Raw genomic sequence first — 57,671 nt, 5'->3', positions numbered from 1 at the left:
ATATGCTGCTCCCGTGGCGGACCATTCTGGACAACATTATTCTAGGGATGGAAATCCGCGGAGTGCCGCGCAAAGAGGCGGTGGCCCGGGCCCAGCCCCTAATGGACCGTTATGGGCTGAAGGGCTTCGGCAAACATTATCCCGCTGAGCTGTCCGGCGGCATGCGGCAGCGGGCCGCTCTGCTGCGCACCCTGCTGTATGACCGGGATATTATTTTGCTGGACGAGCCCTTCGGTGCTCTGGACGCGCAGACCCGGCTGACGATGCAGAACTGGCTGCTGGAGATTTGGGAGGACTTCCGCAAGACGGTATTGTTCGTCACCCATGATATTGATGAGGCGATCTATCTCTCGGATGACATTTATGTATTCTCCGGGCGGCCGGGGCGGATCATTTCCAAAATCACCGTCGATATGCCGCGTCCCAGACATCAGGAAGATACTGTGTCGGCATCTTTCATGGAACTGAAGGCCCATCTGCTGAATCTGCTGTCGGGCGGCGGCGGGCAGGCTGCGCATATCTCTTGAGCTTTAGGCGGAGCGGGTATGTGCAGGGCTTCAATTTATCTGGGCAATAGTTTATGCCATGCTTCCACTGCGGGTTTTGGGCCGGATTTTGCAGGCCGCGCAGGCACATACAAGAAGGAGGACAAGAGGATGGAGAATGTTCAGAAGAAAGGTTATGTCATTCACAAGCTGGAGACAGGCGGGAATACGGCGTTGAAGCCGGAAAAAAGGCAAGGTGAGCCGTTCATCCAGGACGAAGAGGGAACCGCGCGCCGGACCCGGAGGATCATAGGCACCGGCCGTCTGACAGTAGCGCTGCTGGTTGTGCTCTGCTGGGAGCTGTTCACCCGGACCGGCTGGCTGGATTCCTACTATTGGAGCAGCCCGGTCCGCATTCTGAGTACGACCTGGACGCAGATCACAGAGGGCACACTGCTCCAGGATATTGCGTATACGTCGGGTTCGACAATTTTTGGCTTTATCGGCGGCACCGTGCTGGGCTCGCTGCTCGGTCTTTCCTTCTGGTGGTCGCGCAAATTTGCGGGGATCAGCGAGCCCTTTCTGATTCTGCTGAATGCAATGCCGAAGCTGGCGCTGGCGCCCATCCTGGTGATTCTGCTGGGCATCGGCTTTTTCTCGAAGGTTGCGCTCGCTTTTGCCATGACAGTGGTGGTTGCGGCCTTGTCGGCGCACAGCGGGGTGCAGAGTGTGGACAAGGAGATGGAGAAGCTTATGTATTCCCTCGGGGCGAAACGCCATCAGGTGTTCACCAAAGTTGTCATTCCCTGGGCCATGCCCTGGATGATCAGCAGTCTGCGGATTAACATCGCCCTGTCGCTGGCCGGCGCCATCGTGGGAGAGTTTATCGCCTCCAGCCACGGGATCGGCCGCATGGTCATTTATGCCGGGACGATTCTGGATATTAATCTGGTCTGGGTGGGTGTGGCCGTTCTGTCGGCGCTGTCGATGGTAATGTACATGGGAGTTGTGCTGCTGGAGAAGTGGCTGTCCAGGGGGTACGGAATGAAGAAGGCATAAGGCCGGTGGGCGCCAGACTAATTCAAGGGGGAGAAACAAATGATGAATGTGAACAAAAACAAGCTGTCCGCCGTTCTGCTGGGGATTTCCATTATGCTTCTGCTGCCGGGCTGCGCCGGCAAAGGAAACGAATCTGCCGGTGCCGCCGCCGGCGGTCAAGCAGGCAAAGAGCTGAAAAAGCTGGTGATTGCCGAGCCGCTGCATTATACCGGCTATCTGCCGCTGTATGTGGCCCAGCGCGAGGGTTATTTTGCAGAGGAAGGGCTTGAGGTGGAGATGCTGCAGGCGGCGGGAGGCGCACATGTGACTTCGGTGGTCAGCGGGGATGCCTGGGGTGTCATCGGCGGGCCGGAATCCAATGCCCTGGCGAATATCGGCAACTCCGATCCGATCATTTCCGTGAGCAATGTTGTCAACCGTGCGAATGTGTATTTGATGGCCAAGAAGGGGACTGCCCCTGCGGGCAGCTCTGACGAAGAATTAAAAGCCTTTATTCAGGGCAAAAAGGTAAATGCCGGGCGGCATGGCGGCACGCCGAATCTGCTGACCCAATATCTGCTGCTGGAGCTGGGTCTGGACCCGCAAAAGGATGTCCGGCTGCTGGAGCCGGCGGATGGTTCGACCGTGGTAGCCATGGTCCAGCAGGGGGCGGCTGAGATTGCGAACGGCGCGGAACCGCAGATCAGCGACGGGATGGATAAAGGCGTGTGGGACGAGCCTTTTTACAAATTCCATGATATGGGCGATTATGCATACTCTGTGCTCAGTGTGAAAAAGTCTACGCTGGAGAAGGACCCGGAGACGGTGCAAAAAGCGGTTAATGCGGTAGTCAAAGCGCTGAAGTCCATACAGAACGATAAGGACATGGCGATGAAGGTGCTGAAGGAGGAATTTCCGACCCTTTCGGATACGGCGGCGCAGGCCGCGCTTGACCGGGCATATGAAGACCGGCTCTGGAGCCCGGACGGGGTGATCTCGGAGGAAGCGCTGGACAAGGATATGACGGTGATGGTCAAGACGGGGATTTATAAAGGCGAATACACATACGACGGACTTGTAGACATGCAGTTTGTGGACAAGACAGCGGCTGAGTAAGTGCCGCACGGCCTTCAAAAAATAAAGAGGTGACGACGATGGAATTAACTGCCGATCTGATTATGCCGGATAGAACCGCACTGATTATAGTAGATGTACAGAATGACTACTGCCACCCGGAAGGCGCGCTGGCTGCGGGCGGAAGCGATGTGTCCGGCGTGAGCGAGATGATGCCGCGCCTGCATGGACTGATCGCGGCGGCCAGGGCGCAGGAGGTCCCGGTGATTTACATCCAGACGTTTCATGAGAAAGCCACGGACTCGCCGGCATGGGCCTCAAGGTCCGGCCGCGGCTCAATGGGCGTCTGCCGCAGGGGGAGCTGGGGGGCTGAATTCTATGAGGTCGCCCCACTCCCCGAAGAAATTGTCGTCAACAAACACCGGTATAGCGCGTTTATCCATACCCGCCTCGACTCCGTGCTGCGTTCACTCCAGATCGAAACGCTGATCATGACCGGAGTCAGCACCAACGTGTGCGTAGAATCGACTGCGCGGGACGGCTTCATGCTGGATTATCACATCGTGCTGGTCGGAGATGCCTGCGCATCCTACTCCCAAGCGGCGCATGAGATGACGCTGGAGAATATGAAGGGGTACTTCGGGGTTGTTGCTTCAGCGGTGGAAGTCGAAGCTAACTGGAACATCTGGAACCAGACCCCGCTGCAAAAGATGCTATGACCTTCCCGGCAGCAGTGTCCAAGCAGACGGTGAACCGTTCGGGTGTGAAGGTGGTGATCTGCCTCGGCGCGTTCCTGTCCAATCTCTCCGCCGGGATGTTCAATATTGCCCTGGTTGATATTTCGCAGGAGCTGCGGATTCCGGTAGCCTCCGCCCAATGGGTGGTCAGCATCTACCTGCTCGTGGTCTCTGTGCTGCTGCCCGTCATGGGACGCCTCGGGGATAAGATCGGCCGCCGCAAGGTGCATAACTTCGGCTTGTTCGCCTTTGCCGCCGGGGCCTTGGGCTGTGCCCTCGCCCCGAATGCCGCCTGGCTGCTCGGATTCCGGGTCCTCCAGGGCATCGGCGCTTCGATGTATCAGGCGACCAATATGGCGCTGATCGTTTCGGTGTTTCCTGAAGAGCAGCGCGGCCGTGCGCTTGGACTGATGAGCACCTTTGTGGCGGCAGGCTCCATGGCCGGCCCGGGTCTGGGCGGCTTCCTGATCCAGTGGTTTTCCTGGGAGAGCAACTTCTGGCTGCTGGCGGCAGTGGCGGCAGTTGTGGGCGTGTTTGCCCAGAAGCTGATTCCGCAGGATGCGGAATTGGCCGGGGGCAAGCTGGATATAGGCAAGGCGGTATGGTTCGCGGCTTGCCTGTCCTCGCTGATGCTCGCCGTCGATCTCGGCGGCAGATCCTCATTCCTGACGCTGCCCGTGCTGCTGCTGTTCACAGCGGCAGCCGGTGCGGCAGCGGGTTATGCCGCACAGGCGAGAGCCTCGCATGGGGCGGGGGGCGGCGCGGCTGAAGGAGCTGACGCGGCGGCGGATGCGCCGTTGCCCGGCCAGGTCCGGAGCGGGGGCCTCGCCCATAGCCGCGCTGTGCCGGACCCCCGGAGTGCTCCGCCCGCTGATGAAGGGCAGAGCTTGCCGGCCGGCCGGAGCTTTGCCGCAGGCATTGCCATTACGGTGATCACGTATATGGCGGCGTTCGCCGCGCAGCTGGCGCTGCCTTCGGTGCTCCGGCTCTCCGGGGCCGAGCCGGCCCTGGTCGGCCTGATTATGATCGGCTACCCGCTGGCGCTGGTAGTGACGGCTCCGCTCAGCGGCAGCCTCTCGGACCGCAAGGGGCCGCTGGGCATCCTGACCGCAGGCCTGCTGCTCATGAGCGGAACGCTGCTGGCGCTGGGGCTGGCAGCGCCTGCGCTTGGAGCCGGCGCGCTGGTGCTTCCGGTCGTGCTGCTCGGCTGCGCGATGGGGATGATCACTTCGCCGAACACCAGCATCGTAATGGGGCTTGCGCCCAGAAGCAGACTCGGCAGGGTCAGCAGTATTCTGGCGCTGTCGCGCAACATCGGGATGATGTTCGGTACAGCGGCCGGCGGCCTGGTGATCGGCGGCGGGGCTTCCGGTTCGAACGGCAGCTATATGGCGGTGTTCCTGACCTGCTCCGCCGCAGTGGGCCTATCCGGTGCGTGGCTGCTGCATATCTTCCGCCGCAGCGGCAAGCGCAAGGGCGTGAGGGCATAAGGGGGCGAGGCCGGGGGGCAATAAAGCCTGTGGCTGCCCGGCTCTTGCAACGGAAATGTTTAATAGCCTGATTTGCTGCTCTGCCGCTGTTGGCTGGGCTTCACTGTGAACGACGTACAAGGAACCTCCACCCGTCCGGGCGGAGGTTCCTGCTTAAATATATTTATATATTTTATGCCATGAATTATTCTTCGGTTTCCTGCTGCAGCCTGCCCTCCATCATCAATCTGGCCATCCTTGCAGCGGCGCCTGGCATTATGTAGGTGCCAAGACGGCGGCGCCTGGAGGCGGGTCAAGTGACCTGCTATCTGACGATTGATCATTTCAACCGTCAGAGCTTTACGGATATTGCGCTGCAGTCTCCGAAGCTGTGTGCCAAAGGCATGGGCCCTGTGCATACTGCCGATAACACCCGCTCCTATGCCATATATCAGAGCCTTCTTCGACCAATATCTGAAAAACAAGCCGCAGACACTGCTGGACGGTCCGTCGGCTGATTTTCCCGAAGTGACGTTTGACCAGGAATACACAGTCCAGGGAATGCAGCAGTAAGACTCATTGGAGGCTGAACAGCTGAGCCTGCCAAGTGGAAAAAGTAATACTATTTCGCGAAAATCCGCTCTGCACCTTCTCTTAGTGGGAATTTGTACACCTATTTCGAACCATTCTCTCCTTTTAGGGCGATACGGACCGATCTAAGGTTACTTTTTCCCACTAATGACTGCTAAAAGCGTCTGGCGGCCTGAATTAAGTATACTTTTTCCACTATAGACCTTGCTGCAACTTCAGCAGGGTGCGATCAGACACGCACCGCTTCAATTGCTGTGAAGCGCGTATCTAAACAGGCAGGGAGGAGGATGTCCTTATCCATTCCGGAAATGCATGGTATAATTTTCCTTGGCAATACTTTTTACAGGAACAGGTAAATAGCTGACATTAATTTTATAGAGGTGAACGCGGATGCTGCTTAGACAAATGGCCGTAGCCTTGTTATTTAATGAGCACCATGAGGTGCTGTTTCTGCAAAAGAAAGTAAACAGCCGTTTTCTTCCCGGACAGCTTGTTCCCATCGGAGGACATATTGTGGGCGGCGAGACCGGCGATCCGAAGCGTGCCTGCCTAAGGGAGATTGAAGAGGAGACAGGCCTGGAGGAACACGCGCTTACCGGCTTGGCGCTCCGGTACATCGTGCATAGAATGAAGGATGATCAGGAAATCCGCATACAATACATTTTTACAGGCAAGGTAGCGGCGGACAGCGAACTCGTTGAGAGTGAAGAGGGAAGGCTGTCGTGGGTGGACTGCAGAACGGCATCCCACCAACCGGTCACAGCCTCCACCGAAGAAGTGATGCGGCATTATTTGGAGACAGGAATACATAATAATACAACCTATATAGGCACCATGCACGCCTCGCAGGGACAAGCTGCAATGAGCTGGTCGGTGCTGGAGGATTGGGAAGGCAGGGTGAGCTTATGAACGGAACGGTGACTATTATGGGTGCGCCTTTCTCCAAGCCGGCACTTAAGGAGATGACCCTTCATTTGGCTGAACACATCGGGAAACGGAGGGGCAGGCTGTTTCCTCTAATCACGCCAATCCGGAAATCTCGCCGGCGCAGACCATCCGATGAGCTGCCGCAGCACATTATCCGGTCAGCGGATATGATTGTTCCGGATGAAACCGGCATCATGCTGGCGGCCAAAAGAAAAGGTGATCCCATCCCCGGGCCGGTTACGGGATATGAGCTGCCGCTGTCACTTTTGGAGCAGGGAAATGATCGGGGATGGAGCTCTAAGATGGCTGCCATTTATTATTGTTTCAAGTTCAGCTTATCAAGTCCAGCTTATATAGATGAATAAGTATATCTTTGTGTCATTTGGGAAGAATATCCCTTCAAAAAAGGAGGGAGACCTATCAAAAAATCTCTGTTACTCATCTGTGCTCTGCTGCTTGCTGCGATGTTGCCCGCGACCGCACAGGCTGCGCCTCAGGCAAGCCCATACCCATGCAGCCTTATACTGGACGCCAAAGAAAACATGCCTGTCAACGCCAAAGGTGTTGCCCTTGCCTATCGTGTAGTCAGGGATGCCGGGGGTGAGAGAACCAGTCTGAGCATTCACGCTCAATATCTGCCGGACCCGGCTTCTCTGGGGAATTACGACAGGTATGAGGGATTTGCCCAAGTGCCGGGTGAGATCAGCTGGCGCTTCCCTCTGTATCCGGCTCCTGCCGCAACGGGGAATCCAACCTGGGCAGGCAGGATCGATGATATTTCGGGTCCGCTGGAGCGTGCTGCCGTACAGGTCCGCCTTTCCAATTCCAGAACCAATACTCTGGGTCCCATAGTGGTAGAGAATGTCATGAGCAAGTGTAAGTGAAGTTTATATAGCCTGATAAAAGAAAGAGGGTGCCCGGGCGGGCACCCTCTTTGTCATTAGGTCTATAAAGCGGCTTCCTGCCAGCCAGCACGCTCAAAGCTGCCGGAATTTCCAGTGCATTCCGCTGAAGCTGAAGCACGGACCGAAGCTTCGCTTCCGCCGCCCAGGACAAGGGAGTCATCCTCACCAGCTGCTGAAGGAGAGGGGGCTTAAGTCTGACCTTGTACTGGAAACGCCGGGTTTTGGTGATTTCAAAAGACTCGCTGAAGCGTTCCCGGAGCTCACTGCTGTTCGAGTGCGCCGGTTTGCTTGAGCGGCCATACAGCAGCCCGCGCAGCTCTTGAAGATAACCCGGACCGGGAATGATCTTGGCGACGCTTCCGCCAGGAGCAGGCAGACGCTGGAATCCGGCGTAATTGGAAGGGGCAAGAATGCTGCACAGCGGGCAGCATAACAGCTCCGGATTCGCCGCCATAAGCTCAGCTGAAATGATTTTTTTAGTTTCCTGGCGGCAGGCTTCAAAACGGCAGAAACTGTATCAGATGACGTATGGCGCAGCTTCCATGGCTTCCGCTTTGGCTACGGCAGCCTCAAGGGTCATGCCGGTAAAGCCCTGCGCATGCAGGAACCGCCCGCTTTTCCTGTCATCCACAAAGGCCCCAACCGCAATCCCGGGGATTACGCTCTCTACCGGACTGGGGGCGTTCGGGCCGCCCAAGTCAGTTCTGCACCAGCCCGGGTCGGTTAAGCTGATGATGACATCGGTTCCCTCCAGCCGGGAGGACAGATCCTTGGTGAATTTGTCGAGCGCCGCTTTGCTGGCTGCATAGCCTGCCTGCTCCGGCTCGTTTTTAATGCCGCTGGTGGTATTGATCACCCGTCCGAAGCCGCGTCCGATCATCTTGGGAATGAAACGGTTACAAATAGTGGCGGCGGAAATGAAATTAATCCGGAAGCTCTGCTCAAAATCATCGACCGGCGTGTTCCAGTAATCGGTTCTGTAGGCAATCTGGACGGCGGCATTGTTGAAAATTATATCGACAACGGTGCCCATGGCCTCGATTTCATCCAGCATGGCAACCACTTCTTCGTGATTTCCCAACTCGGCGTGTACGCAATAGGCTTCAACCCCCAGTGCCCTAACCTCTTGCTCCACTTTTGCCGTGTGTGCGAGATCCCTGCTGTGGAGAATAAGATTGCAGCCCTGACCCGCCATAAATATGGCCGTCTGATAACCCACGCCTCTGCTTGCTCCCGTAATCAGTGCCCATTTTCCTTGTACATTGACCATGAATCTCTCCCCTTTTGCTGCAAAATGGCTATTGTCTTGCAAACGTATGGGCTGCGTGGATGTCCCGCAGTTCCAACCGCAAGTTTAGCATAAGTCACACCCATTTTCATCTGGCGCCGGTCTTGACTGCCTTTCATAAGCAGGAGAATTTCCCGTTCCGGGCGAATCTTATCTACAATGTTCTCCAAGTTCGAGGAAAAGAGGTTTTGTCATGTCCCGAAGCTTTCAGGTTGTGCTGAAAAAGGTAGTTGATAGCTCCTATGAAATTGAGATCGGAGAGCTGCTGTTCGATTCGCTGCTTGCGGATTTGCAGCAGGGTCTGGTGCCAAACGTGAGTAAATACGCAATTATAACGGATTCTACGGTGGAGCCGCTGTATGGGCGGCCTCTGCTGGAGCTGCTGCGGCAAAATGGTTTTCAGGCGGATTTATTTTCTTTTCCGGCAGGCGAAGCGTCCAAGACCCGGGAAACGAAAGCGCTGCTGGAGGATGAGCTGTTAAGCCGTGCCTACGGGCGGGACTCTTGCATCATCGCCGTGGGCGGCGGGGCGGTGACCGATCTGGCCGGATTTTTGGCCGGAACCTTTGGGAGGGGGGTACCCAGCCTCAACTATGCAACCACTCTGCTGGCAGCAGCCGACGCTTCTGTAGGAGGCAAAACAGGTGTGAATACTCCGGTTGCGACGAATCTGATCGGCGTCTTCCATCAGCCGCGCAAGGTATATATAGATTTGGCCGCCTGGCGCACGCTTCCCGCACGCGAATTCAGAAGCGGCCTGGCCGAGACGATTAAGCATGCCTGCCTGGCGGATGCCGTTTTTTTCAGTTATCTGGAAGAGAATATAGGCAAGGTCATTTCCGACCGGGGTCAGCTGGTGCTGGACACCGAGGTCTGCGAGCAGATTGCGCTTGCCAATTGCCGGATCAAATACGAGGTGGTGGAAGAGGATGAGTATGAGAGCAACCTGCGGCAGATTCTCAATCTGGGCCATACGGCCGGCCGGGCGCTCGAGGCGGTAAGCGGCTACACACTGATGCACGGAGAAGCCGTTGCAGTGGGGCTGGTGATCCAGGCGAAGCTGGGGGTGAAGCGCGGGTACATGACCGGAGAGCAGGCGGAGCGTGTGATTGCTCTGCTCAGGAAGGCCGGCTTACCGACGGAAATCCCCGCTTCGGTCTCGCACAGACAGCTGATGGACAAGATGTATACGGACAAAAAAGTGCGCAGCGGCCGCATCCGTTTTGTATTCCAGGACGGCATAGGGGCGATGAAGCGTTTTGCGGACGGCTCGTATTCGGTTCCGGTTGAGGAAGCGGAGGTGCTGGCGCTGCTGGAGGAGCTGCGGGGGCGGCAGGCCTGAGACGCGGCTTAACATATCAGCGGCATGCCTGCCGCTGATCCGGCGGCTGAAGCCGGAAAGATAAGAATTTATATGTTTTGGAGGAAGCGAAGCTTATCCACTATTTCACGGCTGCGCTGAACGAATGGATCGGGACTTCGGCCAAGCAAACTGCGCGATTGCGTTGGCCGCAGCGGGCAGGTAGAGGGAACCAAAGGCAGAAGTGCCTTTGATTTCGCCCGAAGCCGGCTGGACGAGGGAATCAGAGGCAGAAGTGCCTTTGATTCTCCTAGAAGCCGGCTGGACGGTGGAATCAGCGCGAAATGATTCTTCTCCTCCCCACTGAAATGGCAGCATTCTTATATAGGACGCCGATAGGCGTCTTTCTTGAAAGATAAGAAATTATATGTTTCACGCTATAAATTAGCCTTATCTTTCTTGCTGAAACGCCCCGTCCCTTATAAGGACGGCGAAGCCGCTTCCACTTGTCGTTTAGGAAATTATGCTTCTCGTCAATTGTGGATAAGGCAGGTATGAAGTTAGGGCGAAATTATAATGCGTCCTAATTGTGCTGAATGGTGCAGAGTCTGTGGTTTCTATGTTTTGCAGGAGGAAGCGGGGATATAGCGGGTCCAACCGGGGCCGCTACTAGGCAGGGACGTGAAGTGGAATGGAGTGAATGAAGTGGAATTCGTAAGAATTAGTACACTTACACGGACGGAAAACTCTTAAAGGAATCGTGAAAAAAAGTCGGCTCCATCTAAAAATTAGGGGCCGGCATTAAGTGCGGACATAGCGGAGGGCCAGAGGAATTCTGGAGAAACGATAGTGTCCGCCTTTAAAGACCGTTTTCAACCAGTAATCTTATTCCAATCAGGAAACCGGGCTTTAGCAGCGGCCGGAAGAACCCCCTGAACCCGCAGCGGACTTCATTCATCTCGTCAACCGCTGATTTTGGTGTTGAGCCAACAAGGTAATTGAATGTATAGGAATGGAACTGGCGGACCTGAACAAGCTGATGGAACGCAAGGAGGTTCATAGGGAACTAAAGCGAAGTGTAAAAAGTAACACTAATAGGCTGGAATTCGGGCTTTAACGGGCTTTAGTGGGATTTTGTACACTTAATAGAAGCCCGCTCCCTCCAAATGGCTGATTTCAGCCGGATTAGTTGTACTTTTTCCCACTAGGGATGATCCAGGAGCCGAATGCGCTGCCTTAGTTATACTTTTTCCCACTAACGCAAGCAAAAAAGGGAATGTGGGGATTAAGTTTACTTTTTCCACTTGGGCTTAGCCGCCGGATCTCAGCAGAAAGGTCTGAGGGATCGGGGAGGAAGAGCTTCAGCCGGCCAGGGAAACCTGAGAGCCAGGGAAGCGCAGCCAGCCTTACACCTGAAATGCAAACAGCTGCGCTGCCAGGTCAAGGACGGCGAAGGCGTTTCTTCTTACGCGGCTGTTCATCTGGCAACAGCCCTCAGATCAACGGAATTTCCACCGGCGATTCCACGTAGTCTGCGCTTAATGAGGCACGGATTTCTTCCACCAGCAGGTCAAGCTGCGGCAGCTGCTCCTGCTTCATGGCCGATTGGATTTCAAACGGCTCGCCGATGAACTCCATAGACTTCATGCTCTCTATAATCCCGCTCATCTCTTTAACGGCGGCGTTCGCCCAGGTATAGTTGCCGACCAGTGCGACTTTGCGGTTCTGCAAATTCAGGGCCGCCATCTCATGGAGCAGCGCCTGCATCCCATGGTACAGCCCCAGATTATAGGTGGGCGAGCCCAGGATCAGATGGCTGAACTTCCAGACATCCGAAATGATATATGAAGGATGGGTTTTGGACACATCGTACATGCGGATATCCTGCACCCCTTTGGCGGATAGCTTCGCGGCGATCAGATTCATCACATTTTCGGTATTGCCGTACATGGAAGCATAGGCGAGCACAACTCCCGGTTTCTCCGGCTGATAGCTGCTCCACTGGCGGTATTTGTCCAGAATAAAAGGCAGATTTTCACGCCAGACCGGCCCATGCAGGGGACAGATCATTTGAATATCATATCCTGCCAGCTTCTTCAGCACCTTCTGTACCTGGGGGCCATATTTCCCGACAATATTGGCATAATAGCGCCGGGCTTCCTCCAGATATACGCCTTCGAAATCGGTCTGGTCGCTGAATATGTTTCCCGAGAGGGAACCGAAGCAGCCGAAGGCATCGGCGGAGAAGAGGATGCGCCCCGTTGTTTCATAAGTGAACATGACCTCCGGCCAATGCACGAAAGGAGTCATGACAAAGCGCAGGGTCCGCTCCCCCAGACACAGCTCATCCGCTTCCTTGACAATATAGTAGTTATCCGGCTTGCTAAAAGTGTAAAACTGCTCCATGAACTGAAAGGTTTTCTTGTTGCCGACCAGCTTCAAGTCCGGATAACGCCGCAGCAGCTCCTCGATATTGGCGCAATGATCAGGCTCCATGTGGTTGATAATCAGGTAATCCAGGACTCTGTCCTGCAGCACATGCCCGAGGTTCTCCAGGAATTGGGCGCTGATCGCGGAATCCACGGTATCCATTAATGCAGTCTTCTCATCGAGGATCAGATACGAGTTATACGCTACGCCATTGGGCAGCGGGAACATATTCTCGAACCGTTCCAGACGTTTGTCGCTGCCTCCGACCCATACAACCGCGGGGGCAATCTCTTGAACACAGTACATAGTTTTCCCTCCAGCTCTCTAAATTTTCCAATACCATAGCAGTAAAACGGGCTGAAATAACTGATATAAATCATACCCGGAGACGGCAAGTGGTTATACGAATCCAGGCTGCGTAAGGTAATGTTACACCGGTTTGCAGACTGACGAGAGGTCGAAGCTTATAAAGCGGGCAAACCGGAAGCTGCCGGAGCATTTTTGTATAAAAATTTGACCAAAATGCGGTGTTGCCCATTTATATTTGACAATCCGATGAAAACATCATGTGAATCTATTCCTGATACAAGGGGTAATGGTTAGTAGACAGTTCACGATGGAGGAGGAGGTACGGATGGGAAATCCGTTAAAGGAATTTAAAAACAGTATCGATGGGCTGAAGCGTTCGCTGGATGGGGTGAAGCAGTCGGTAGAAGGTCTCAAAAAGCCCATGGATGACATCAAGTCGGATTTGCAGGAAACGCTGGGTGAAGCGAAGCTCCGCTCGGATGGGGTGAAGTCCGAGATCGGCCGGATGAAAACCTCTGTGCAGGAGACCAAGGCCGTGCTTGGAGAAGTCCGGGAAACCCTGGCGGCAGCGGGTGAAGTGCTCTACACACAGAAACGCTATCACCGTTTGCTGGGGAGGAAAAGGAAGCCGCAGCTTGCCAGAGCCGGGCGGCATTGAAGCCGGGCTGGTTTGAAACCGGTCTTCGCTTTCAGGAAGGACGTATTTTACAGGCAGATACAAGAGGGCATGGATGCCATATTCCGTGCTCTCTTTTGTATTGCCTGAACGCGTACTTTACGGCACAAGGCTCAAGCTGTCTATGGTTTCGACTACAAATACAGGCACATACTGTTCCCCGGCCTCTGTCCCGGCATAATCATAGCCATTCCGGAACTGGCCGGTTGCCAGGGCGGGACCTGTAACAGAGCCTACATTTCCTTGGAGGGCCAGGTAACGGCCGTCCGCTTCCGCAACGGGCCTGCCGGTGGAATCGATATAACTGCTGATACTCAAGGTAACTGTCTCAAAGGGATGAAGCTCCAGCTCAGAGGCATGGATTAAAGGAAACTCCTGATATATTCCGGAGAGCTGGTAGACGCCATCTGTTTGGCGGTAGACCGCTGTTTGGCCGTCCACACTGTCCCCCATGTCCGCATTGGCTACCCGGATGGAGCCGTCCTCCGGCTGCAGCCCGTAGCTGTCCCCGGCAAACGAGAAGAGCAGGGAGATCCCCTCAGGCCTGATGTTGTAGGCCGTATAAGAGGTCCGACCGTCTTCGCGGCTGCCTTCAGCAACCACAACCGGCACTTCGGAGTAGGCGGAGAGCTGGTCATCAAAAGCAAGACTGTCCAATTGCTCAAAGCCCGGAAGAATATCTCCGGTCCGCGTGGAGATGAGGCCGTCCTCGCTCATATCCGCGTAGTACAGGCGGCCGCCGGTGTCCGTACCGGCGACAGCGATCAGGGAACCGAACCTTCCGCCTACGGAAACGGTCTGCACATATTTGCCCTGCGTGTCACCGCCGGGAAGGAGCCGCACAGGCTCCGCGAGGTTCCAGGCCAGCCGGGCGGCGGCGATGTCCGCGGCGGTATCCCGGAGCGGGGCCAGCTCCTCATAGAGCTGAACCGCTTCCGCGTACCCGCCGTTCCGGACCAGCCTTGCAGCGCTGCGGACCAGCCTCGCGGCGCTGCTGTCGATCAGGGAGAGCACCTTGGAGGAAGCGAGGCCGGCCGCTGCGGCATATTTGCGGTACGCTGCGGCGTGGGCGGAGAAGGCGGCAATCTGGCCGCCGTCCACATCCTTGTCCAGAATGGCCTGTGCACTCTCTTCAATCTGAACGGTCACCCAGGGTGCCGTATAGCTGTGGCTGCTGTAAGCATCGGCAAGGGACAAGGCGTAATCCAGCATGGGGGAGAAGCTGCCTGCTGCCGCCAGCACCTTCAGCCGGGCTGTATCATGCGTCTTGAATTTCGCCGCCAGCAGCTCTTCTTTGGCGTCCGTTCCCCCCAGATACACATCGGGAATCCGCAGCAGATTCCATTTGAAGCTGTCCCCGTCACCGGTGCTTCCGCTGTCTTCGCCGCTGCCGCCGTTCTGGCTTGCCGCCAGCTCGGCGAGAAACTGCGCCGAGAACTGCCGGAAGCCTGTCCCCAGCCGGTCTGAAACGCCTGAATCCGCCGCCAGCTGGCGATAATAGGCTTCATAGGGTCCGCCCGGTTTCATATATTGGCTTTTGAGGCTTAAGAGAGCGGCATAGCTCTCCATAAATCCGTTGAAATCCTTAACGGTCAGCTGGTCTTCAATCGTCAGCGCCAGTGTGTTCAGTCCGTTGCGGATCGTTGTAACCGGAGCCAGCTCCGCAAGCCTTGCGGCGATGAGCTCCTCCTTGTACGGCATGGAGGAATTCGCGGCAGCCTGGCGGTACTGATCCTCGGCGGCGACCAGGTCTCCAGCGGCATAGAGCCGCCCGGCTTCCCGCACCGTCTCGATCTTGCTGTGGAGCCTGAAACCCTTCTGCCCGAGCAGTACAAGCATCAATATACACAGAATGGTCATAATATTCCGCAGGGTTAAGAATTCTTTGATCGTCATATTAATAGTAGCTCCTTTGTTCTATGTAATAAGCTACTCTTTTTTTGTTATTAAAAATCGGGGTCATAACGGTACTTGGCTTCACGGACTTCGGCGACCTTGAGGTCAAGCCCGTTCCATGCTTCGTACGGACTGGCGGAGACCATCCTGGACAAGCGCAAAAAACGGTCCTTGGGCAGCTCCTGTATGTATCTTCCGATCATGCCGGAATAGAGCAGCACATAACGCTTTAAGCGTACAGCGGCTCCGGCCACGGCAGTCAGAATGGCTGCGCCCCGGTCCATTTGAAGAATCTGCACCTCATAGGTTTTGACATAGCGCAGTGTGCGGTCCTTGATGAGCTCCGGCTGCACTTTGGCAATCTCGCCGATATATTCGGCCAGCAGCGGTTCGAAATCCTTAAGCAGCAGCTGCTCAAGCTCCAGATACATATCCTTGCGCAGCTGAAAGCCGTGGAGCAGGGCGACCCGCTGGCGGGAGATCCGGTCGCCGCGCAGCAGGATGGAGATTTCGCGCAGCTTCTCATAAGCCAGCACATCATTCTCGCGCAGTACGGACACAGCCTCCTGGCGGTCCAATTCCAGGCCTTCCTTGATACCGTCAATGCTGCGGCCCAGCAGCTTATTCAAGGCGTACAGATTTTCGTTCTGCCGCACTTTGCGCTGCGCATAGAAGAGCAGCCCGGCTATTGCAATGCCGCAGGCGGCGCACAGGGCCATTTGCTGCAGGCTCTGGCCGAAATAGACGGAGCCGAGGGTAAGCAGCAGCACGAGCAGAAGGCGGGTGTGCATTTTGCGTCCGGCAATGGCTGCGGCCTGCTTCTCTACAGCAGTAAGCGAGGCATGGCCGCATTTGCCGCACCGTTCCTCACCGAGCACGGTATAACGGCCGCAGCGGCGGCAGATGCGCAGCTTGTCATAGGAATAACGGGGGGCCTTGAAGGGCCGGAAGGTCACGGGTTTCTTCTTATTTATGGGCATGGCCGCCTCCGTTCAGCGCAGCCAGCAGCCGCTCATCAATATCGTCACGGGTCAGCGGCTTGCGCTGGCGTGAAGCATAGATGATGATTTGAATGGCAGCATACAGCAACGTAATCCCGAGAATAGCGTATGAAGTCATGGAACTCTTCCTTTCTCCCTGGAAGCATGGCGGCGGGGTGGTCTGATAGAGGCTTGTGATTCCCCGGCTGAAGCCAGATTACAGCGTTTTAATCCAATATTCAGGAACTTAGCCTATACTTTATATTAGCCGAGCGAATACCGGAACATCAATTCTGTAGATGCAGCCCTGGTCCTGCGGTCCTGAAGTTGAAGTTTACAAGGTTTAATTATATCATAATGGCATGCTGGCTGACAGAATTTAGCTATACCGGCAACCCTGCCGTGTTTGTCCTAATTTAACACAAGAGGAGCCCTATTTATGCTTCGTACACAGCTTTGTATTTCGCGAACTTCCAAGAACATACTGCGGCCTGTTTTTCTGCTGCTGCTGGTGCTGTGCATCTCTGCCTCTCCGTTTGCGGCCGGAAAAGCCGGGGCGGCGTCGGCTGCACCGTCTCATATTGATGCCGTGCTGCTGATCGATGTCAGCAATTCGATGAACAAGAGCGACAAGAACAAGATCGCAAATGAAGCGATGAAAATGTTTATAGATATGCTGTCCGCGCAAGGCGATAAGGTCGGAATTGTGGCCTATACCGACAAGGTGCAGCGCGAGAAGGCGCTGCTTGGCATCAGCTCTGCCTCCGACAAGCAGGATTTGAAGGACTTCATTGACGGCCTGGACCGGGGCGCTTATACGGATATCGCCGTCGGGATGAAGGAAGCCGTGAAGGTGCTGGAGAACGGCAGCGAGCCGGGCCATGAGCCGATGATCGTCATGCTGGCGGACGGCAACAACGACCTTAATGAAGCCGCCGGCCGGACGCAGAGCCAGTCCGATCAGGAGCTGGACGCTGCGGTGGCTGCCGCCAAGCAGAAAGGCTATCCGGTCTATACTATAGGACTCAATGCTGATGGCAAGCTGAATAAGGAGATACTGGCCGGGCTGTCCGGCCAGACGGGCGGCAAGACGTTCGTGACCGATTCGGCTGAGGATCTGCCGCAGATCCTCAGCGAGATTTTTGCCGATCATTTGAAGCTGAAGGTCGTTCCGGTGCAGTCCGTAACAGCGGATGGCAGCTATCAGGAGGTCACGGTAAATGTGCCCAACGGCAGTGTGCTGGAGGCCAACATCTCCATTATGTCCGCACAGCCTGTTACAGCCAAGCTGACAGACCCGTCCGGCAAGGAAGCGGCCATTCCGTCCGATGATGTGCTGCTCTCCAAGTCCAGCTCGTACAGCCTGATCAAGCTGCTGTCGCCGGAACAGGGGGACTGGAAGCTGCAGGTAAAGGGAGTGCCGAAGGACAAGATCGATATCAATCTCGTATTCAACTATGATCTGGAGCTTAAGCTGGACGCGCTGCCGTCCAAGACCTACCAGAAAGGCGACACCGTCGAAATTTCCTCGCATCTGTCCAGCAATGGAGCCCAGGTAACACTCGGCAATTTGTATCAGGAGATGAAGGCGGTGCTGCTCGTTACCGATACGGATACGGGCAAGGTTCAGGAGCTTCCCATGGATAACTCCGGCGCAGAGTTCAAGGGCAGTTTTGAAATTGCGGAGGACCATAATTATGAGCTGAAGGTCCGCGCCGAGGAGAGCAGCTTCTACCGCGAAAGCGAGGTGCTCACAATCAATGCCAAGACCGGGGCGGCGGCAAGTCCGGCACCAGGGGGGACCGAGCCTGCACTGGATAATTCTTCTTCCAACACGCTCTACTATATTATCGGCGGCATTGTGCTGGTGCTCGCTGCGGCAGTGGTGCTGTGGCTGCTGCGCCAAAAATCAAACCGCGGCTTTGTCGGGCAGATGGTAGTGGAAGTGCTGGACGGCAATACCGGCGAGAAAACCTATCCGCAGTACAAGAAGCTGTCGGCCTTCCGGGGTAAATTCACCCTCCATCAGCTGCTGCAGCTGGCACCGGAGCTGAAGGAGAGCGAGAAGCTTGCGTTCACTCCGGGCAAGAATGACCGCCTGCTGCTTCGCGGCAGTGAAGATATTTCCGTGGAAAGATCAGGGCGTGTTGCCGATGCGGCACGGGGCCTGGAGCTGAAGAGCGGCGACCGGATTTCGGTGGCGCTGCAGACGGTGGACAAGACGATTTTACTGGAGTATTTGATATAAAGGGGGAGCACTTATGAAACCGGTAGTAAGGGAACATATTCAGCAGCTCGACGTATCGCTGGGCGGAGGGATCGTCAGCGACAAAATCAGAGTGGACACCATTGACAACCCCATCCTCATCATCGGCCTTGGCGGCACGGGCATTGATGCCCTGCTGCGGCTGAAGTACCAGATTAACCGCCGCTTCAAGCTGCCGGAAGATCCGCTGTCCAAGAAGAAGCGCGATAAGCCGGACAACGTGGAATTCCTGGCGTTCGAGACGAATGAGCAGGACCGCGGCAAAAAATACAAGGGCATCGGCCTCGACCCGCAGAATGAATTTGTGCTGCTGGCCAATGCCGAAATCGGCGGGCTGCTGCAGAACCGCAGCATTCTTGAGCCGTACATCACCGAATGGCTGTCCCCGGAGCTGAGCATTACGGACGGCATGAACGGGGCCGCCGGGGTGCGCCAGGCCGGACGCCTGCTGCTGTTCACGAAGATCAACCAGGTTGTGGCGGCCATCGACAAGAAGATCAAGACACTGTCCGTGGGCACCAGCAAAAAGCTGATGGTTTTCCTGCTGACCGGCCTGTCCGGCGGCACGGGCAGCGGTGCTTTTCTGGATATCGCTTATATTGTGCGCGGGATTATTGAACGCGACTACGGCTCGGCCGGCATCGACCGCGTGAATACTCTGGGTTATCTGTTCACGCCGGATGTGAATCTGGCGAACAAAAGCCTAAGCGAGCATACCCGCGAATATATCCGCAAGAACGGCTATGCAGCGCTCAAGGAGCTGGACTACTGGATGAACGTGGACAGCCGGGGCGAGCGGTTCCGGCAGCAGTACGGCAATATTCTGACCGTAAATTCGCCGCTGCCTCCGTTTAACCTGTGCCACCTGATCTCCGCGACCAATACCGAGGGCAAGCTGCTGGAGAACGCCTATGACTACTGCATGAATGTAACGGCGGAGAACATCACGAACTTCATGGCCAGCGAGGAAAAGCAGTCGGGCGAGGAATTCGCCATCCACGACTATATCAGCAATATCCGCACAAATATTGCGCAGATGAACAAGACATATCCTGCCAATTATGAATACAACATCATCGGCGCTTCATCCGCAGTCCTGCCGATTGAAGAAATGACGACCTATCTGGCCTTCCGCCTGTTCGACAAGATGGACAAGATGTTCCGGCAGGCGCCGGGGCAGGAGGATGTGGAGAAGCTTGCGCGCAAGCTCGGCATTGATCTTGACAGCATGATCAAAACCTTCGAAGCCCGTGTGCCGGAGCCGCTGCCAGGCTATGAGAACAGTGAGCGCCTGAACCACAGCAACGTCATCAAGCACCAGGTTGTGGATATGGATACCGAGCTGGAGCAGAATTTCCTGGCCCGTGCGCGCGAGGAATATATCAAATCCAAGAAGCAGCTGCCCGGAGAAATTACCGGGCGGTTCGGCGAAGAGCTGGAGCGTATTTTTCTCCATCCCGAGCAGGGGCCGTTCTATGTGTCGCGGCTGCTCTATACCGAGAAGGGCTTCTGCATTCTGAAGCTGATCCAGTCCTATATTGAAGCGCTGCGCGAGAGCCTGCTCCGCCTGCCGCGCGATATCGAGACGGCGCAGGACAGCGCACAGGAGAAGCTGGGCGATGCGCGGAGCGCTTTTGTCTCCAGGGAAAAGAAGAAAAATGCCTATATTGAAGCCAAAATCAATGAATACTGGCTGCATGCCGATGTGGAACGCACTGAGCAGATGATTGAATTCTATGAGGATTTGTATGAGCTGCTGAACGAAGAGAACAGCCGGATTTACGGTGTATTCACGGAGATTCTCACCGCGCTCGGCACGATCTTCGAGAAGAATGGCGATATTCTGATCAATGGCGAGGAGCAGGCGGACCGCAAAGGAAACAAAACCTACTATTGGAATATCGTCAATGTGCCGGATATCGCTTCAACGATTTCCAAGGTGATGGACCAGAAGGACGGCGACGATCTGATCCGCGACTTCACGCGGGAGATGCTGAAGCACTCGGGACGGTGGGTCAAGGAGCAGGAGATCGATATTGTGCGCTCCATATCCGAGTTCCTCAGCGATAAGTTCGGCGACCTCATTACCCGTTCCATGGAAGAATTCCTGGTGATGAAATACGGCCGTGAGGAGCCGCTGGACAAGTTCGTGGAGCGGATTATTGCCGGAAGGCTGGATGAGGATGCAGTGCCGATTTTTCACCTGAGCAACAGCTCCGGCAGTCTGCACTTTCCGTCCTGGGGCTTTGTCTCTGTGCCGGTCAAGGCGCCGGGCATCCTGAAGGGAATCCGCAATTACCAGAACAACGCGCTGGGCAAATCACAGTTTACCATTAAGGAAAGCCAGGTGAAGAACCGGATTTTCTGGCTCAATACGCGCAACGGGGTGCCGCTGTTCGTGTACACGCCGCTGCGTGTGTTCGAAGAAAATTATGAACGGACGATTCTGGACAAGGAAGGCATCGGCCGCCATCTGGTGATGACCGACAAGAACAACTGGACCTATCTGCCGTCTCCGATTCCGGAAAAATCCTGGGGCGATACCTACGTCAATACCCGTGTCCGCGATTACAATGCCAGAGTGCGGGCGGATTTCGCCAGAGCACTGGAGAACGGAATCATTATCGAAAAAGGCCTCGACGAAAATACGAGCAGCCGTTACTCGGTCGTCTTCACGAAGCCGTTTGATGTGGATAAAATGCTCAGCGGCTATGACCTGCAGCTTAGCATGGCGCGTCCAAATCTCGGCGAAGTGAAAAAGGCGGCCGACGAGCTGAAGGCGCTGCGCACGGGCGGACTGGAGCGCGAAGGGGTCAAGGATATTTTTGGCAGCATTAACAAAGAACTGGCCCAAGAGAATCTGATCCGTTCCCCGCAGCTGATCTCGCGCGTCCGCGAGGAGCTGGCCAAATATGACGCGGTTGCAGCGAAGGCTTCTGAGCTGGACGGGCTGCTCCATCAATATCTGGATGAAGACAAGTGGATCGACCAGTTTATTGAAGCATTGTATACCGATACGATCACCAAAAAGGGTGCGCTTTACGTCTATGACCGCGACGAGGACGAAGACGCCTGGGAACCGTTCGCCAATTTAATGAAGGAACGCAGCTATGTGGAATATGCCGTCTACCGCCATTTCCGCGGGCTGGATGAGAAAAGCCGAAGTGTGCTGCTGCGCAAGGCGGCACGCCGTGCCGGGGAAATGACAGCTGCCGAGGATGTGACTCCGCTTCTGTATAAGCTGGAAGGACTGTATGTCTCCTTCCTGGAAGCGCGGGACAGTCTGGAATATGAGCGGGTAGAGCATGCGGACGGCGATGAAATGTACAGCTTCTACAAGAGCCTGACCGGCAAGCTTGGCAGCATCCGCAGAAAGCTGAAGTAATCCTATGATCAAAGCACAGGCATTAACCTATGCGGAACAATACGCGGCGCAGGAAGAAGCGCAGCGCAGCAAATGGGACGGGCGCAGCAGCATCCATTATCCCGCCCTGTTTCTGTTCCTGGGCGACAAGGCGTCTACGGCCATCGGCCCGGTGCTGGACAGCTGTGAGCGGAAATGGGACAACGCCGGAGGAATCATGGCGCTGCATGCGGCGTCTGGCGGAGGCACAGGGCAGGCTGTCAGTGCGGGTGGATCGCAGGCCGGGAATGGCAATGCCGGCAGTGGCAGCGGGGTTAACAGCGGTGCGGCGCTGGAGCACGGCGCTAACCCGGGCCAGACCGAAGGCGGCAAAAGAGCGCGCGTCATGGGCATGGCCCTGCCGGAAACGGAGGGGCGCGATCCCCGCACGGTGCGCCGGGACATTTACCGCGAGTTTCATGAGGACAGCCGCTTTCTGGCCGGAATGAACCGGAGCCTGCGGCACTTAAGCAACAGCATAGCGGATTATGGGCGGCTGTATTCCTCTTTTGACGTCATCCATCTCTCCATCATTACGCGGGTCGATGACCCGCTTAATGTGCTGCTGCCGGAGGTTGCGCTGCTGGCCCGCGCCGTGCTCAGCCAGTCCTTCAAGTCGGTGCAGACCGATCTGTATGCGCTCATCAATGAGCGGGAGCAGGGGGAGAACTTCGGTTATTCCAGTTCGGCGGGGCTGGCTTTTCTGCGGGAGCTGGACGGGATGCAGCGGACGGATTATGCCCTCAGCGCCCCGCTGCTGGTGACCGAGGACGGGCTGTCCATTCCGGTAGCCCATGGCCCTTCCGCCCTGTTCGATCTCGTCTATCTGCTCTCGGACAAGAACGAACGGGGGATGATGTCCCCGCATGGGATGGACGACAACTACGAGATTATCGCCCATGTCAGCCTGCTGAAGAACCGTGTCCGTCCGGCTGCGGATACTGCCGCCGGTCACGGCGGCTATAACAACATGACCTTCAAAAGCGGCATCCGGGGCAGCACAGGAAGGCAGGGCTATGCCTCCGCCGGCTTCTCAGCAGTGCGCAGACCGAACCGGCAAATTGCCCTGGCGGTTTTGTACCACGCCTTTCATTATTTGTCGGCGGAGCTGCAGGAGGGCAAAGCGGCGGCGGGCCTGCGTGACCGTCAGGCGCTGCTTGGCCTGAATGCGGAGTCTCTGCGGGAACGGGCAGCGGCCCTGCTCCCGGAGAGGGCCGGCATTGCGGAGATGACCGGGCTGATGAGCCACGGGCGCCCTTCCTATGGCGAGCTGAAGCCGCTGTCGCTGCGCGAAGCCGAGGCGCTGCTGTTCGGAGACGGCGGGCAGGCCTATTTCCGCAGCAATTTTGCGGAGGCTGCGGAACGGCGGGCGGAGGAGGTTCAGCCTTCCCGCGAGTGGGCGGCTGTACTTACGGCCCAGGAGAAGGCAGCTCCGCCGCTGACGTTCTACCAATTGGCGGATTGGACCGCCGAGCAGGGCGGCGGAAGCGTGCTGGCAGCGCTGCGCCAGCATATGGCCGGGCTGCGCTCGGCGATTCTCTCCGCGCAGGAGGAACTGGAGCAGCTCTACGCGGAGAGTGTGGAGCGCCAGCCGTTCCAGCGCGTCCCGCTGCTGGACAAACGGACCGTGCGCAATTTCATTCATTATTTATTCGCAAGCATTTACGGCAGGAAATATGAGCTGCTGCGCCTGGAGAGCGAGCTGGCGCTGTGCCTGCGCTATGACGCGGCGCTGGAGCAGCTGCACGCCGAGAGCAAGGCCAAGGTACAGACCATGGAAGCGCTGGAGGAAGAGCTGCACAGCCTGGCGCTTGCCGGCATCGGGCGCACAAGCGAGACGGTGGATCAGAACATTATGGAGTATTACCGGACTGTCACAGAAGAGGTAATGCGGGATATTGAAGCCCGGCGGGGGCCGGGCGTATTCTTCAGCGACCGCTTCCTGGGCAGCATCTCCGGTCTGCTCAGCCGGGGCGGCGCGGCTGTAGCAGAGCGGCTGGCCGAGCTGTGCCGCCGCGAGCTGCTGACGGCGGAGGCGTTCGCGCTGCCCTTCGAGGAAGAGCTGCTGCGGCGGGCCAATGTCGCGGCGGCCTATGAGAACCGCGAGATTGTCTCCAGGGAAGAGCTGTTTAAACGGCTCTACCGCAGCTTGGAAGAGGAAGCGAGCATCAACGTCCGCCTGTTCGAATATACGCAGGAGCACCGCCATGAGGAGAAATATTTCTTCGGCGACAGCGGCTCGGAATTCCTCCGCTATGCCTTCAGTGCGGATGAGGCGACGCGCGTCTACCGTCTGGGCTTCGTGCATGAGCAGCGCAGAAGCGGAGTGGAGAAGCTGAACCTGATGGGCGGCTTCCATCTGGAGGATCTGCTCTATTACCGCAACGGCAAGGTCTACTATGAGACCTATGCCGCGAGCGGCTACCGTCTGCATGGCGTAGATGAGGAGCAATTGCCGGAGCTGCGGTAGGGGGAGCGCCGGCTGCTGGGCCGGGGGATTCAAAGAGCGGCATGAAAATGTCAGCTGCAGCACAAGAAAACAAATGAGCTTAATTTATGCTTTTTTCCGAAAGGATGGATGCCGAATGCAGCGTAAAATCAATCTGCTACTGCTTCTTTTCAGCCTGTTGGGCGGCGCAGCTGCCTTTGTTCTGGGAGAGCTGCTGCTGGACAAGAGGCCGTATGGTCTGCCGTCGATTGTGCTGGTCGGCATTTACTTTGCCATTGTGGCGCTTGGGGTCGGCCTGGGCAGCCTGCTTGCGGAGATGATCTCGCCGAGACTGAACGGGCTGTCGTGGAAGCAGCGATATCTGGGCTTATCGTGGAAGCTGCTGCCTTTGACACTGGTGCTGCTGTTCGCGGTTGGCACAGTAACGGAATTCGTGTATGAGCTGAACTTCGGCGGCGTGAGACCGGTAAAAGATGTGGTTATGGTCATTGATGACTCCGGCAGCATGATGCAGAGCGATCCGGGCAACAGCCGCTACACGGCTGCCGAAGCATTGGTACAGCGCATGGATGAAGACAACCAGGTGGCAGTGGTGACCTTCAGTCATGACGCTTCGGTGGTTCAGCCGCTTATCCCTTTGTCCAGCGCAGACAACCGTGAGAAGGTTTCCTCGGTCATTAACAGTCTGCAGACCACGGAAGGCGGTACGAACATCAGCGGCGCGCTCACAGAAGCCATAAATGTCATCAACAGTGACAATAAGTCCGGCCGGGGGGCTATGGTCATCATGCTGTCCGACGGCTTCAGCCAATTTGACACTTCAACGGAACTTACGGAGTATGCAGACCGCGGAATCGCGGTGAATACAATTGGCCTTGCGCTGGATGATCCATCAGGCTCCGCCCTGCTGCAGGATATCGCCACGGCAACCGGCGGGCAGTATTATGATGTAACCAATGCGGAGCTTCTCGGCGGTGTGTTCCAGCAAATCTATGACCGTCTGGGGGACCGGACGCTGCTGACGGTGCGCAGTGATTCGACGGCGGACAGCCCGTATTATGCCGGGGTGCGGATTTTGGCGCTGCTGCTGGTGGGTACGGCCCTGGGGGTCGGACTTGGCATTGTGTTTGACAACCGCCATCTGGCGCGGAGCTTTGGCGTCGGCGGCGCGGTATCCGGCCTGTTCGCCGGCCTGATTCTGGAGTTTGGCCTGGACGGCCATTCCATCGGGGATGCCATGACCCGTCTGCTCGCTCTGCTTGTTCTGGCAGCAATTATCGCCCTGTTTACCTTTGTAATACCGGTTGGAGAAGGGCGGCTTTCCCGCAAGAGGGGAAGAAGCCCGGAAAGGTCCGCGCAGCCGTCCGGCGGCTTTCCAGCGCCGCGCAGAAACAGAGGCAGCAGAGGGTTCTGATAGAGCTTGTTCGACAGTTGCGAAGTGAAAGAGATGGCAATAATAGCTATAGATATTAGATATATACAGATACAGATACAGATGCCGATGCAGATATAGACAGATAGACTGACACAGACACAGGGAAAGGAGCCTACAGTCATGAGATACGCCGAGATTGATTCCTCCACACCGGCTATTACGGATGTGTCCTTCCGGGTGGAGGACAGATTCTGTACGCTGCGCTGGCGCTGGCCGGACGGCGTGCAGGCGGTCTGCATCCACAAGGCTCCTGCGGAGGAGACGGACAGCGGGGAGCTTCCGCCCTCCGGGATGAAGCTCTACACCCGCGAGGAGTACAAGGCAAATAACGGATACCGTGACCGTCTGGAGGACATCGGGCTGGTCGCATATACTGTCTATGCCCGGCTTGCCGAGAACGGGGAGACCCTGCTGGTGCGCCAGCGGGATGGTGCGAACCGGGCGCTCGTCAGTGCGGGCAAAGCGCGCATCTATTATTCCATCCTGCAGAAAAAAGGCTTATTCGGCAAACAAAAAACAGTGCATATGACGATTACGGCCGAAGTGCCGGTATCGAAGGAGGTACTGTGTTATGTCAAGAAACGGGGCGGGTATCCGGCGTCCAAGGAGGACGGTGTGTTATTCCCGTTCGTCCAGGATTTTGCCGCCGGACGCAATGCTCTGCCGCCGATTGAAATCGGCAAGGAGGACTCCGTCCGGATTTTTTTCACGGATGGCCGCAGGTACGGCTTATATTATGAGCTGGTGCCGGAGTAGGCGGGGAACGCGGGGAACGGGATGGCTTTCTTGGAGCCTGCTGGACGTGATGCGTGGCGCTCGGGGGAATGCGGGTGATGCTGGACTTCATACAGTTAAAAGAGTCGTTTTTATCCGGAACCGGCGTTTAATTGTATTTTGTACATCTATATTTTGGACTTTATCTCAAATCGGCCATTTTGCTTATATTTACTTGCAGGAATGCAGTCAGAAGTGCAATTAAATGGGCAGCGGCGGGCAGGAGCATCAATATAGCTGTACAAAGTGCAGTTATAGTCAAAAAAGCAGGCTGGACGCAGGGGCTGCAAGAGGCATGGGATTGCCGAGCGTCCAGCACAAAATATAAGGTCGTGGAAGCCGGAACATTTGCGCTCGTGCTGGTGTGAAACTTGCTTACGCTTACGGACGCATGCTTCCGAAGCGAGTTTTGCCCGAAGCAGTTCAAGGAGCGGAGGCTCACAAAACTTTCAGGAGGACAAGAGATGTCTTTTTTTAGCCGGTTTATGAAAAAAAATCAACCGCAGCCGCGGCCGCTCTTTTATGATATTGTCTGTCCGTATTGCTTCACCCGGTTCGGGCCGGAGGATGTGGTCTTTCGGGCCATGCACAGCCGTGAGGATGATGAGAATTATGCGCTGGGGGAAGACGATGCGCTGAACAAATACCGCGAGCGCTTCGGCCTCGATACGGTGGATGACATGGAAGCCATTCTGAATCCGGCGGATATTCCGGAGGAATACCACCACTACACCGACAATGTGCTGACCGGCCTTACGGACCGCTATGGCGTGCTGACACGCAGACGGCTCTGCCCGGCCTGCCACAATGAGCTGCCGGTTACCGCAGGCAAGGTGCCGAGCAACATTATCTCGATCATCGGCGCTTCCCAGGTCGGGAAGTCGGTGTACATGACCTCGCTGATCCATACGCTGCAGCATACGACGGCAGGGCATTTTGACGCAGCCTGCATGCCGCTGAATGCGGAGATCAGCCGCAAGTTCCGCACGCTGTATGAAGAACCGCTGTTCGAGCGCGGGGATCTGCTGGCTTCGACGCAGAAGGAAAAAATGCAGGAGCCGTTTATTTTCCAGTTTGTGTTCAAGGATGAGTCCAAGCCGCCGCTGACGCTGGTGTTCTTCGATGTTGCGGGTGAAGGGATGGTCGATCAGGATTATCTTGGGCTGCACGGGCAGCATATCAAAAACTCGGCAGGCATCCTGTTCATGGTCGATCCGCTGCAGATCCGCTCGATCCGCGAGAAAATCCGCATTAACTTCGGTGACCGTCCGGGCGAATGGGTCTCCCAGTATGATGAGCCGCGCGATGTGGTGCTGACCATGTTCGGCGATTTCATCGCCTACCAGGAGAAGAGCAAAACCGATATCCCGACCGCAGTCGTGCTCGCCAAGAGCGATATGCTGCATTCACTGAAGGATGAGGATGGCGATTACATCAAGTCCAACAGCAATGTGTTCAATAATTATGTGCACCGCAAAACGCTCAATCTGGACGAGTTCCACAACATCGACGGCGAAATCCGCCGTTTTATCGAGAAGGTGGACCGTCCGTTCAAGGATACGATGGATGTGTATTTTGCGAACACGGGGTATTTCGCCGTATCGGCGCTGGGCAGCAATCCGGTGAATCAAAGGATAGAAGGTGTAGTCAGCCCGATCCGCGTGGACGAGCCTTTCATCTGGCTGCTGCATAAGCTGAACTATATTGAGGGGAGCGACGGGCCGTGAACAGATTTTCAGGGTCCATGATCACCCAGCAGATGTATACCCGGGAGCGGCGCGGTGTGTACCGGGCGACAGAAGGATTCGATACGGTTGCGAAGTCGGAGAGCCTGGATAATAATTTTGTCAAAAAAATTCTGCACCCCTTCTGCCTCTACGATGCTCCGGCAGAGCTGACGGCGCGCGGCGAGAAGAACGAGGAGCTGTATCCGGCCTCGCTGCATTTGTTCCACACGGAAACGAACGATACGGTCATTGGGCAGAACCGGTATCTGGCGGCGGATTTTACCGGGCAGCGGAGCGCTTTTTTCGCCCATAATTTCGTAGTGCCAGGGGGTCGCTCGGAGGAGATACTGGAGGGTTACCGGGACTGGCTGAATGCGGATTTTGCCGGGAGCTATGCGGGAGAGCCGGGCGGAACGCTGCCTGAGCTGGAGAATGTTCCCTCCACGCAGAAGAAGGGGAATCCGAATCCGCTGAGTGTGCTGCGGGCGCTCGGCATCGGAGGAGAGCTGTTCAAGTCGCTGCTGCAGGCGGTGATGATCTCCGTGGCCGGGAAGAAGAAAATATATGTGGCTTTGGACGTTCCTATCGTGGAGCTGTCGCGGCGTGCGGTGGAGCTTACAGAGGTGCTTTTCGCTTCGCTTCCCTTTGATTTCCGCCGCAGGCTGGGTGTGATCACCTATGCGGGCGAGCCTAAAAGCCGCAAATATATCCACCTGACCTTTGTGGAAAAAGGCTCGATCCGTCCGGGTGACCGCAGCATCGAAAAGGATTTTGTATTCGATCTCGCCTCGGGCCGGATGCTGAATATTGACTTTGGCGACTCCCGTCAGCCTTTCGCCGATCTGGCCTGGAAGACACTGCAGGAGCCGGGACGCGGGATGGAGGACTTCGCAAGGTTTGCTGATTCCCTGCTGTCCGGGGAGAGTGTGGAGCGCAGGCTGTCGCTCGCTATGTACAACGAGCTGGCGGTGTTTTATGAGATCGAGCAGGGCAATGAGGGACTCTACACGGAGAATAAGCAGGCGGTGCTGGGCGGATTGCTGTCCTACCTGAAGCCGGAAGGCGCGCTTACCTCACGGGTGCGGCTGAACGATATGTTTCTGGAGCGCTTTGACCGTGAGTATGACCTGATCCGCCAGAAGGGCATCCCTGAAGCGGAGATTCTGGAGCGGTTTGTGGAATATTTTGCGCTGAGGGGCCATAATTACCGGGTTAAAATCGTCGATTATTTCATTAACGGCATGCTGAATGCCCAGTCCGCCGGCCGTGAGGATGCGCTGGCAGCGGCTTACGGCATCATTGAGAGCAATGATGAGCTGAGCGCGTCTTTCTTCAAAAGAGTGCTGGCCCAGCCGGTTTTCCGCCGGGCGCTGCTGGAGCCTTATATGGAAGCCCGGCTCTCTGCGGCGGCGAAATCGGCGGATGTTTTGCGGTTTGTAGCCCACTTTGGCAGGTTCCTGCCGGAAGCGCTGCAGCAGTCTTTTGTCCGCGATACCGTCAAGGATTATCTGCTGGAGAAGCTGCAGCGGGACCCTGATCCGGTGGCGGCGGTGGCGGCGATCCATGATTTCGTGGACAATGCGGAAAAAGAGCGCCGCCGGGGCAGCGGGATTGATCCCGAGGCCCTGTCGCTCCTGGAGGAACTGATGACGGCAGCGGACCGCTTCCTGCTGAACCGGGTATCGCTGGCCGAGCTGACCCTGGAGCAGCTGCTGGAGATTTCTTTTCTGCGCTACCGCGATGTTGCCGACTGGCAGCCGCCGCTGGATTCAATTACCCGGCAAAAAGCGAACGCCCTCCGGGCGGCGTACCGCTGGTTCGGGGAGGAGAAGCCGACGGCGGAGATTTTTGCCGGGCTGTCTCCGGGAGAGCTGGATGATGTGCAGCTGCTCGGGCGGCGCTGGCTGAAGGAATCGCGCAGCATTGAGCCGTTCGAGCGTCTGCCGCTGGCCTATTACCACAGCAGTGAGCGCCGGGAGGGACCGCTGGATTATGACACGCTTATGGAGCTGGTGAAGCGCAAGGCGGGGGATGACAAGGAGACCGTCTACCGTTTCCTGGCCTGGTCGCAGCGCAATCCGTTATTCTCTGTATCGAATAAGAAGCTGTGGCCCGGATACCGCCGGGCGATAATGAAATACTTCCTGAGCAGCGACCGCGAGGCGTTCAGGAGCCGCGGCTTCCGCAAAAGCTATGTCTCCGCAGCAGGCCCGGCGCTGCAAAATGTCTACAACGAAGCGCGCTCCCAGCTGGCTTCGCCGCTGGCACGGTGGGTCAGCCGCAGCCGATTTCAACTCCTGATCTCCGGCTGCATTCTGGGGATTGTACTGATCGGCGCGATACTGGCGATCAGCCTGCTCCGGCCGGACCCTGCGGATACGGCCCGGCCGGTGGGCAGTACACTGCCGGGCGCCTCGGGTGAGGCCGGCGCTCCGGCTCCCGCCGCCGTCCGGCTTGGCGGCGGGGAAACGGGCAGCGGCCTGGTGTTCACCTTCGCCGCTGCCGCAGACTGCTCCGCCTTCCAGCCGGCGGAGATCAGCGTGGTGTCCTCCGGCAATGTGACGGAGGACTACCGGGTCACGGCGACAGGCAGCTGCCTGGCCTCGTCGCCGGAGGCGGGGGCCGCCGGAGCTGACGGCGGCTCCTCTGGTGAGGCGGCTGCTGGAACGGCAGCCGCGAGTCCCGGCGCGGACGCGGGCGCCGGGGAAGAGGACGGCGCCTCGGCGGGTGCGCCGTCCGGGTCTGCCAGCGGCGCTGAGGGAGCCGCTGGGGCGGATGGCGGCGCAGACGCGGGCGCCGCTGTGGACGATGCCGCAGGCGGCGGGAACGCCAGCGCGGCATCGTCCACGCCGTCACCGGCGGCGGGCGGCTCCGCGCCGGGAACTCCGGCAGCGCCGACCTATGAGGTGACGGTCGGGCTTGAGCCCGGTGCCAAACTGGCCGCAGGCGATATGATCATCGCCGGAGGGTACCGGCTGGAGCTGCATCCGGCTTCAGGCGAAGCGGCAGACAGTGCTCCAAGCGCTGAAGCAGACTCCTCTCCAAGTGAGGAGCCTTCAGCCACAGCAACTGCGGATACGGAGACTGAATGATGTCTGCACAGCGGATTAGCTTTTAACATATTGTCCTGAACAGCATGATATGCCGACAAAAAAGAGGCGCGTGCAGTTCAGGACTTTTTTTAAAAGATAAGAAATTATAGGTTTCACGCTATAAATTAGCCTTATCTTTCTCGCTGAAACGCCCCGTCCCTTATAAGGACGGCGAAGCTGTTTCCACTTGTTTGGGAAATGTTGCATTGCTTCTGTTGCGACTGGGATGACGTTGTTGGAGCATCGCCGGTGGGATTGCACCGGAATAACGGCAGAAATGACGTTGTTGGAGCATCGCCGGTGGGATTGCACCGGAATAACGGCAGAAATGACGTTGTTGGAGCATCGCCGATGGGATTGCACCGGAATAACGGCAGAAATGCCGTTGTTGGAGCATCGCCGGTGGGATTGCACCGGAATAACGGCAGAAATGCCGTTGTTGGAGCGTCGCCGGTGGGATTGCAGCGGAATAACGGCAGAAATGCCGTTGTTGGAGAGCCGCCGGTGGGATTGCACCGGAATAACGGCAGAAATGACGTTGTTGGAGCATCGCCGGTGGGATTGCACCGGAATAACGGCAGAAATGACGTTGTTGGAGCATCGCCGGTGGGATTGCACCGGAATAACGGCAGAAATGCCGTTATCCCGAAGCATCGCAGGGATGGCGTAAAGTAAGTTGTGCAGAAAGATTCGGAGCCTGGCAGGCGACAAAAAAGCAGGGTAGCCTCGGGATTGCGAAATCAGCAAGGAGGAACCCTGCTAATGAATATTGTATCTGAAAATCTAATTAATATTGATTTGATAATCTGTTTCGCTGAATTCGTGTAAAACAACCTGTGAGAGCGGAATTTCAGCCGTTCCCCTTATCAACATACTTTCCCGTAACTTTTCATGAGCGGGAAGTATGGAGAGTATAGTATGTTTTTTCGCTATGGCCACCGTATGGCGGTTGATGCTCTGGCGGGATAGGAGAGGACTTCATTGGAGTTTACTCTACCGCCCTGCACAGTCTATCATACAGCTTCTCTATAGACAGACAAGGGAATACTGGATATGATTATGAATATTAAAATTTAATAAGTTGTTGAAAAAGGTGCCGGTTCTATTCATAGAATCAGAATCGGCTTAAAAGGGAAGGCCGGTGCAAATCCGGCGCGGTCCCGCCACTGTAAATGCGGAGCGGCTCTTCGAGCGGCCACTGTCCGGATAGAAGGATGGGAAGGCCAAGAGCAGCAATGAGGCATAAGCCAGGAGACCTGCCTTTTTTGTAATCGTTTCTATTCTTCGTGGGGTGAGAATGGGGAACATATGCAGATGGATGGAGTTCGGAGCTACGCGCACCGCAGCCTTCAGCTTGTATTCTTCCCGGGCCGCCCTTAACAGGGGCGGTCTTTATGCGGTTTGAGCTATCCCTTGCTGTGCAGTACAATCCATTTTATTAGAAGGAAAGAGGTTGACGATGAAGACGTTATATTCTGCCAAGTCCCTTGTGCTTGGTCTGGTCTTATTGCTGGTTATTTCGGTTACAGGCACCGCCGTTGTTCCGGCGGGACAGGCTTTTGCCGCAGCGGAGACCTCCGCTGTCACAGAAGCAGGTGCAACCACGGCTGGGGAGACCGGGGCGTCACTGCCGCAGGCGGGCGCTACGGCAGCACTCGCGCCAGCGGACACTACGGCGGCACTGGCGCAAGCGGACTCCGCGGGAGAGGTTACGGCCCAGCAGGCGACTTATGCCGCAGCCGAATATATTCTCGGCGGCGGTGTGACGTCTGAATGGCAGGCCATCGGCTTGGCGCAGGCGGGCTACCGGGTGCCGGAGAGCTATGCTCAGCTGCTTATGCAAAAGGTGCAGGCGGCGGAAGGCAGCTTCCCGAACGTTACGGATTATGCGCGGATTGTGCTGGCCGTCAAGGCGGTCGGCGGCGATCCGGCGGACTTTGCCGGCAGCGGCCCGCAGCCAGGCTTCAATCTGCTGGAGAAGATCTATAACAGCGACAAAATCAGCGGACAAACGCTGAACGCTCCGGTATACGCGCTGCTCGCCCTGGATTCCGGAAGCTATACGCTTCCCGGCGGCTCCAAATGGAATCAGGCGGCACTGCTGGACGAAATTCTGTCCAAGCAAAACAGCGATGGCGGCTTCGCCCTGTTCCCGGGAGCCAGTGATCCGGATATGACAGCGATCGTCCTGACCGCGCTGGCTGCCCACAAGGATGATCCGGCAGCTGCATCAGCGGGACAAAAAGCGGTAGCCTGGCTGGCTGCCAAGCAGGACAGCAACGGCGGCTACGGGGACAGCAGCGAAAGTGCAGCCCAAGCCATTATTGGTCTCTCCTCCTATGGCGTGGACCCTGCCGGTGCAGAGTTCACCAAAAATGGGCAGGAGCTGGTAGGCAGACTGCTGAGCTTCCGTATGGCAAGCGGGGCGTTCGCCCATAACCAGGGCGGCAGCGCGAATGCGCTGGCTACGGAGCAGGCGCTCCAGGCATTGGTGGCGTACAGCCTGTTCAGCGGCGGAGCGAACGGCAAGCTGTACGATTTCTCCAAGCCGGCAGCGCAGAATCCGCTTGTCTATGTGCCGCTCACCATCGAAGGGCCAGAACATACCCTGGTTGAAGGCGGCGCTTATGCGGGCAATGTTCTCGAAGCCCTGGACAAAGTCGCTGCGGCGAACGGGCTGCAGATTACGAACCCTTCCGGCGGCTATGTTACGGGCATCGGCGGCATCTCTGCCGGAATGTACGGCGGCTATGACGGCTGGATGTATGCCGTGTCCCGGGGCGGCGAATGGGCAAGCGCCGATGTAGGAATGAAAGACTTCAAGCTGCAGGATTCGGACCGCCTGCTGGTTTATTATGCGGGCAGCGACACGCAGCTTGTGGATCAGGTGACCCTGTCCAAGGCACAGCCGAGAGAGGGCGACGCTTTTACCGTCACGGTCACCCAAAAAACCTGGGTATGGGATTATGACACATTCACATCCAATCCGGTAACCTCAGGCGCCGCCGGTGTACAGGTCACGATTGGGGACCAGACAGCAACAACGGATGAGAACGGCAAGGCCGAGTTCGCAGCGGGAACCGCGGCAGGTGACCATACACTGGCCATTACGGGATACGTTGCCGGACAGGCGCCGAAGGTCGCTAAATATACACAAGCGCTAAAGATTGCCCCCCGCTATGTGACGGCTGCGCTGTCAGTTGAAGGTCCGCAGGGTACGATTGCGGAAGGCACGCTGGAAGCTGCCGATACGCTGGATGCGCTGAAGAAGCTTACTGAGGCGGGCAATATTCCGCTGGAAATTACACAATCCTCTTTTGGCAGCTATGTTTCGGGTATCGCCGGCATTCAGAACGGAACGTACAACGGCTATTGGAGCTTTGTGGTAGAGCGCGGAGGGGAATGGATTTACCCGTCCGTCGGGATGGGCGAATACGAGCTGCAGTCCGCCGACCGGGTGCTGGTGTATTTTGCCGGACAAAGTACCCATGTCGTGAATTCTGTACAAGTGTCTCCTGCCCAGCCGAAGCCGGGTGAAGCGTTCTCCGTTACGGTTACGCAAAAGCAGTGGGTCTGGAATGACGCGACCTTTACCAATGACCCGGTAATTTCGACGGCTGCGGAGGCAGAGGTTGCTATCGGCGGCACATCGGCAACTGCGGATGCCCAAGGGACAGCAGTTTTTGAAAAAGGACTGTCCGCGAATACGTACACGCTGGCCGTGACCGGATATGTTGAAGGCAGCACGCCGAAGCTCGTCCGTTATACACAGGCCTTGACCGTTGCGGATACAGCAGTGGTGCCTGAGCCGGCATCGGCGATGATTTCGGTCATCGGCGACAGCAGCAGGGGAACCATACTGGCCGGAGCCAAAGTAGTCCTGAATGAGGGGGAGACGGCATACAGCCTGCTTATCCGCCAGCTGGGGGGCAGGGTGGTCAGCGGCGGCAGCGGTGACAGTGTGTATATCCGCTCCATTGACGGACTGGCGGAATATGACCGGGGACCCAAAAGCGGATGGATGTACTCTGTAAACGGAGTGTACCCGAGCTACAGCTCCGGAGGCTACAAGCTGAAGAATGGCGATGTTGTGGCTTGGCGTTATACCACTAACGGAGGTAACGACCTTGGACAGCCTGCGGATGGTTCAGGCAGCGGAGCTGGCGCCGGAACCGGGACGGTTCCGGCGGTAGACATCACCGCAGACAATACGCTCCCGCTGAACCGGGTGGGACAGACAACCGCTGTTGTGAACCTGAGCGCCGCAATGACAGCGCCGGAAGCAGCGGAGCTTAGCCGCAGATTAACTGCGAACACTGCCGCCTTCGAGCAGGAGGTCACTCCGGGCGCGGATGCGTCCTTGAAGGACAGCGGCGGCGAGGTGCAGCTGCTGATTCCGGCCGGGTCAGTATCCGGTACGGTGAGAATCAGCATGAAGGAGGGCAGCTCCGGCCGCAGCGAGCTGGTGTCGGGTCTGTACACGTTCAGTCCGGATGGAACAAAATTCCTGAAGCCGGTTGATCTATCCGTCACCGTGCCTGTAACCGTAAGCAATCCGGCCAATCTGGCTTTGGCCTGGCTGGAGCCGGCCACGGGCCGCTGGATTCCGGTTCCTTCCGTGCTGGATGCCAAGACGGGCATACTTACCGGCAAGGTCAGCCATTTCACGGATTACGCAGTGGTAGACCGCAGCAAATGGGAGCCGCAGCCGGAGCAGCTGAAGAGCGATATCGCCGCTACAGTGAAGGGAATAACGGCAGCGGAAGAGCTCAGCGATTGGCAGGCGATTGGGCTGGCACGTTCGGGCCATGCCGTGCCTGCGGCTTATCTGGAGGGCGTGAAGGAACAGCTTGCGGACAGCCAGGGGCAGCTCCGCAAGGTTACGGACTATGAGCGCCTGGTACTGGCTGTGGCCGCAGCGGGTGCAGATCCGCAAGCCTTCGGCGGTTATAATCTGATTGAGAAAATCTACAATAATGACAACATGACCAGCCAGGGCAGCAACGGTCTGATCTTTGCCCTGATCGCCCTCGACAGCGGCTCCTATATAGTGCCTGCGGATGCGCAGTGGACCCGGGAACGCCTGCTCCAGGCGCTGCTGGATGTTCAGGACAAGGACGGCGGCTTCCCGCTGACCGCAGGCGGAACGGCTGATCCGGATATTACCGCAATGGCGGTTACTGCGCTTTCAGCCCATACGGGCCAGACTGCGGCTGCTGAGGCTCAGGGCAAGGCCATTGCCTGGCTGTCACAGCAGCAGCAGGAAGACGGCGGCTATAAGCAGGCCGGTGAAGACAACAGCGAGAGCACGGCGCAGGTCATTATTGCGCTGAGTGCTGCAGGCATCGGCCCGAGCGACTCGCGGTTTGTCAAGGCCCAAGGCGGGCTGCTCAGCCATCTGGCTTCCTTCCGGCAAGCGGACGGCGGTTATGCCCATACACCGGGACAACCCGCGAACAGCGTAGCCACCGAGCAGGCGCTGCTGGCTCTGGCGGCTTATCAGCGTTACCTGACGGGTGATTCGAGGCTGTTCAGCATTTCTCCTTCCGGCGTGTCCGGAGGGGCGGTTTTTACCGATGAGAGCCTGATTTCGGCCTGGGCGCTGGAATCGGTGCATCTGGCTTACGAGAAGAAGCTGATGGAGGGTGTCAGTGCAAGCAGCCTGATCTTCGCGCCGAAGCAGAAGCTTACCCGTGCGGAATTTGCGGCGCTTCTGCTGAGACTGACTCATAATGAGCCGGCGGGGGCCGGTGCAGCTCCGGTATTCAGCGACGTCAAGAGCGGCGCATGGTATTATGGAGCAGTACTGAAAGCGAGGGAGCTTGGCATTGTCGACGGGATTACGGACACAACCTTTAATCCGGACGGCGTGATTTCCCGCCAGGATATGGCTGTCATGATTTCCAGAGCGTTCAAGCTGGAGAATTCAGCTTCTGCGGCAGCGCCGCAAGCTGTGAAGTTTGCGGACGAAAGCCGGATCAGCAGCTATGCGGTATCTGCGGTCCGTTCCGTCACTGGGCTGGGCTACATGACCGGCTTTGGCGGAAGCTTCGACCCGGCGGCGGCTGTCACCAGAGAAATGGCGGCAGTTGTGGCAGTGAGACTGCCTTAAGCGTCAAGCGCCCGTTTCACAGGAAATGATATAGCCAAAAGAACGGAACGGGGGAGCAGTCTGCAGCCCCGTTCCTTTCCCTTTTTTTTCGGGATACGGGGATATAAGGAATTATAGGGTTCACTCTATCAGCCCGCCTTTTGTTTCCCGCTGAAACGGTCCCTGAGAGCGATACTTTGTATCGCTGCTTGGGAAGCATAAGCTTCACAAGTGGAAACGGCTGCGCCGTCCTGATAAGGACGGTATCCGTTTCAGCGGGAAAGATAAGCCTAATTGATAGCGTGAAACATATAAATTATCTTTTTAAAAAGGACGGTGCAGCCGTTTCCACTTGAAAGATCAGAATTAATCCTGAATTTCGAAAGTAAGTATCCACATATCATCTAAAAAGCTCTACACGAAGGAATTTCTTGCTAAAAACAGCTTGCACCCAATGGATGAAGGAAAACGAGGGTTTATCCCTTGTCCGATCTGGATTGGTTCAATTCACTTTCAAAATTCAGGTTTATAGGTTTTGGGGGAAGCGAAGTTTATCCGTTATTTCACGGCTGCGCTGTATATGAAAGAATGAATCGGGACTTCGGCCAAGCAAACTGCGCGATTGGGTTGTCCGCAGCGGGCAGGTAGAGGGAATCAAAGGCAGAAGTACCTTTGATTTCGCCCGAAGTTGGCTGGACGAGGGAATCAGAGGCAGAAGTGCCTTTGATTCTCCTGGAAGTCGGCTGGACGGTGGAATCAGAGGCAGAATTACCATAGATTTCGCCCGAAGTCAGCTGGACGGTGAAATTAGAGGCAGAAGTGCCTTTGAATTCGCCCGAAGCCAGCTGGACGGTGGAATCAAAGGCAGAAGTGCCTTTGAATTCGCCCGAAGCCGGCTGGACGGTGGAATCAGAGGCAGAAGTGCCTTTGATTCTCCTGGAAGCCGGCTGGACGGTGAAATCAAAGGCAGAAGTGCCTTTGATTCTCCTAGAAGCCGGCTGGATGGTGAAATCAAAGGCAAAAGTACCTTTGATTTCGCCCGAAGTCAGCTGGACGGTGGAATCAGAGGCAGAAGTACCTTTGATTTCGCCCGAAGCCGGCTGGACGGTGAAATCAGCGCGAAATGATTCTTCTCCCCCCACTGAAATGTCAGCATTCTTATTATAGGACGCCGATAGGCGTCTTTCTTGGAGGTGTCCATATTCATGTTGAAGTCGATCCGGCAGCGGCTGTCCTGCCCGCTGCTGCTTCTGGCCGCCGCGCTGCTGCTCGCCGGCTGCGCTTCCGGCGGGGAGCAGCGCCCCGCCGCGAATACAGCTGCGGTGCAGAGCCCGCAGCCTCAGAGCCAGGCATCCCCGGCACCCGGGAATGCCGCAGGCAGCGCCTTGCCATCCGCTCCGGCGGACGGCAAGGCGGCCTCACCGTCCGGCGCGGAATCCGCCGGGACGGCAGGCGGGGCGGCAGCGAATCCGCCGCCCGCCGCTTCCGGCGCGCCGGCGGGTCCCGCGCCGTCCGCTTCTGCCGTAACGGAGCCTGCTTCCGTTACGGACAGCGCTGCTGCGCCGCCCGCAGACGGCGCCCGGCCGTCCGCGGGCACCCCGGCGGCGACAGCGAAGCCCGCCGCCGTACGGCCTCCGGCAGCAGCGCAGCCGACTGCTGCCGCGCCGGCGGCTGCGGCGGAGCCTGCCGGAGCTGCCGGCAGCGTCACCCTCTCCATTGTCGGGGACAAGGAGCACGGGACGATTTTTGCAGCAGCCGCTGTTGAGATTGAAGACGGCGAAAGCGCGCTGGAGCTGCTGAAGCGCATTACCCGCAAGAACAAAATTCAGATGGAATACAAGGGAGTTAAAAGCTTCGCCTATGTTGAAGGCATCGACAACCTGTATGAATTTGACCACGGCCCGGAGAGCGGCTGGATGTACAGGGTCAACGGTGAAATTCCCGGCAAAGGGGCGGGCGGCTACACGCTGAAGCCCGGCGATACCGTGGAGTGGCTGTATACGCTGGATCTTGGCAAGGATGTGGGGGCTGAAGCTCAATGAACAGCGGCTTCCGCTCAATGCATCCTTCGGTGGCACTGGTGTATTATGCAGGATTGCTGCTGTTTGCCGCACTCCTGTTTCATCCCCTGTTCCTGGCAACGGAGATTGCCGGACTGAGCCTCCTGCTGGTGCTGCAGGGGCAGGGGCGGACGCTGCTGCGCGGCCTGCCCTTTTATCTGCTGATGGCCGCTTCCGTGGCGGTGCTGAATCCTTTATTTTCACACAGAGGGGCGCATGTCCTGTTTTATTTGCTGGATCAGCCGGTTACGCTGGAAGCCGTGTTGTACGGGCTGATGATGATGGCTGTGCTGCTGGCCGTCTTTATCCTGTTCATCTCTTACAATTACACGCTTACTGCGGATAAATTCATGTACCTGTTCGCCGGGGCTGCGCCCCGGACGACCCTGCTGACTCTGATGGCGTTGCGCTTCGTGCCTTTGTTCCAGCGGCGGCTGCGGCAGATCACCCTGATCCAGCGCATCAGGGGGGTGGATGCTGGCTCAGGCAGCCTGCGCTCCAGAATGAGGGACGGCATGACGCTGCTGAAGGTGCTGCTGACCTGGGCGCTGGAGGAGGCGCTGGAGACGGCAGACTCCATGAAAGCGCGCGGCTACGGCATCCGCAAACGAAGCGTCTACGGAGTATACAAGCTGGACCTGCTGGACAAAGCCGTGCTGCTGCTGCTGGCGGCAAGCGGATTGATTCCGCTGTTTTTTTGGATGAAAGGATACGGGCTGGTGGAAATTTATCCGCGGATGAAGCCGATCCGGTTTGGCTGGGCGGACACCGCCATGTACGCAAGCTTTTGCTTGTTCGTGCTGACGCCGTCCGTTCTGGAAGGAAAGGAGAAATGGTTATGGAGATCCTCGCGGCGCAGCGGTTATCCTTCAGCTATCCCGAGGAAGACAGGGACTCGCTTCATGAGCTCTCATTTACGGTAGAGGAAGGGGAGTTTGTTGTGCTTCTCGGTCCATCGGGCGGCGGCAAAACCACGCTCCTGCGCCACCTGAAGCGCGAGCTGGCACCCGCGGGCAAGGTCAGCGGGACAATCGCCTACAGAGGGCAGATGCTCTCCGGTCTGCCTGCAGAGCTTGCCGCGGGAGAGATCGGGATGGTGTTCCAGAACCCCGACGCGCAGATTGTGATGGACACGGTGTGGCATGAGCTGGCCTTTTCGATGGAAAATATGGGCCTTCCCCCTGCGGTCATGCGCAGCAGGCTGGCGGAGATTGCCGGGCTGTTCGGGCTGGAGCCGCTGCTGTACCATTCGGTGCATGAGCTCTCCGGCGGACAAAAGCAGCTGCTGAACCTGGCCTCTGTCCTCCTGCTGCAGCCGAAGCTGCTGCTGCTGGACGAGCCGACCTCGCAGCTCGATCCGGTCGCAGCGCGGGAATTCATCCAGACCCTGCAGCGGCTGAACGAGGAAATGTCTATGACAGTGATCATCAGCGAGCACCGCCCTGAGGAGGTGCTGCCGCTGGCTGACCGGGTGCTGCTGCTGGATGAAGGAGAGCTGCGGTTCCAGGGCACCCCCCGTGATTTCGTGCGCGAAGCCGCCAAGTCGCCGCAAGCTCCGTATAGGGCGTATTTGCCCGCCGCTTCCCGTTTGTTCCTTGCGCTTGCGCCGGATGCGGCAGCCGCACCGCAGGAATCCATTCCGCTGACAGTGCGGGAAGGCAAGCGCTGGCTGCAATCCCTGGCCGGGACTATGCAGGTAACGGAAGGGGGCAGCACTGCTTCGTCCGGTTGGGGTTGCGGCTTGGGTGACACAACCGCAGCAGTTCCGTCTTCCGCTGTGTCCGCACAGCCGCAAGCCTTATCCGGTCTTGCCGCCGCGCCGCAGATCCGCGCATCCGGCTCCGCCGCCGCTGCCCGGCAGTCTGCCGTTCCCTTAAATGATCCGGCAGCCCTTCCACAGACCGCGGGGGCATCCCGTTTTTCGGCTCCCTCCCCGGAGCCGCTGCTCAGTTGCCGGGATGTGACCTTCCGCTATACCAAGGACGGTGCGGAGGTGCTTAAGAAGCTGTCGCTATCGCTGTACCGGGGAGAACTGCTGGCGGTGATGGGCGGGAACGGAGCGGGAAAATCCACGCTGCTGCATATCCTGAACGGACTGCTTAAGCCCCAGCGCGGCAAGGTGGCGCTGGCCAAAGGGATAACCAGCGGCTTCCTGGCCCAGAATCCCCTGCTCTATTTCAGCTATGATACGGTTCAGGAGGAGCTGCGCCATATGGCCGAGTATGCCGGGTTGTCCAAGGAGGCTGCAGGACAGGAGATTTCCGGATTGCTCGAAATTTTTCAGCTCCGGGACGTTCTGCTCAGTCATCCGCATGATATCAGCGGCGGGCAGCAGCAGAAGGTGGCGCTCGCTATGGTGATGCTGCTTGCACCTGGCATTTTGCTGCTGGATGAGCCGACCAAAGGCCTCGACCCCGCAGCCAAGGAGCGGCTGGCGGCCTTGCTTGGGCAATTGCGCGGGCAGGGCGTCAGCATTCTCCTTGTGACGCATGATGTGGAGTTCGCCGCAAGATATGCTTCGCGCTGCGCAATGCTGTTTGACGGCGGCATCACGTCGGAGGCGATTCCGGCGGAATTTTTCAGCAGCAACTATTTCTATACGACAGTGGTCAACCGTCTGGTGAGGGACCTGCTGCCGCAAGCCTTGACGATAGAGGATGTGATGAGAACGTGTCCCGTTTCCGCTTCCCGCTCCTGATTGCCCTCGGGTTGTTTGCGGCCGGCCTGGCGCTCGCCTCAGCGCTGAAGGACCGCCATTATATGCTGCTCAGCCTGGTGCTGCTGGCGGCGGCTCTGCTCCCGCTGTTCATCCGACTGGAAAGGCGTCCGCTGGAATCGAGGGAGCTGGTGCTGCTGGCGGTGCTGTCCGCTGTGGCTGCGGTCAGCCGGATTCCTTTTGCCGCCCTGCCGAGTGTACAGCCGGTAACAGCCATTGTCATTCTTTCGGCATACGTCTTTGGGGCAGAGGCGGGCTTCATTATCGGAGCGGTGGCTGCTCTGGTTTCCAATATCTACTTCGGGCAGGGACCCTGGACGCCCTGGCAAATGTTCGCCTGGGGGATGGCCGGTCTGACGGCAGGCTGGCTGCGGAATACCTGGTGGATGAAAAAAAGGGGCGGAATGCTGGCATTCGGCTTCGCCTGGGGCTTTTTGTTCGGCTGGATTATGAATATCTGGTATCTGATCAGTCTTCCTGACGCGTTCAGCTGGGGACTTGCGGCAGCCGCCTATGCATCGAGCTTTTATCTGGACCTGGCCCATGCATTGTCCAATATCTTTTTCCTGGCTGTTCTGGCCGGCGGATGGACCAAGGTACTGAAACGGTTCCGCAAAAAGTACGGTCTGCTGCAGGAATGAACTCTATTAAATTACCATTTTTTATTGAAACGGTAAGAAGGTTTATACAGGTGCTTGTACCGGTTTGAAACTCCTTCAAATGTATGTTCTATTGCGTTCTGCTGCATCGGCTATATTTCAAGATCTCAATTTAATTATTTAGTCGCAAAATATTCTATAATATCTGTTTTTTCGACATTTTTTTCAGCGGAACATCATGCTTTCGGCCCTTTTCTCCGATAAATATAGTTACAGCAAGATATGGAGAAGACGGGAGCGGGAAATATGAGACATCTTAAGGTTAGGCATAAAATGATATTGCTGGTGACAATTTTTGTGTGTATGCTGTTCGGAATTGGAGCTACCGGCATGTTAACCACCAAGCAAATGGCTACCAGATCGCAGGAAACTTACAGCCAGAACCTGCAGCCGATTTATCTGGTAACGGAAATACGCGGAAACAACCGGGCGATTGAGTCATTCCTTATGGAGAATATGATAACCAGGGATGAGGCCAAGAACAAAGAGCTCCAAGCAGCCATTGATGAGAATATCAACACAAACAATGAGCTGATCACTCAGCTTAAGGCAATAACCTTCAGTAACAAGGAGGTAGCGAATAAGATTAATGAATATCTGTCCCTGCTGCCGGATTACCGGAAGCAGCGGGACAATATTCGCCAGCTTGCCGACAGCAATCTTAACAGCGAGGGCTATCAGATCTTCTCGGGCAGCGGCTTCAGTGAATCGCGGGAGACCATGGTGAGCCTGCTTGAGGATGCCGCCGTGCTGCTGGTTCAGGATGCCAAAGACCACAATGGGACCACTCTGCAAAATGCCAAAAGCTCCACTGTCACGAGCATTGTGCTGATTATCGCAGCTTTGCTGCTCTCAGTGGGGGTCAGCTTCGTCATTTCAAGGTTGATTACCAAGCCGCTGGGGGAATTGCAGCTGCTGATGAAGCGTGCGGAAGCGGGAGACCTTACCGCGGAGGCCTCCTATAAGTCGAGAGACGAAATCGGGCAGATCAACGCTTCATTCAACACGATGCTGGACAGCCTGAAGAGCATGATGCAGGGGGTGTCGGAGAGTGCCGAGATGCTGTCAGCCTCCTCGCAGCAAATGAGCGCCAGTGCGGAGCAGACCGCCCGCGCTTCGCAATTAATCGCCGAAACCTCCGGCGAAATTGCCGCCGGCTTTGAGATGCAGGCGGAGACCATCGGCCGCACCGCATCTTCCGTGCAGGCCATGGCGGAGGATATTGCCGCCGTGGAGCGGAGCAGCGATGAAATGTCCGGGCTGATGGCGGAGGCCGCCGGCTCTACCGATCATGGTGCCGGCGCTGTGGAGGTTATCCTTACACAGATGAAGGAGATCGATTCCAGCGTCTCGTCCAGCCAGGAGATCGTCAGCAACCTGCGCAGCCTGTCGGCCGAGATCAACACCATTATTACAACGATCAACGATGTTGCCAGCCAGACCAATCTGCTGTCGCTGAATGCCTCTATCGAAGCGGCGAGAGCCGGGGAGCATGGCCGGGGATTTGCGGTTGTCGCCGGCGAGATCCGCAAGCTGGCAGAAGCAACGGGAAAAAGCTCGCTGCAGATCACAGACATCATTACGCATATCCAGGGTCAGACCGAGAATGCGGTGCAATCCATGGTGCTGGGTTCGCAGCTGGTCTCTCACGGTGTGTCGCAGAGTGAGGTTGTATCCCGGGCGTTCGCGGAGATTCAAGGGTCCATTCGGGCCGCTGCAAGGCAGACGGAGGAGATCCGTGAGGCAGTCGGCCATGTTTCGCGTGAATCGCTGATCGTGTCACAGGCTATGGAGCAGGCCAGCGAAGTTTCGCGCAAGGGTGCGGGAGATGTGCAGGACACCAGCGCCGCCAGCGAGGAACAATTGACCGCAATGGGCGAAATGTCGATGTCGGCCCAGTATCTGGCGGCATTGGCCGAGAAATTGCAGGTGGATTTGGCCCGCTTCAAATTATAGCAGTGCGCGCAAAGCAGGCCCCCGGAGAAGTATGGCTCCGGGGGCCTGCTTGATTTTGCCTGGCCGCAACAGCAGCTTAGCTGGCAGGGGTCAGCATGCCGCCGCCGCTGAGGTAGATGGTCTGGCCGTCCAGCCAGCTGTTTGCACTGGCAGTGGCGTCATAATAGATCGTATGGCCGTTGTCCGTGATGTTGCTGAAGGTGGTGTTGCTGGTAACGAAGGTGCTCAGGTAGGAATCGGCAGTGACATTCCATGAGCTGCTGCCGTCCAGGATGAGCGAAGCCGATTTGGCCGTATTGGCACTGTTGACGGCGCCGTTCAGAGAGGTGCCGTTGGTCAGAGCAAGCGCAACCGTGCTGAGGGCATCAGCCGTTACATCGCCGTTCAACACCTGACTTTTGGCATTCAACGTTACATTTGCGCCATTGGCCCCGGTATTGCCCCATTGATCGGCTGCTGCATTCAGCAGGATGCCGGAGCGTACAGCCAAGCCTGCTTCTTCGAGATTAATAACGGCATCCGTATTGGTGGCGTAGAACAGCGGTCCTGCATAGGCGGTCAGCGATCCCCCGCTCATGTTGAAGGTACTGGTGCCGACTTCTGCATCCCCGGAGAAGCTTTGGTAGAGCATCACGCCGCTTTTGGCAGCGCCGGACAGATAGGTGTTAGTCAAGGTTATGGAGTTCTTGCCTTCGACTACAGCGGCTTCAGAGCCGCTGGCGGTAAGATTTGCTCCGGATACATAAATGGCGCCAGTAGAGTAGATTCCCGGAGAGTCAGTCCCGGAAGTGTTCATGGTACCGCCAGTGACATTTACAGTTCCGTTCCCGCGGTCTGTGGCAATGCTCGCCGAATGGGTGCCGGAGGTAGTGATATTGACATCGGTGGCATTCACCGTGCCGGTATAGGTGGCATCCAACCCGCGCGAGGAATCGGCGGTTGTGTTGATCGTAACCCCGGATACATTAATCGTTGAGCCTGCTCCGGTCGCGAACACGGCGTTGGCTCCATCCGCAGCTGTTGTAATGGTTGAATCATTAAGCGTTACCGTGCTGCCAGCGGTTGCCACCAGTGCGGCATTCAGGCCGTAAAAGTTGCTGTTGTCTTCGGAGGAAGTATCTCCGGTTTTGCTGAGCGTTACGCCAGTCAGTGTCAGCACGCCGCCGTCTGTAACTCTCACTGCCGAAGCGTCGGCATCCGTTGCGGAGATGGCTTCCAGCGTTTTGGCGGCTGTGCTGCCGTTCAGGGAGTAGGTTGCACTGCCGAGCGTGCTGGCATCCACAGCAGCTTCCGTACCGCTGCCAGTGCCTTCAGGCGGTGTCCCGGTTGGCGGTGTGCCTTCCGGAGGCGTGCCTGTTTTGCCATCCTCACCCGCAGCTTCGCCGCCGGATGTCAGGCTGACAGTTTTGGTGGTTTGGTCGTAGCTCACGTTCAGACCCACCGCTTCCGAGATCGCTCTAGCCGGCAGATAGACGGTGCCATTATAGATAAAAGGTTCTACCGTTGCCCCGGTAGCATCCTTGAGCGCCGTTTCCTGTCCGTCCAGCTTCACCATAATGTTGTCATAGGTAACAGCGATCTGCTTTTGAATCGAGTCAGCGTAAGCGGAGACGGACATTGCTGCCGAAGCGGTTACGGCAACGCCGATTACAAAACCCTTCATTCCATTTCTTTTGCCCATTGTCATCCCATCCTTTTCAAGTAGTTGGTCCTGCTATGTAGAGCGTGTGTAGTATGTGCTGCTGCATGTCTACATTCTAGGACCGCTACCTTAAAGGCGTCTTAGCTTGCGCTGAATGTTAGTTGAAGGCCAGCTGAAAGTTTGTTGAAAAATTCCGGCAGGCCAAAACGGCCCGCCCCGGCAATAAATACCGGAACGGACCGTCCAGAACGCAAATGTGCCGGATGAGAATAATCCTGGCCTTAAGAATACCAGCCCCACACGAAGATGAACAAGGTGCCGAAAATGGTGACCAGACCCACGAACAGGGCATAGCCGATGTTGATGTACAGCTCTTTTTTGGTATCCGCCAATTCCCCGATGTGCATGAACACGAACAGCTGCAGGGAAGCCTGGATAAGGGCTGTAATCAGCAGTACGGCCATATTGGCGCCCTGGGACAGATCTCCATAGATAACAATCAGCGCTGCGGCAGAAAGGACCAGAGAGGCCAGATAACCCATCACATGGCGAATTGGAAACAGTTGCTTCATCATGTCACATCAGTCCTTTCAGGTAGACGAAGCTGAAGATGAAGATCCAGACAACGTCCAGGAAGTGCCAGAACAGTGAGAAGATAAATGCTTTGTTGGCGGTAGCCGGGTTGATCCCCTGGCGCCATAGCTGAATCATGATTACGACTCCCCACAGGAAGCCGAAGCTGACATGGGCACCGTGTGTTCCCAGCAGTACGAACAGACTGGAGAGGAAGCCGCTGGTCTGCAGCGTGGCTCCTTCGTGAACATAGGTAACGAATTCAGTGATTTCAATGCCGATGAAGCCCAGGCCCATCAGCAGTGTGATGGCCATGAAGACCATCATGGCTCTCTTGTAGCCGTGGCGCATCGCATGAACCGCAAGACCGATGGTGAACGAACTGCTCAGCAGCAGGAAGGTTTCGAACAGCACCGGGCCGATTTCAAAAATCTCGCTACCGCTGGGGCCGCTGGCAAAACGGTTCACCATAACAAAGTAGACGGTAAACAAGGTGGCGAACAACGGAATCTCAGCTCCGAGAAAGACCCAGAAGCCAAAGATTTTATTGCTGTTCTCTTCTGTAGAGTATTCCAGCGGCTTGGACTCATCTATTTTCATACAGTCTCACCCCGCATCAATTTCTTTTCTGTAGCGATAACCTCTTCAGCCGAAATATAGTAGCCGTGATCCCTGTCAAAGGACATGGCAGCCAGCATAACCAGTACGCCGGCTCCGGCGACGATAGCTGGAATCCACATGCTGAATACCAGGAAGAAGCCGAGGAAGAAGAAGATTACACCCAGTATAAAAGGCTTGCCCGTATTGCTCGGCATATGAATCTTCGTGATTTTGTCCTCGAACAGCGGGATATTATCCCGCTTGGCGGACCAGAAAGCATCACGGGTCTGAACCTTCGGCACAATCGCGAAGTTGTAGACCGGCATCGGGCTATGCGTAGCCCATTCCAGCGTGCGTCCATCCCAAGGGTCGCTTGTCGTATCTCTCGGCATGTAGCGCGTGCTCCAGTAGATGTTGTAGACCAGCAGGACGAAGCCGATCGCCAGGCCCACAGCGCCCACGAAGGACAGCATATTGAGCGGACCAAAGCCCGTTTCCTCGGAATAGGTATACATCCGCCGGGTCATCCCCATGAGTCCAAGGAAGAACATCGGGAAGAAGGTGACGTTGAAGGAAATCACAATCCACCAGAAGGCATGCTTGCCGATCCGGTCGTTCAGGCGGAAGCCGAACACCTTGGGAAACCAGTAATGGAACCCGGCAATAACCGCGAACACGGCACCCGGAATCAGCACGTAGTGGAAATGCGCCACAAGGAACATGGTATTGTGGTACTGGTAGTCGGCGCTGGCCATTGCCAGCATGACGCCGGTCACCCCGCCGATGGTGAAGATCGGGATAAAGGCCAGTGTGTACAGCATCGGCGTAGTGAAGGTAATCCTGCCCTTTCGCAGGGTGAACAGCCAGTTGAATATTTTAACCCCTGTCGGCACTGCAATCGCCATGGTCGTGATCGAGAAGAAGCTGTTGACCATCGCGCCTTGGCCCATTGTGTAGAAATGGTGGGCCCAGACCACGAAGGACAGGAGCGAGATAATCAGCATACTGAATACCATCGAAGTGTAGCCGTACAGGTTCTTTTTGGAGAAGGTGGCGATAATTTCGCTATAGATACCGAACGCCGGCAGAATAACGATATATACCTCCGGATGGCCCCATACCCAGAACAGGTTGGCCCAGAGCATATCCATCCCGCCGTTGGCCATCGTGAAGAACTGGGAACCGAACAGGCGGTCGAACATCATCAGCGCAAGCGCCACGGTGAGCACCGGGAAGGCGAAGACGATAATGACGTTGGTGATCAATACGGACCAGGTGAACATCGGCATCTTCATCAGCTTCATGCCCGGCGCACGCATTTTCAGAATCGTTACGATAAAGTTGACCCCGGTGATCAGAGTCCCGATACCGGAAATCTGCAGCGCCAGGGAGTAGTAGTTATTGCCGACCGTCGGACTGAACTCCAGACTTGCCAGCGGGAAGTAGGCCGACCATCCGGCATCCGGCGATCCGCCGATGACGAAGGAAATGTTGAGCAGCATGGCCCCGAAGAAGAAGAGCCAGAAGCTGACGGCGTTGAGGCGGGGAAAAGCCACGTCTCTGGCGCCGATCTGCAGCGGTACGATAACATTCATCAGACCGATAATGAACGGCATGGCCATGAAGAGGATCATGATCAGACCGTGGGTGGTAAAGACCTCGTTATAGTGCTGCGCGTCGAGAAATTTCATCTCCGGCGCTGCGGTCTGCAGGCGCATCATCATCGCGTCCACACCGCCGCGGAACAGCATAAGCAATGCCGCCAGGATATACATGACGCCGATCTTTTTGTGATCGACTGTGGTCAGCCATTCGCGCCAGAGATAGCCCCATTTTTTGAAATAGGTAAGCCCGACGAGTATCCCGATGGTAGCGAGTGCAATACTGATCATGGCTCCGTATATCAAGGGTTCGCCTTCAACCTTAAATTTGTCTAAATCCATTAGGGTGGCTCCTTTCAGGTTGTTTCATCAAGCAAGCAGCATCAAGAATTGCTGTCGTATGTTTGTTCATCCACCGGTGAGCTTGGCAGCGGCTGTTCCAGCTCCGGATTCGGTTCACTGTCGAACTCGGTCTGACTGGACGGCTCCGGTGAAGGATGGATCTCTTTATTCTCCTGATGATCCATATTTCCGTTATCCATATCCATTTCATTGCCGTCACCGCTCATATGCTCGCTGTGGTCTCCCGGAGGAGGGCTGAATTCCAGATGGGTGGAGGAGTAGGTTTTGCGTCCAAGATAATCTGTGGCGAGCAGGTCTTTGAATTCCTCCTCCGTAAGCTTCGGAGCGGTTTCCTTGACCTCTTTCACCCAGTCGTCATAATCCGTGCTGCTCATAACAAGTGCTTCGAACTCCATATGGGCAAAGCCCTTGCCGCTAAAGTTGGCATTCTTCCCGATGTAAGAGCCTTCTGTATCAGCGGAGAGGTGAAGCGTTGTGAGCATGTCGCTCATCGCGTACTTTTGTCCGGCGAGCTGCGGAATCCACAGGCTGGTAATGGTGGCGAAAGAGTACATTCTGAACTCAACCGCCCGGTGCACCGGCATGTTCACGTAGTTAACGGTTTCAATGCCTTCCTCCGGATAGCTGAAGTGCCATTTCCAGTTGGAAGAAGAGGCGTAGATGACCAGTGGAGTCTGGTCTTTGTAATCTTCGGCCTGATTCTCGACAGCATTGGTTGTTTTGACGGTCACGACGGACAGGAAGGCGACGATGATGATCGGGATGATGATCCAGATCGCTTCGAGCACCTTGTTTCCCTCCTCATGCTCCGGGATGTAGTCTTCATTGCTTTTCTTGGCCCGGTATTTCACCAGCACAAAGATATATAAGATGTAGACAACTGCCAGAACGCCCACCATCACCAGAATGGAAAGGATAATGGTGTCCGATAAAGTCCGGGCAGACGGCCCCTTCGGGTTCAGAACGGTAATTGAACTGCATCCCGGCAGGAGGAGGATGAGGCTGAGAAACAAAGCGTATAACGGTCCCTTTTTTTTCATATAGAACTCCTTCCTTGAATAGTTCTTTTCATTCGCCGATCATTACGGGCAAACATTAACCTGTATCTATAGTAAGAACTACTTACCCATAATGCAAAATACATATTTTGTAATAAATTCTACAAAAGACCTTAATAATGTCCATTCGGTTAAATATGTGTGATCAAATTGTTACAACTACCTTTACGTATGATAAAGATCACAGTAATGGTGCGCCTTTAGGTTTTTTTAAGGTTGTTCAAAATTTGTTCATAAATTCACAAATGTTACTGATTTCGTCACAAATATTAAAGGTCAAAAAGGGCGTTATAGCTGCGTTTTGCTTGGTGTGACAGCATTCGACGAATCCGGACTTCTTTCTGAAAATAATAAAGATATGTCATTTCTTGCATCAGAACGGTTACAACATTTTCTGCCCGCGGTTACAATCTCTCAAATTACGTTATATCTATGTATGATAAAGTGATAGGAAAATATACATAGATTGGGGATTAATTCGGGTGCCTATTAAAAAAGTAATGCTTTTCTTCATGTCTTTATTCCTATGCCTCGGAGGCTTGCAGACGGCGGCAGGTGCAGCCGGTTGGGACAAATCCTTGAAACTTGGAGTGGGCGATGCCTTAAGCGGTATTACAGCTGTTTCCAAAAATGACACCTATTATGTTCCGCTCCGCGCTTTGGCGGCAGCACTGAAGTGGACCCTCACCGGTCTTCCGGACGGTATTCAGGTGGATGGCGGGGGACGCACGCTCAGGCTGCTGAAGAATGATGGTGGTGCCCGGCTTCAGGATGGATCGGTTGCCAAGGCGAGCACATTTCTCCGGGATGGGACATTGATGGTTCCTCTGAAAATCAGCGCCTACTTAGGATATATAATATCCTTTGAACCTGATAAATATTTACTGCGGGTGCGGGATGCTTCGGCGGCACTGGATGACGCGGCGTTCATTGGCAAGTACAAGAATGAGCTGGCGCCCCCTGCGGCTCCTGAAGAGCCTGTGAAGACTCCTTCGGCCAAACCGGGAACCACGCTGTATCTGACCTTTGACGACGGGCCGTCGGCCTCAACCTCCCAACTGCTTGATATTCTGGATAAGTATGAGGTTAAAGCTACGTTCTTTATGCTTGGGCCGGGCATGAACCGTTATCCGGTCCAGGTGAAGCGGACCGTGAACGCGGGGAACGGACTGGGTCTGCACGGCATGACGCACCGCAAAGAGAAGTTCTATGCCTCTGCCTCCGCTGCGCTTGCCGAAATGAACGGGGATAATGCGGTCCTGCAGAAAATAACCGGCACGGGTACGACGCTGATCCGTCCGCCATACGGCAGCAAGCCCTATTTCACCAAAGCCTTCAGAGACAAGGTGCTTGCCCAAGGCTATCACCTGTGGGACTGGAATGTGGATTCGGAGGACTGGAAGTACAAAGAGGACAGCGCCGCAATCTACAATACAGTCATGGACCAGGTGCATAAGCTGCAAAAGTCCAAAACAAATCCGGTTATACTGATGCATGACCAGAAAGCCACACTCAAGGTGCTGCCGCGTCTTTTGGAGTCGCTGAAGAAGGAAGGCTATACGTTTGAGATTATTACAAAGAATGTCGAGCCGGTAAACTTCTGGAAGGATCAGCGCTGACATTCACTGCTTGGATGAAAAAAGGAGCAGGCTGCGGGGCTGGACTATCCCCGCGGCTGCTCTTTTTTGCTTTGCCGCTGCAATGGATCAACAGCTTGGGGGAAAAGGCGCTGAATAACGGCAGAAATGCCGTTAATGGAGGTCCGCCGGTGGGATTGCTCCGGAATAACGGCAAAACTGCCGTTATTGGAGCGCCCCGGGTGGGATTGCTCCGGAATAACGGCAAAACTGCCGTTAATGGAGGTCCCCGGGTGGGATGGCTCCGGAATAACGGCAAAACTGCCGTTATTGGAGCGTCCCGGGTGGGATGGCTCCGGAATAACGGCAAAACTGCCGTTAATGGAGGTCCCCGGGTGGGATGGCTCCGGAATAACGGCAAAACTGCCGTTAATGGAGGTCCCCGGGTGGGATTGCTCCGGAATAACGGCAAAACTGCCGTTAATGAAGGTCCGCCGGTGGGATTACTCTGGAATAACGGCAAAACTGCCGTTATTGGAGCGCCCCGGGTGGGATTGCTCCGGAATAACGGCAGAAATGCCGTTAATGGAGGTCCGCCGGTGGGATTGCTCCGGAATAACGGCAAAACTGCCGTTATTGGAGCGCCCCGGGTGGGATTGCTCCGGAATAACGGCAGAAATGCCGTTAATGGAGGTCCGCCGGTGGGATTACTCTGGAATAACGGCAAAACTGCCGTTATTTCCGTCCCCCGCCGCCCGAAGGGCGGAACCAGGCTTCTCCGGCCCGGAGGTCCAGGCGCTGCTTTTCAGCATATTATTAATTTCTTTTGCTGTGATGGTGTATAAATTGGGAGATAAGTTAAAAGGCGTGGTAGTCGTGCTGCACCTGCGGGCTCTAAGTTTTGCAGGAGGAAGCGCGAAAATAGTGGGCTAGCCGAAATCGCGAGGGCAGGGAAGTGAAGCGGAGTGAAGTGAAGTGGAATGAGGTCGTCTCAAAGGACGGAAAAGTTTTCGGTAGAAGGAATAGTGGAAAAAAGCAGACTTCATTGGAATGGTTTTCCTTCAAAGAGGTAAAATTGAATTATTTAGGTATTTTTTTCCCGCTAACGCTGCCGAAAAAGGGGATGTGGGGAAAATGAAGTTACCTTTTTCCATATGGGCTTCACAGCGGGTATCAGCAGGCAGCTGAACATGAAATCCATAAACAGCTGCGTTGCCCAATGAAGGTCGGCATAGCCGGTTTGTTCAAAGAATTTTATATGCTTGGCACACTAAATGATCCTTCTATTTCCCGCTGGTACACCCCGTCCCTTATAAGGACGGCGTAGCCATTTCTGCTTGCCTGACCCGAAGCGCTAGGCCTGGTTACTTGTACAGATAACTCACAATCATGCGGACCAGCTCTGACTTCAGCCTCTCAGCCGGGATACGCTGCGGGGAGAAGGAGATGAAGTCGACGATGGCGCTTACCGATTCGAACACAATCACGGCGGCGGCCTCCACATCATCTGTTTTCAGTTCGTCTCGCCCCATCTGCAGGTACCCAAGAGTTCTGAGCCGGCCGACTTCATACTGCGCATCCATCAGCTGCTTGATGCCCTCATCGCTGTGGTACATAACTGTCAGATCTTTATGGTATCCGATAAAGTCCTCATGGGAGAGCAGGAGAGCATTGACCAGATGCGATATCAGCCCGGTTCGTTCGACCGTCTTGAAGTTGATCTCTGACATCGAAGCATCGATTTTCGCCAGCAGCTGGTCGCTGTACATCTTGAGAACATCGATGAAGACAGCTCTTTTATCAACAAAATAGGAATAGAAGCTGCCGGTCGATACTCCGGCAGCCGCTGCGATCTGCTTGGTATTGGTCTGATGAAAGCCCTTCTCCGAGAACAGCTTCATGGCTGCCTGGACGATGGCTTCCTTTGTTTTGATGCTGCGGTCCTGCCGTGGTGTTCTGATCTTGTCTTCCATATCACTCATGTCCGGTGGTCCCCCTTGTAGTATTGATTGTAGAGTAGGGATTTTGGGCTGTCAATAAAAGATGAACCCTAGTTCAATTTAGCTGTTGACAAATATGAACTAGGGTTCATATAATCTAAACATGAACCATAGTTCATGTTTAGAGGGGGATGAAAATGAGTACAAGAACGCGGAGGGCTTTATCTTTTACGGCAATTATACTGGGCTTTTTTATGGCTTTGCTGGATACGACAATTGTCAATATCGCCCTGCCGGAGATGACGCGCCAATTCGGCGGCAGTGTATCGCGGATTTCATGGGTGATGAACGGGTATAATCTGGCCTTCGCCGTGTCTATTCTCACCGCATCGCGGCTGGCCGACCAATTTGGCCGGAAAAAGTTGTTCATTGGCGGTGTCGCATTGTTTACCTTGACCTCGCTGCTTGCCGGGTTTGCCGCATCTCTCGGGATGCTGATTCTGCTGCGCGTGATTCAGGGCCTCGCCGGAGCGATCATTGTTCCGGTCACCATTCCGCTGACTACAACCACCTTCCCGAAAGAAATGCATGGCCTGATCATTGGCCTGTGGGGAGCCGTCTCGGGTGTGGCTGCTGCAAGCGGCCCGGCGCTTGGCGGGATTCTTACCCAGAAGCTGAACTGGGAGTGGATCTTTTTTGTAAATGTGCCGCTCGGTGTGCTCAGCATTGTGCTGACTGCTGTATTCATCAGGGAATCGCGGGATAATACAGCAGGGCGATTGATCGATTATGGCGGAACGCTGGGGATTACAGGAGCGATGTTTTTGATTACATATGCGCTGATCAAGGTGCAGGATTACGGCTGGGATTCATTGAGAATTCTGATGCTGCTGGGTGCAGGGCTTGTGTTCCTGGCGCTGTTCATCCTGACGCAATGGAAGGGGAGGGAGCCGATGCTGCCCTTGTCCCTCATGCGGATCCGGACCTTCAACGGTGCTTCACTGACGCTGCTTGTACTCGGCGCAGCTCTGCTGAACCTCTCGCTGCTGACCTCTTTTTTTCTGACGCGGATGATGGGAATGACCGAGCTGAAGGCCGGGCTTGTGCTTTCGATGGTTGCGGCAGGCTCTATTGTAAGCTCAGCCATTTCCGGACCGCTGTCCGGCAAATACGGCAGCCGTTGGTTTGCGGCCGGAGGAATCATAGTAACGGCAGGAGCAATCTATTCTTTGAGCTGGCTCCACGCCGGTTCAACGGTTGCGGAAGTAGTGCTCCGCCTGCTTGTGGCCGGTGCCGGAATAGGCCTCACCATGGCGCCCGTGATGTCTTCGGCTGTCCGCAACGTGCCGGATGACAAAGTAGGCATTTCTTCGGGAGTCACGAATATGGCCAAGGCGCTTGGCAGTGTCATTGGAGTGGCTATTATTGTGACCGTGCTGCAGCACAATACAGACAGCGGGCTGCGTGCGGCTGAGAAGCATGCGGCCGAAGCTATTCAGGCGGACACGGTGCTGCAGCCATTCGTCAAGAATGTTCTTGCCGAAGCCGTGGCTTCAACCGGCAGGGAAGGAGCTTGGATGGCAGGGGGGGAGGCTGACGGAGCCGAGACTGCCGCTGCCGTGGTTCAGGCGGTGGAGCTTGCCGCCGCCAAGCTGCCGCCTGAGGCGCAGCAGGCATTTGCGGCGGACAGCGGCAGGCAATTCCGCGAAGCGAGGCTGCTGCTGACGCAGGCAGGAGGGGAGATGCAGGAGGCGGCTGTGCAGGCCTTCAGCCGGACCTTTGCTTTTGCCGGCCTGATCATGATTCCGGGAATTCTATTCGCGCTGTTAAGCGACAAGCGGCGGAAACCGCAGGAGCCGGAGCGGGTTGCTGAAGCGGCCGCACTGGAGAGGTAGGCGCGCTATTCGGACGGCAGCCGTGACACCAGTCCCATCCCGTGCATAGAATTTATTAAGAATTCTAGAAGCCGAGGTGAATCCGGATGCCAAACACCGTTACCAGCACACCCAGAGAGGACGGCTACCGTATGCCGGGCGAATTTGAACCGCATGCGGGGACCTGGATGCTCTGGCCCACCCGCACGGATACCTGGAGGCTCGGCGCCAAGCCGGCGCAGGACGCTTTTGTCCAGGTGGCTGCGGCGATTGCCGAATTTGAGCCGGTTACAATCGGTACAGCCTCCTGCCAGTTTGAACATGTCCGCAACCTTATGCCTGAGGCTGTGCGCGTGGTTGAGCTGTCGTCGAATGATGCCTGGATGCGGGATATCGGCCCGACCTTTGTAGTGAACGACAAGGGCGGGGTGCGGGGGATAGATTGGGGGTTTAATGCCTGGGGCGGTCTTCACGGGGGATTGTATTTTCCCTGGGATCAGGACCAGCTGGTAAAACAAAAAGTGCTGGAGATGGAGTGTATGGACCGCTATGATCTCCAGCATTTTATTTTGGAGGGCGGTGCAATTCATGTGGACGGTGAAGGAACGCTCCTGACTACCCGGCAATGCCTGCTGCACAGGAACCGGAATCCGCATCTGACGAAGCGGCAGATTGAGAAGCTTTTGCGGGATAACCTGAATATTAAGAAAATTATCTGGCTGCCCGGCGGAATGCGCAATGATGAGACGGATGGTCATATTGATGAAGTGGCTGCTTTTGTGAAGCCCGGAGTCGTGGTGATGAGCTGGACGGATGACCCGGATGATCCGCAGTATGCGGTGCTGCATGAGGCCTATGCGAGGCTTCGCCGGGAGCGGGATGCCAAGGGCCGCAGGCTGGAGATTCACCGTCTGCCTATTCCTGCTCCGCTGGCAATTTCGGACGAAGAGGCGGGGAGGATTGACCGGTCCAGACACAGCTACAGCCGTCAGGCGGGTACTTCTTTTGCTGCCACCTATGTCAATTTCTATATCTGCAACGGCGGTGTTGTGATCCCGGCTTTTGGCGACAGGCGGGATGCGGATGCGCTTCAGCTGCTCAGCCGGCTGTTCCGGGACCGGAAGGTTGTCCAGGTGAACACGCGGGAGATCGCCCTCGGCGGCGGCAACATCCATTGCATTACTCAGCAGCAGCCGAGAGGTTAGGGAAGTGCCTGTGCACAAAAACCGTGCGGCCCGGCAGGGCCGTTTCTTGACCGGGCCGGGCAGCGCAGCTGTTGGCATTTCAGGTGTAAGGCTGCCTGCTGAAGCCAGGCGGGAAGCCAATTGGAAACGGTCTCTTCATATTCCCCCAGCCGCTATTTCGCAAGGTCTTAGCGGGAAAAAGGAACCCTAATCGCTCCGGTTCTCTCCCTTGCAGAGGAATTCGCCTACATTAAGATGGAACTTGAACCATTCATCCAAAGGGCAGCCATTTTAGTGGTAAAAAGGATAACTAATCCACCCCATTCGGATCCTGGATCTTCCCTAGTGGGAAAAAGTACAACTAATCCGGCTGAAATCAGCCGTAGGGAGGGAGCGGGCGATGGCGTAAAATAGTATGTGTAAGGATCGGGGAGTCTAGTAAACGACAAAAAAGTAGGGTATCCTTGGGATTGCAAAGTCACCAAGAAAAGGAGCCCTACTCAATGACCAGTATACAACAAAACCC

43 protein-coding genes and 1 riboswitch (1 of these 44 running past the window's edge) are annotated in these 57,671 nt (G+C 56.2%); of the genes, 29 read left to right on the top strand and 14 right to left on the bottom strand.

Annotated features, from left to right (window positions below; all coding sequences use genetic code 11):
* From HYD27_RS13400 to HYD27_RS13360, 9 genes are all read left to right on the top strand, one after another.
* Positions 1–527, top strand: the 3' portion of a protein-coding gene (locus tag HYD27_RS13400) for an ABC transporter ATP-binding protein (RefSeq protein WP_219215890.1). Its footprint begins 256 nt before the window's first position; 527 of the gene's 783 nt are visible here — the last part of the coding sequence; the start codon falls outside the window, past its left edge; its stop codon occupies positions 525–527.
* Between the two features lie 129 nt (positions 528–656).
* Complete coding sequence (locus tag HYD27_RS13395) at positions 657–1,544, top strand: ABC transporter permease (RefSeq protein WP_219215888.1); 888 nt, start codon at positions 657–659, stop codon at positions 1,542–1,544.
* A 42-nt stretch (positions 1,545–1,586) separates the two neighbouring features.
* Positions 1,587–2,639, top strand: a complete 1,053-nt coding sequence (locus tag HYD27_RS13390; RefSeq protein ID WP_375373915.1) for an ABC transporter substrate-binding protein — start codon at positions 1,587–1,589, stop codon at positions 2,637–2,639.
* A 38-nt stretch (positions 2,640–2,677) separates the two neighbouring features.
* Complete coding sequence (locus HYD27_RS13385; protein ID WP_219215886.1) at positions 2,678–3,316, top strand: cysteine hydrolase family protein; 639 nt, start codon at positions 2,678–2,680, stop codon at positions 3,314–3,316.
* Positions 3,313–4,824: an MFS transporter gene (locus tag HYD27_RS32015; protein WP_228745114.1), complete on the top strand. Its 1,512-nt coding sequence runs from the start codon at positions 3,313–3,315 to the stop codon at positions 4,822–4,824. Before HYD27_RS13385 ends, HYD27_RS32015 begins: the two co-directional genes overlap by 4 nt.
* A 296-nt stretch (positions 4,825–5,120) precedes the next feature.
* Positions 5,121–5,321, top strand: a complete 201-nt coding sequence (locus tag HYD27_RS13375; RefSeq protein ID WP_219215884.1) for a hypothetical protein — start codon at positions 5,121–5,123, stop codon at positions 5,319–5,321.
* Positions 5,322–5,784: 463 nt separating this feature from the next.
* Entirely contained in the window at positions 5,785–6,303 is a 519-nt protein-coding gene (locus HYD27_RS13370) for an NUDIX domain-containing protein (RefSeq protein ID WP_219215882.1), read from the top strand.
* On the top strand, positions 6,300–6,686 hold the full coding sequence (locus HYD27_RS13365) for a hypothetical protein (RefSeq protein ID WP_219215880.1): 387 nt from the start codon (positions 6,300–6,302) through the stop codon (positions 6,684–6,686). The genes HYD27_RS13370 and HYD27_RS13365 overlap by 4 nt, the downstream gene beginning before the upstream one ends.
* 177 nt (positions 6,687–6,863) lie before the next feature.
* On the top strand, positions 6,864–7,205 hold the full coding sequence (locus HYD27_RS13360; protein WP_228745113.1) for a YoqH family protein: 342 nt from the start codon (positions 6,864–6,866) through the stop codon (positions 7,203–7,205).
* Here the strand turns inward: HYD27_RS13360 and HYD27_RS13355 are convergent.
* Both HYD27_RS13355 and HYD27_RS13350 read right to left on the bottom strand, forming a co-directional pair.
* Positions 7,186–7,680, bottom strand: coding sequence for a class I SAM-dependent methyltransferase (locus HYD27_RS13355; protein ID WP_219215877.1), 495 nt, complete (start codon positions 7,678–7,680; stop codon positions 7,186–7,188). The genes HYD27_RS13360 and HYD27_RS13355 overlap by 20 nt on opposite strands.
* A 63-nt stretch (positions 7,681–7,743) precedes the next feature.
* Positions 7,744–8,496: an SDR family NAD(P)-dependent oxidoreductase gene (locus tag HYD27_RS13350; protein WP_219215875.1), complete on the bottom strand. Its 753-nt coding sequence runs from the start codon at positions 8,494–8,496 to the stop codon at positions 7,744–7,746.
* A 211-nt stretch (positions 8,497–8,707) separates the two neighbouring features.
* Here HYD27_RS13350 and aroB point away from each other — a divergent pair, with 211 nt between their 5' ends.
* Positions 8,708–9,856, top strand: coding sequence for a 3-dehydroquinate synthase (aroB, locus tag HYD27_RS13345; RefSeq protein ID WP_219215873.1), 1,149 nt, complete (start codon positions 8,708–8,710; stop codon positions 9,854–9,856).
* Positions 9,857–9,961: 105 nt separating this feature from the next.
* Here aroB and HYD27_RS13340 read toward each other — a convergent pair whose 3' ends face one another.
* Both HYD27_RS13340 and HYD27_RS13335 read right to left on the bottom strand, forming a co-directional pair.
* Positions 9,962–10,192 carry a hypothetical protein gene (locus HYD27_RS13340; RefSeq protein ID WP_219215871.1) on the bottom strand — a complete coding sequence of 77 codons (231 nt, stop codon included), beginning with the start codon at positions 10,190–10,192 and terminating at the stop codon, positions 9,962–9,964.
* Between the two features lie 1,116 nt (positions 10,193–11,308).
* Positions 11,309–12,550 (bottom strand): FprA family A-type flavoprotein, encoded by a 1,242-nt coding sequence (locus HYD27_RS13335; RefSeq protein WP_219215869.1) that lies wholly within the window; start codon positions 12,548–12,550, stop codon positions 11,309–11,311.
* A 328-nt stretch (positions 12,551–12,878) separates the two neighbouring features.
* On the opposite strand from HYD27_RS13335, the gene HYD27_RS13330 reads away from it, so the two are divergent.
* The gene (locus HYD27_RS13330) at positions 12,879–13,211 is read left to right on the top strand and encodes a hypothetical protein (RefSeq protein ID WP_219215867.1); all 333 of its coding nucleotides are present in this window, start codon (positions 12,879–12,881) and stop codon (positions 13,209–13,211) included.
* A gap of 117 nt (positions 13,212–13,328) precedes the next feature.
* Here the strand turns inward: HYD27_RS13330 and HYD27_RS13325 are convergent, their stop codons facing one another.
* Genes HYD27_RS13325 through HYD27_RS13315 form a run of 3 tightly spaced genes read right to left on the bottom strand, consistent with a single transcriptional unit; the run spans position 13,329 to position 16,244 of the window.
* Positions 13,329–15,125: a hypothetical protein gene (locus tag HYD27_RS13325; RefSeq protein WP_219215865.1), complete on the bottom strand. Its 1,797-nt coding sequence runs from the start codon at positions 15,123–15,125 to the stop codon at positions 13,329–13,331.
* A gap of 50 nt (positions 15,126–15,175) precedes the next feature.
* Positions 15,176–16,105 (bottom strand): hypothetical protein, encoded by a 930-nt coding sequence (locus HYD27_RS13320; protein WP_219215864.1) that lies wholly within the window; start codon positions 16,103–16,105, stop codon positions 15,176–15,178.
* Entirely contained in the window at positions 16,092–16,244 is a 153-nt protein-coding gene (locus HYD27_RS13315) for a hypothetical protein (RefSeq protein ID WP_219215862.1), read from the bottom strand. Before HYD27_RS13315 ends, HYD27_RS13320 begins: the two co-directional genes overlap by 14 nt.
* Positions 16,245–16,544: 300 nt before the next feature.
* On the opposite strand from HYD27_RS13315, the gene HYD27_RS13310 reads away from it, so the two are divergent.
* The 9 genes from HYD27_RS13310 (at position 16,545) to HYD27_RS13270 (ending at position 37,363) form a co-directional block, all read left to right on the top strand.
* Positions 16,545–18,353, top strand: coding sequence for a vWA domain-containing protein (locus HYD27_RS13310; protein ID WP_219215860.1), 1,809 nt, complete (start codon positions 16,545–16,547; stop codon positions 18,351–18,353).
* Positions 18,354–18,366: 13 nt separating this feature from the next.
* A complete protein-coding gene (locus tag HYD27_RS13305; RefSeq protein WP_219215858.1) occupies positions 18,367–21,756 on the top strand; it encodes a tubulin-like doman-containing protein in 3,390 nt (1,129 codons plus the stop codon).
* A gap of 4 nt (positions 21,757–21,760) precedes the next feature.
* Positions 21,761–24,244, top strand: a complete 2,484-nt coding sequence (locus tag HYD27_RS13300; protein WP_219215856.1) for a transcription initiation factor TFIID — start codon at positions 21,761–21,763, stop codon at positions 24,242–24,244.
* A gap of 115 nt (positions 24,245–24,359) precedes the next feature.
* Positions 24,360–25,637, top strand: coding sequence for a vWA domain-containing protein (locus tag HYD27_RS13295; RefSeq protein WP_219215854.1), 1,278 nt, complete (start codon positions 24,360–24,362; stop codon positions 25,635–25,637).
* A 141-nt stretch (positions 25,638–25,778) separates the two neighbouring features.
* Positions 25,779–26,414, top strand: a complete 636-nt coding sequence (locus tag HYD27_RS13290) for a beta-mannanase (protein ID WP_219215852.1) — start codon at positions 25,779–25,781, stop codon at positions 26,412–26,414.
* 482 nt (positions 26,415–26,896) lie between these two features.
* Positions 26,897–28,159: a hypothetical protein gene (locus HYD27_RS13285; protein WP_219215850.1), complete on the top strand. Its 1,263-nt coding sequence runs from the start codon at positions 26,897–26,899 to the stop codon at positions 28,157–28,159.
* A complete protein-coding gene (locus HYD27_RS13280) occupies positions 28,156–31,251 on the top strand; it encodes a GAP1-N2 domain-containing protein (protein WP_219215848.1) in 3,096 nt (1,031 codons plus the stop codon). Before HYD27_RS13285 ends, HYD27_RS13280 begins: the two co-directional genes overlap by 4 nt.
* A gap of 249 nt (positions 31,252–31,500) precedes the next feature.
* Positions 31,501–31,926: a hypothetical protein gene (locus HYD27_RS13275; protein ID WP_219215846.1), complete on the top strand. Its 426-nt coding sequence runs from the start codon at positions 31,501–31,503 to the stop codon at positions 31,924–31,926.
* Positions 31,927–32,325: 399 nt separating this feature from the next.
* Positions 32,326–32,529: riboswitch (cobalamin riboswitch) on the top strand.
* A 181-nt stretch (positions 32,530–32,710) separates the two neighbouring features.
* Entirely contained in the window at positions 32,711–37,363 is a 4,653-nt protein-coding gene (locus tag HYD27_RS13270) for an S-layer homology domain-containing protein (protein WP_219215844.1), read from the top strand.
* 542 nt (positions 37,364–37,905) lie between these two features.
* Here the strand turns inward: HYD27_RS13270 and HYD27_RS13265 are convergent.
* Positions 37,906–38,484: a hypothetical protein gene (locus tag HYD27_RS13265; RefSeq protein ID WP_219215842.1), complete on the bottom strand. Its 579-nt coding sequence runs from the start codon at positions 38,482–38,484 to the stop codon at positions 37,906–37,908.
* A 63-nt stretch (positions 38,485–38,547) separates the two neighbouring features.
* Between HYD27_RS13265 and HYD27_RS13260 the strand changes: the two genes are divergently transcribed.
* The 5 genes from HYD27_RS13260 (at position 38,548) to HYD27_RS13240 (ending at position 44,733) form a co-directional block, all read left to right on the top strand.
* Positions 38,548–39,384: a DUF4430 domain-containing protein gene (locus HYD27_RS13260; RefSeq protein WP_219215840.1), complete on the top strand. Its 837-nt coding sequence runs from the start codon at positions 38,548–38,550 to the stop codon at positions 39,382–39,384.
* Positions 39,381–40,325 carry an energy-coupling factor transporter transmembrane component T gene (locus HYD27_RS13255; protein ID WP_219215838.1) on the top strand — a complete coding sequence of 315 codons (945 nt, stop codon included), beginning with the start codon at positions 39,381–39,383 and terminating at the stop codon, positions 40,323–40,325. Before HYD27_RS13260 ends, HYD27_RS13255 begins: the two co-directional genes overlap by 4 nt.
* Positions 40,241–42,100: an ABC transporter ATP-binding protein gene (locus tag HYD27_RS13250; RefSeq protein WP_219215836.1), complete on the top strand. Its 1,860-nt coding sequence runs from the start codon at positions 40,241–40,243 to the stop codon at positions 42,098–42,100. The genes HYD27_RS13255 and HYD27_RS13250 overlap by 85 nt, the downstream gene beginning before the upstream one ends.
* Positions 42,073–42,759 (top strand): ECF transporter S component, encoded by a 687-nt coding sequence (locus HYD27_RS13245; RefSeq protein ID WP_219215834.1) that lies wholly within the window; start codon positions 42,073–42,075, stop codon positions 42,757–42,759. The genes HYD27_RS13250 and HYD27_RS13245 overlap by 28 nt, the downstream gene beginning before the upstream one ends.
* A gap of 264 nt (positions 42,760–43,023) precedes the next feature.
* Complete coding sequence (locus HYD27_RS13240) at positions 43,024–44,733, top strand: methyl-accepting chemotaxis protein (protein ID WP_219215832.1); 1,710 nt, start codon at positions 43,024–43,026, stop codon at positions 44,731–44,733.
* Positions 44,734–44,809: 76 nt separating this feature from the next.
* Here HYD27_RS13240 and HYD27_RS13235 read toward each other — a convergent pair whose 3' ends face one another.
* From HYD27_RS13235 to qoxA, 5 genes are all read right to left on the bottom strand, one after another.
* The gene (locus HYD27_RS13235) at positions 44,810–46,414 is read right to left on the bottom strand and encodes a beta strand repeat-containing protein (RefSeq protein ID WP_219215830.1); all 1,605 of its coding nucleotides are present in this window, start codon (positions 46,412–46,414) and stop codon (positions 44,810–44,812) included.
* Positions 46,415–46,656: 242 nt separating this feature from the next.
* Entirely contained in the window at positions 46,657–46,950 is a 294-nt protein-coding gene (gene qoxD, locus HYD27_RS13230) for a cytochrome aa3 quinol oxidase subunit IV (RefSeq protein WP_219215828.1), read from the bottom strand.
* A 1-nt stretch (position 46,951) separates the two neighbouring features.
* On the bottom strand, positions 46,952–47,548 hold the full coding sequence (locus HYD27_RS13225) for a cytochrome (ubi)quinol oxidase subunit III (RefSeq protein ID WP_219215826.1): 597 nt from the start codon (positions 47,546–47,548) through the stop codon (positions 46,952–46,954).
* Positions 47,545–49,491, bottom strand: coding sequence for a cytochrome aa3 quinol oxidase subunit I (qoxB, locus tag HYD27_RS13220; protein ID WP_219215824.1), 1,947 nt, complete (start codon positions 49,489–49,491; stop codon positions 47,545–47,547). The genes HYD27_RS13225 and qoxB overlap by 4 nt, the downstream gene beginning before the upstream one ends.
* Positions 49,492–49,532: 41 nt before the next feature.
* Positions 49,533–50,552, bottom strand: coding sequence for a cytochrome aa3 quinol oxidase subunit II (gene qoxA / locus HYD27_RS13215; RefSeq protein WP_219215822.1), 1,020 nt, complete (start codon positions 50,550–50,552; stop codon positions 49,533–49,535).
* Between the two features lie 500 nt (positions 50,553–51,052).
* Between qoxA and HYD27_RS13210 the strand changes: the two genes are divergently transcribed.
* Positions 51,053–52,189, top strand: coding sequence for a polysaccharide deacetylase family protein (locus HYD27_RS13210; protein ID WP_309242059.1), 1,137 nt, complete (start codon positions 51,053–51,055; stop codon positions 52,187–52,189).
* Between the two features lie 14 nt (positions 52,190–52,203).
* Entirely contained in the window at positions 52,204–52,992 is a 789-nt protein-coding gene (locus tag HYD27_RS13205) for a hypothetical protein (protein ID WP_219215820.1), read from the top strand.
* Between the two features lie 519 nt (positions 52,993–53,511).
* On the opposite strand, the gene HYD27_RS13200 is transcribed toward HYD27_RS13205, so the two are convergent.
* Positions 53,512–54,129, bottom strand: a complete 618-nt coding sequence (locus HYD27_RS13200; protein WP_219215818.1) for a TetR/AcrR family transcriptional regulator — start codon at positions 54,127–54,129, stop codon at positions 53,512–53,514.
* 155 nt (positions 54,130–54,284) lie between these two features.
* Here HYD27_RS13200 and HYD27_RS13195 point away from each other — a divergent pair, with 155 nt between their 5' ends.
* Both HYD27_RS13195 and aguA read left to right on the top strand, forming a co-directional pair.
* Positions 54,285–55,982 carry an MFS transporter gene (locus HYD27_RS13195; protein WP_219215816.1) on the top strand — a complete coding sequence of 566 codons (1,698 nt, stop codon included), beginning with the start codon at positions 54,285–54,287 and terminating at the stop codon, positions 55,980–55,982.
* A gap of 86 nt (positions 55,983–56,068) precedes the next feature.
* Positions 56,069–57,166, top strand: coding sequence for an agmatine deiminase (gene aguA / locus HYD27_RS13190; RefSeq protein WP_219215814.1), 1,098 nt, complete (start codon positions 56,069–56,071; stop codon positions 57,164–57,166).
* The last annotated feature ends 505 nt before the right edge of the window (positions 57,167–57,671 follow it).

The organism is Paenibacillus sp. S150, from assembly GCF_019352175.1.
Classification (GTDB): domain Bacteria; phylum Bacillota; class Bacilli; order Paenibacillales; family Paenibacillaceae; genus Paenibacillus_AQ.
This window is presented reverse-complemented; position numbering and strand designations above follow the sequence as displayed.

Coding starts and splice junctions, on each gene's coding strand:
- HYD27_RS13240 (WP_219215832.1), top strand. CDS start 43,024: ATGAGACATCTTAAGGTTAGGCATAAAATGATATTGCTGGTGACAATT.
- HYD27_RS13305 (WP_219215858.1), top strand. CDS start 18,367: ATGAAACCGGTAGTAAGGGAACATATTCAGCAGCTCGACGTATCGCTG.
- HYD27_RS13335 (WP_219215869.1), bottom strand. CDS start 12,550: ATGTACTGTGTTCAAGAGATTGCCCCCGCGGTTGTATGGGTCGGAGGC.
- HYD27_RS13390 (WP_375373915.1), top strand. CDS start 1,587: ATGAATGTGAACAAAAACAAGCTGTCCGCCGTTCTGCTGGGGATTTCC.
- HYD27_RS13310 (WP_219215860.1), top strand. CDS start 16,545: ATGCTTCGTACACAGCTTTGTATTTCGCGAACTTCCAAGAACATACTG.
- HYD27_RS13330 (WP_219215867.1), top strand. CDS start 12,879: ATGGGAAATCCGTTAAAGGAATTTAAAAACAGTATCGATGGGCTGAAG.
- HYD27_RS13355 (WP_219215877.1), bottom strand. CDS start 7,680: ATGGCGGCGAATCCGGAGCTGTTATGCTGCCCGCTGTGCAGCATTCTT.
- HYD27_RS13350 (WP_219215875.1), bottom strand. CDS start 8,496: ATGGTCAATGTACAAGGAAAATGGGCACTGATTACGGGAGCAAGCAGA.
- HYD27_RS13395 (WP_219215888.1), top strand. CDS start 657: ATGGAGAATGTTCAGAAGAAAGGTTATGTCATTCACAAGCTGGAGACA.
- HYD27_RS13260 (WP_219215840.1), top strand. CDS start 38,548: ATGTTGAAGTCGATCCGGCAGCGGCTGTCCTGCCCGCTGCTGCTTCTG.
- HYD27_RS13195 (WP_219215816.1), top strand. CDS start 54,285: ATGAGTACAAGAACGCGGAGGGCTTTATCTTTTACGGCAATTATACTG.
- qoxA (WP_219215822.1), bottom strand. CDS start 50,552: ATGAAAAAAAAGGGACCGTTATACGCTTTGTTTCTCAGCCTCATCCTC.
- HYD27_RS13295 (WP_219215854.1), top strand. CDS start 24,360: ATGCAGCGTAAAATCAATCTGCTACTGCTTCTTTTCAGCCTGTTGGGC.
- HYD27_RS13250 (WP_219215836.1), top strand. CDS start 40,241: ATGGAGATCCTCGCGGCGCAGCGGTTATCCTTCAGCTATCCCGAGGAA.
- HYD27_RS13385 (WP_219215886.1), top strand. CDS start 2,678: ATGGAATTAACTGCCGATCTGATTATGCCGGATAGAACCGCACTGATT.
- aroB (WP_219215873.1), top strand. CDS start 8,708: ATGTCCCGAAGCTTTCAGGTTGTGCTGAAAAAGGTAGTTGATAGCTCC.
- HYD27_RS13225 (WP_219215826.1), bottom strand. CDS start 47,548: ATGAAAATAGATGAGTCCAAGCCGCTGGAATACTCTACAGAAGAGAAC.
- qoxD (WP_219215828.1), bottom strand. CDS start 46,950: ATGATGAAGCAACTGTTTCCAATTCGCCATGTGATGGGTTATCTGGCC.
- HYD27_RS13290 (WP_219215852.1), top strand. CDS start 25,779: ATGAGATACGCCGAGATTGATTCCTCCACACCGGCTATTACGGATGTG.
- HYD27_RS13205 (WP_219215820.1), top strand. CDS start 52,204: ATGAAAAAAGGAGCAGGCTGCGGGGCTGGACTATCCCCGCGGCTGCTC.
- HYD27_RS13285 (WP_219215850.1), top strand. CDS start 26,897: ATGTCTTTTTTTAGCCGGTTTATGAAAAAAAATCAACCGCAGCCGCGG.
- HYD27_RS13360 (WP_228745113.1), top strand. CDS start 6,864: ATGCCTGTCAACGCCAAAGGTGTTGCCCTTGCCTATCGTGTAGTCAGG.
- HYD27_RS13300 (WP_219215856.1), top strand. CDS start 21,761: ATGATCAAAGCACAGGCATTAACCTATGCGGAACAATACGCGGCGCAG.
- HYD27_RS13200 (WP_219215818.1), bottom strand. CDS start 54,129: ATGAGTGATATGGAAGACAAGATCAGAACACCACGGCAGGACCGCAGC.
- qoxB (WP_219215824.1), bottom strand. CDS start 49,491: ATGGATTTAGACAAATTTAAGGTTGAAGGCGAACCCTTGATATACGGA.
- HYD27_RS13365 (WP_219215880.1), top strand. CDS start 6,300: ATGAACGGAACGGTGACTATTATGGGTGCGCCTTTCTCCAAGCCGGCA.
- HYD27_RS13315 (WP_219215862.1), bottom strand. CDS start 16,244: ATGACTTCATACGCTATTCTCGGGATTACGTTGCTGTATGCTGCCATT.
- aguA (WP_219215814.1), top strand. CDS start 56,069: ATGCCAAACACCGTTACCAGCACACCCAGAGAGGACGGCTACCGTATG.
- HYD27_RS13370 (WP_219215882.1), top strand. CDS start 5,785: ATGCTGCTTAGACAAATGGCCGTAGCCTTGTTATTTAATGAGCACCAT.
- HYD27_RS32015 (WP_228745114.1), top strand. CDS start 3,313: ATGACCTTCCCGGCAGCAGTGTCCAAGCAGACGGTGAACCGTTCGGGT.
- HYD27_RS13320 (WP_219215864.1), bottom strand. CDS start 16,105: ATGCCCATAAATAAGAAGAAACCCGTGACCTTCCGGCCCTTCAAGGCC.
- HYD27_RS13325 (WP_219215865.1), bottom strand. CDS start 15,125: ATGACGATCAAAGAATTCTTAACCCTGCGGAATATTATGACCATTCTG.
- HYD27_RS13255 (WP_219215838.1), top strand. CDS start 39,381: ATGAACAGCGGCTTCCGCTCAATGCATCCTTCGGTGGCACTGGTGTAT.
- HYD27_RS13235 (WP_219215830.1), bottom strand. CDS start 46,414: ATGGGCAAAAGAAATGGAATGAAGGGTTTTGTAATCGGCGTTGCCGTA.
- HYD27_RS13340 (WP_219215871.1), bottom strand. CDS start 10,192: ATGCTGCCATTTCAGTGGGGAGGAGAAGAATCATTTCGCGCTGATTCC.
- HYD27_RS13270 (WP_219215844.1), top strand. CDS start 32,711: ATGAAGACGTTATATTCTGCCAAGTCCCTTGTGCTTGGTCTGGTCTTA.